Genomic DNA, 57,671 nt, shown 5'->3' with positions numbered 1-57,671 from the left:
GGTGTCGGCGTGGGCGAGGGAGTCCGTGAGGTCGCCGGGTGACGGGGCGTCGAAGGAAGGCAGGAGGACGAGGTCGGTGCCGAGGAGGGCGGTGAGGGTCTGCTCGGCCCACTGGCGGGCGGTGACCACGCCGGCGGCGCGGGCCTCGGACAGCAGGTCCGCCCGGCCGCGGCGGCGGTCGAGTTCGGGGGCGACGGTGGCGGCGAGGCTGCCCAGCAGGGCGGCGTGTTCGGTGAGCCGGTCGTCCGGGGTGCCGGGGCGCGGGCGCAGCGGGGGCGCCGCCGCGGGCACGCCGATCAGGCTGGCGGTGGTCAGGCCCCGGTGGTGGGCGGTGATCCGGGTGGCGGCCGGGGCGGAGGCCGGGGTGGCGAGGTCGGCGGCGGCCTGGTCGACCACGGCGCGGACCGCGAGGGCACGTGCGGTCAGGGCGGGGTCGGCCGGTTCGGCCTCGTCCGGCCCGGTGGGCGCGGCCTCCGGCAGTGCCAGGTCGGCGGGGCGCAACGGCCGTGCGGTGCGCAGGAGCTCGCGGGCGGCGCGGACGGCCTCCAGCAGCACGCCGAGTCCGTCCTCGTCGGCCACGACGGCGACCGGGCGGGCGGTGACCTGCTGGGCGACGAGCCGGGTGTCGGCGTGCTGCAACAGGTGGCGTTCCAGGTCGGAGCCGGGGAGCGCCTCCGGGGAGAGGCCGAGGGCGAGCAGGTCGAGCGGGGACAGCGGCAGTCCGGCGAGGGGGACGCCGCGGGTGTCGCCGTCGGCGAGGCGGACGGTGAGGGTGAGGCCGGCCGGGTGGGGCAGCAGGCCGGTCAGCCAGGCGTCGAGGGCGGGTTCGGCCACGGCGCGGCTCTGGGTGGCCGGGTCGGCGGCCCAGCCCCGCCCGGCGGGCGACGGGTCCTGGCCGCCGGGGTCGCCGTCACCGTCGTCGGGCAGCGGGCCGTCGTCACCGGGCGGCGGGCCGCCGGGGCCGTCGTCGGGCAGCGGGACCACGTCGCCGCCGGGCAGTTCCTCGTCGTCCTCCGGCGGCCGGGGGACGTAGATCGGCGGGGTCTCCCCCGCGCCCCCGCCGGGGTCCTTGGCCAGGGCGCGGAGCCCGCCGGTGGCCGGCGCGTCCGCCGGGCCGGGCAGCAGCACGAGCACCCGGTGGGTGACCGCGTCGCCGGCCCGGGGGGTGCGCAGCGACTCCAGTTCCGGCGGCGGCGCCTCGCCGTTGCCCATCGCGTCGACGGTGGCCCCGGCCCGCATCGGGTTGCCCTGGGCGGCCTGGTGGACGCCTTCGACGAGCAGGGTGTCGGCGACGGCGTCCACGGCGTCGTCCAGGTCGTCGAGCACCGTGGTGAGCGCGGCGATCTCGGCGGTGGAGCCGGCCGGGACGCCCACGGTGCGGACCAGGTCGAGGCGGCCGGCGGCGCGGCGGCGGTGCAGGCTCAGGCCGTCGGTGACGTCCTCGGCGACGACGCGTTCCTCGACGGTCCCGTCGTGGGCGACGTGGGTGGCGGTGGTCGGGGCCAGTTCGCGGAAGCGGTCGGTCCAGGAGGCGAGGGTGCCCAGCGGGTGGTCCTGGAGGGCGCGTTCGAAGCGGTAGCCGAGCAGGGATCCGAGCGGGCGGCCCTGGCGGACGCCGTCGAGCAGCCAGGCGGCGGTGCGGGCCCGGGTCGAGGTGAGGTCGACGGCGGTCGGCGTGTCGGGACGGTCCCCGTGGGCGCGCTGCGCGGCGCGCAGCAGGGCCGCGGTGGTGGCCTGGGCGAGCGAGGGCGCGTGGACGGGCCCGGCGGTGCCGTCGGCCGCGAAGAGGGTCCAGGGCCGGCTGTCGCCCGGGGCGGCGAGCGGGTCGGTCCGCTCGCCCTCCGGCCGCCGCTCGTGCGGGATCTGCGCGGGTGCGGCGGAGCGGGGCACCACGTCCAGCAGCCAGCCGTAGCCGCCGACGTGGCTGCCGGAGGAGGCGCGCCTGCGCAGGTGTTCCAGGCGGCGGGTGGCCAGCGAGGTGATCCAGGCGTCCAGCCGGTGGGAGGTGGCGTCCAGGGTCTGGGCGAGCAGCAGTTCCAGTTCGCCGGAGGGCAGGGCCGCGAGGGCGGCGGCGGACTCCAGGGCCTGGTACAGCGGGGCGAGTTCGGGCCGCTGCCGGGCGGCGGGGGTCCACAGGTAGGCGTCGGCGCTCTGGCCGGTGCCGGGGACGACCTGGCCGGCACGCTTCCAGACGGTGGTGGTCAGTGCCTGCGGGTCGGTGTCGACCACCTCGGGTTCGCGACGTCCGGCGGTGCCCGTGCCGAGGACGACGTCGACGGCGCGGGCGTACTCGGCGAGCAGCGAGTGCCGGACCAGGCGGTAGAGGAGCGGGGTGGCGGGGCCGGCGGCGGGGGTGGTGCCGAGGTCGTGCCACCAGCGGGCCCAGGGCAGGTTCTTCCGGTCCTGGACGGAGGGGACGCGGGCCCAGGCGGGCGCCGGGTTCACCGGGACGGAGAGGGCGGCGAGGTATTCGGCGGGGCTGCCGCCGGGGGTGCCGGGGGGCGCGTCGGTCCAGGGGTTGTCGAGCGGCCAGGAGTCCTTGGCGTGCAGGAGGCGTCCGGGGCCCAGTTCCCACGGGGGCATCCCGAGCCGGGTGGACAGCGAGGCGGTCTGCGCGGCCAGGTTGGTGCGCCACGCGTCGTTGAGGGCGAGCGGGCCGAACCGCCAGAGGGCGGTGACGTAGTCGGTCCCCAGGGCGCTGCGGGCGTGGAGGCGGCGGGCGGTGGGGGCCATGCCGAGGATCTCGGCCACGGTGTGCCGGCCGGCCGCGCCGCGGGTGATCCGGGGGACGGCCGCCGGGTCGGCGGCGGAGGGGGCCCAGACGCGGTCGCGCAGGGTGCGCAGGAAGGCGGGGACCGCGGCGGGCAGCGGCGGCGTGCCGAGGCTGTCGCCCTCCAGGTCGGTCCAGCGGTTCAGCGGCAGCACGGGCAGCAGGCCGTAGGGCTGCGAGCCGACGCGCAGCGCGGGCAGCGGGCCGCCGGGGCGCAGGAAGCGCCGGACGTGCTCGCGGGTGCCGCGGATCTGGGCGTCGGTGAGGTGGCCCTCACCGAACTGGGAGAGGTAGTAGCCCCAGGTCGCCTCCCACAGGGCGGTGGCCATGTGGCGGGCGGCGGCCTGGTCGCCGCGGCGGGCGTTCCGGGCGCGGGCCAGCGGGGCGGGCCGGCTCATGCCGTCGGGGCCCTTGACCCCGTCGAGGTCGGCGACGGGCTGCAGGCCGAGGGCCCTGCAGGCGGCTCCCGCGTTGCTCTCGGGGTCCGTCGGGGCCTGGTCGGCGATCCGGACGCGGTAGGCGTCGCGGTGGTCCTGGTCGTCGCGGCTGTACCGGGAGGACGCGGTGCTGGTGTTGTTGGAGGGCGCGCCGGGCGGCACGTAGCCCAGCCCCCGGGTGTGGTACTGGGCTTCGAGGAGGGCGGACAGTTCGGCGGTGGCGGCTTCGGGGCCGCCCTCGTGGACGCCGTAGGCGAGGACCTGCGCGTAGCCGGTGCCGCGGGGCAGGCGGACGGCCATGCCGACGGCTTCGGCGGCGGCGAAGTCGGCCAGCCAGCGGGTGGCGTCGTCGGTGGGCGGCGCGGCCGGGTCGAGGTCCTCCAGGTCGGCGGTGGGGGCGGGTCCGACGGGCAGGGGGCCGCCGGACGGGCCCGCGACCGGGCGGGTGACGCGGGTGACGGGCGGCGCGCCGGCCTCCTTGGGCCGTCCGACGACGTACCAGCGGGTGGGCAGCGCGCGGGCGACGGCGCGCCGGGTCCACGCGGCTTCACGGGGCGGGCCGGGGTCGGGGAACCGCGGGTCGGGCACGGGGTCCTCGCCGGAGGCCGGCGGGTCGCCGGGGCCGGGGCGCTCGAGCGGGTTGACGGGTTCCAGGACGCGGGCGATCCATCCGGCGCGTTCGGCGCCGAAGCGGTCGGCGAGTTCCGCCCAGGCGGCGTCCTCGGTGGGGACGTCGCCCCGGGCGTCCCAGACGGTCCGCCAGTAGCGGCGGCCGTAGAGGTCCTCGTCCTCGGTGAGCGGGGGTTCGTGGGTGTCGACGTGGATCTCGTCCGGGTAGACGCGGACGAGGAGTTCGGTGGCGGTGAAGCGGGTCTCCAGCCGGACCGGGAGCAGCACCACGGGCAGCGCGGTGGTCAGGGTCCAGGCCGGGGGCGGCGGTGTGGTCATCGGCGTCCGTCCAGGTGGCGTCGTGCGAGGTGGAGTGGGTGGGCACGCGTCCGCGGTGCGGGCGTGCGGTGCGCGCGGCGCGGGCGCGGCCGTCCGCCGGGGTCCCGGTGCCGCGCCCGTCGTTCCGCGGGCGCGGCACCGGTCCGGCGGGTGTGCCGGGTGCGGTCGTGGTGCCGGTGCGAGGTGGTGCCTCGACCGGCCTTGGTGCCTCGACCGGCCGAGACACCGCAGCCGGCCGAGGTGCCGGCCGCGGCGGGGTGGTCAGCGTGAGGGGTAGTCCGGCCGGGGCCGGTACGCCTCGTCGGGGATGGGCGGCAGGGAGAGCAGGTTGTCGGCGGTGTGCTCGTCGGGGACGGTGCGCAGGTGGCGTCCGCCGGAGCCGTCGGACGCCGCGATGAGGGCGACGCGGTGTCCGGGCTCGGTCTCGATGTAGAGGGACTGCCGGGCGTCGAGGGCGTCCAGCGCCTCGGCGGCGGACAGCCGCCACCAGCCGCCGTCGGGGTGCCGGCCGGCGATCTCCCGGACGAAGACCGCGTCGCTGCCGGGGATCCTCTTGCGCACGTGGGTGACGCGCAGGCCGGGCCCGTGGGCGGGCAGCAGGGCGGAGGCGTGGTGCGCCACCCGGACCGGCCGCTGGAGGGTGATCCGGGCCATGGCGGCGGCGTTGTGCCCCCAGGCCTGCGGGGGCGTGCTCTCGCCCGGACGCACCGGCCGCGGGGTGGCGTCGAGGGCGGTGGCGCTGAGGTGCCGCAGCGTCTCGAGCTGCTCCGGTGAGCCGGCGACGGAGGCCCAGCTGGCGTCCTGCCAGGCGGCGGGCGGCGCGCCCCAGGCCGCGTCCGCGGGCGGGACGTCCAGGCCGAACGCGGGTGCCCCGGGGTGTTCCTCGAAGACGAAGAACACCCCGTGGCCGTGGCCGTGCTCCCCCAGCGCCTCGGCGGCGGTGAACGGGAAGCCGAGGAAGAGGACGTCCTCACCGATCGTGCCCCAGAAGACGGGGTCGGTGCGGTGGCGGTCGAGGCGGCGCGGCCCGCCGGGGGTGAGGGGTGCGAGCGCCTGGCGGGCGTGCACGCCGAGGGACGGGAACCGGCGGACCAGTTCGCCGCGGATCAGCAGGACCACGGCGTCGTCTCCGCCGGGCGGGCGGCGCAGGGTCTCGCCGAGGCGGGCGAACCGCTCCCAGGACCGCATCGGGGGCACGTCGGGCGGCTCCTGCCCGGCCTCGTAGATGCCGCGGGCGTCCCAGAAGTGGCGGAAGGAGGTCGCGGACCGGTCGGTGGGGAACTCCCGCCAGAGCAGTTCCCTGCCGAGCTCGTGGTTGGCCCCGGCCAGGAAGGCCTCGATGAAGGGGCCGTTGGCGCGCAGCAGGGTGACGGTCTCGGGCGGGACGTTGCGCACCCCGGGCAGCAGGTGGTCGGCGCCGAGGTCGGTGAGGAGCTCGGCCATCGGCCGGCCGAACGAGGGCGGGGCGAGGAGGGGTCCGAGCGGGTCGGGCAGGCCGCCGCCGAGGAGGTCCGCGCCGTCGATGCGGGCGGTGACCCGTGTGGTGACGGCCTGTTCGGGGTCGGTGGCGGCGCGGACGGCGTCGGCGATGCCGCTGAGCGGCACGGCGGGTTCGTCGGCCTGGTCGGCGCGGGCCTGTGCGGCGAGCAGCGCGCGCTGGTGGGCCTTGGCGGCGGTGCGGAAGTTGGCGGTGATGGTGGTGCGCCGCTGGGCGGTGGAGTCGGGCAGGTCGACGAGGGCGAGGCCGGCGCCTTCGCCCAGCCAGCCGTACCAGCCGCCCGGGTGGGCGGGCATGGCGGCGGACCAGGTGCGGGGGCCGGAGGCTCCCTCGACGTCCCATCCGACGCGGTAGGTGGCGGAGTTGTCGGTCGGGCCGTCCGCGACGACGAGGACGGCGAGGTCGGGCTTCTCGCTGCCGGAGAAGTCGGCGACCGCGATCCCGGCTCCGGCGACGGCCGGCCAGCTGCCGGGTATCGCCCGGGTGTTGCTCCAGCCCCCGGTGACCTTGCCGCGGGCGTTGATCCGCCATCCCACCCGGTAGGAGCCGGTGACCTGCCCCCCGTTCTCCTCCATCAGCATGACGATCAGCTCGGGGCGCAGGTCCTGGTCGAGGTCGGCGACCGCGACGTCCACGGCGCGTACCCGCGGCGCGGTCTCGGACGGGCGGCCGGGCCAGGGGATCTCGACGGAGTCCTCCCAGCCGCCGCGCGCGAGGCCGGTGTCGGGGTCGATGTTCCAGCCGATCCGCAGGAAGAGGCGGCGGTTGCCGGTGAATCCGCCGAGGTAGACGACGATCAGTTCCTGGTTGCCGTCGCCGTCGAGGTCGGCGAGGGTGGCGCTGCCGCCGCCGACGTGCACGTACTCGGTGAGCGCGCCGCCCGAGCCGGTGGGGGTGGACATCGGGCTGGGCATGGCGACCGGCCCCACCCACCGTGCCGGGTCGCCGTTCGCGTCGAGGTCGCGGCCGATGGTGTAGCGGCCGAAGTTCCCGTCGGTGGTTCCGTTGACGGTCTCCTCGATCCAGAAGAGCACCACGTCGGGGCGTCCGGACCGGTCGAGGTCGGCGGTGGCGACGCCGAAGCCCTGGGTGACCTCGTGGGTCATCCGGCCGCCGAGCCCCGTCTTGAGGGCCCATCCGCCGCGGACGGTGCCGTCGAAGTCGGTGCTCCTGCCGAAGCGCAGGTAGGGCGTGTTCGCGCCGGCCGGGGCGTCGACGTGTGCGACCAGGAGGTTGGAGAAGAAGCCGAGCTGGGGCCGCCAGCGGATGTCCCGCGGCGGGGCGGCCTCCATGGCGCCCTTGCCGCCGAAGACGGGGGCGCCCAGGGGGCGCCAGGTGTTGTCGCCCGCGCGGTCGGCGTGCCACAGGATCCCGCCGGCGACGGCGTGGACGACGGAGCCTGTGACGGTGGCGACGAGTGCCTGGTCGGGGGCGCCCGGGACGCGGCCGCCGCCGACCGGGACGCCGTCGAAGGTGGTGGAGAGGGAGCAGGCGAGGATCCGCGCGTCGGTGGTGCAGAGCAGGACCCGGTCGTCGTGACCCCGGCCGAGGTTCCCGGCGATGCTCGGCGCGCCCTGGACGGGCTGCCAGAGGAGGAAGCTGAACAGGGGGAGCTTGGTGCTGATCTGGAGGACTCCGTCCACCCCCGTTCCCATGTTCCTGGTGGCGCTGGTCCCGTCGGGCACGCCCCGCCACACGTCGAAGGCGAGGTCCGGCATGCCGGTGACGGGGGTGTGGGTCCAGCCGGCGCCTTCGTCCGCCCACCGCGACAGCTTCCCGTCGTTGTCGAGCAGGTTGAGCGCCCAGGGGCCCACCACCCGGACGCCGCGGACGAGGCGGCCGCCGGGGTTGCGGCCCGGCTCCCAGCTCCAGTTGGCGCCCTTGCCCCTGAGCGCGTGCAGGACGCCGTTGGTGTCCGCGCAGTAGACCGTCTGGTTGAGGTACTGGTTGTTGCTGGGGCCGCTCGGCGGGTTGCGGCGGACGGCCGCCGCGAGCGCGCCGTCGCCGCCGTGGAGGGGGGCGACGCCGCCCTTGCCGTGGTCGAGCCACACCCAGCGGTCGCCGTCCCAGAAGAGCTGGCGCAGGGTGCCGTCGGCGCCCGTGACGAAGACGTGCAGGTCCTGGCAGGCGACCGGGGCGGACGAGGCGGTGGTGCCGGGCGGGGTGCCGTGGTCGACCCAGCCGGGCACGCCGCCCTGGGTGACCCGGGACATCAGCCGGCCGTCGGTGGTGACGACGAAGACCCGGTTGGTCAGGGCGGCCCCGACCCAGCGGATCACCGGGGTGACGGGGTCGACGCCCTCCCGGGGATGGGTCGGGTTCGTCTCCCACCACCGGGTGGTGAGCCGGTCCGCGGTGAGCCCGTCGAACTCCTCCTCGCCGGGCAGGTCCTCGATGCCGGAGAGCCCCGGCGGGGTGGCGAGCTCCGGCACCGCGCGCTCGGTGCGGCGGGCCAGCGCGGCGGCCAGGCCGGTGACGGCGGTGTCGGCCCCCGCGGGACGGGTCCCGGTGGGGGCGGCGCGGCGGGCGACCGGGCCGCCGGGGCGCAGCAGGCGGCGCAGGGCGGGGTCGAGGGCGGCGGCGGCTTCCGCGTTGCGGGCCAGTTCGCCGGCGGCGGTGCCGGACCCGAAGTGGACGGCGGCGCGGGCGGCGGCGGTCATCTGCAGGAGCCGCGCGTCGGCCGCGTCGTCGTCGGCCGGGGTGCCGAGGGGGGTGGTGCCGGGGAGTCTGCGGTGCAGCCGGTCGCTGACGGTGCGGGCCAGCTGGCCCTGCCGGAGGGTCTCGTTGGCGCGCCGCAGTTCGGCCGCCTGGTCCCAGGCGGCGGCGACCAGGTCCTCCTGGTGGCGGCGCACCACTTCGGCGCCGAGCGCGGCGGCGGCGCGGTGGCGGGGGTCGAGGTTGAGTTCCCGCAGCCAGGTGGGCCCCGCCTGCGGGGAGGGCAGGCCCTTGCGGCCGGCCTGGGCGGCGCCGTAGACGGGCGGGGTCAGCTCGGTGCCGTCGGGGCCGGTGTCGAGCACGCTGGTGTAGGCGGCGCGGAAGGCGGCGGCGGTGTCCTTGTCCCAGGGGCGGGCGTCGGTGCCCGCGCCGCGCAGGGCGCCCTCCAGGTCGACGGTGCGGCCGGGGTGGCCCTCGGTGAGTGCGGGCAGGCCGTGTCCGGCGGCGCCGACGTCCATCGGACGGGTGCCGACGTCGCCGGGCAGGGCGCGCGGGGTCAGGGCGCGGACCAGGGACTCGAAGTCCCCGTCCTGGCCGGTGCCGAAGGTCCAGTGGTGGTAGACGGGGAGGTCGATCTCGGCCGCCCCGCCGGGCGCCGGCCAGGCCGGGGTGAGCGGGCCGTCGGGGACGGGCAGTCCGAGGCCGGCCAGGCGTCCGGCCTCGAAGGCGGGGACCACGGCGGCCAGGTAGCGGGTGTGCGGGCGCAGCCGGCGCGGGCAAAGCAGCCGTGAGAGGGTGCGGTCCGGTTCCTCGGAGAGCAGCCGGTCGACCTCTTCCGAACCGTCGCCGTCCTCGGTGGTGACCTGGGCGTGTGCCCAGGCCCAGGACTGGGTGAGGTCGGGCAGTTCCGCGGGCGCGCAGCGCAGCACCGGCAGGGCGCCGGCGGCGGGCAGCAGGGTGGCCCGCCCGGCCTCCACGACGACCAGCACGAGCCAGGGCCGCAGCCGGTCGTGTGCGCCCGCTCCGGCCGGGGTGAACATCCACGGCAGGTCGGGGCGGTCGAACTCGACGGCGGGGAGCAGGTGCGGTTCGGCGTCGGAGGTGTCGGGGGCGGGGAAGGTGCGCAGGATCTGGGCGGTGTCGACGCCGGTGACGTCGCCGGGACCGAGCAGGCGCGCGGGGACGTCGACGGGGGCCCGGCCGGTGAGGCGGGGCCGCAGGACGACGTGGTTGCGGGCGTCCATGTCGCCGGTCCCGCGATCGGGTCCGCCACCGGCGGCGGCGAGTCCTTCACGGACCCAGGAGAGGAAGGTCAGGCCGCTCAACGGGTGCCTCCGGCGGTGTCCTCCGCGGTGCTGGCCGCGGTGTTCTCGGTGGTCTTGGTGGTCCCGGTGGTCCCGGTGGTCCCGGTGGTCCCGGTGGTCTTCTCGGCCGCCTGCCCGGCGGTGGCGCGGGCGCCGTTCCCGGCGGGTACCGCGACGCCGTGGGTGTCGGGAACCAGGCGCAGGCCGTGTCCGCCGGCCTGGCGCAGGGCGCGGCGCAGTTCGGCTGCCTCGGCCCAGGTGGCCGCGCGGACCGGTGCTGGGCCGGCCGCCGCGGTGGCGCGGGCGGTGCGGGCGGCGGCGTCGGTGACGGCGGTGACGGCGGTGACGGCGGTCTGCCCGGTGCCGTCCGCGCCGCGTACCGTCCATCCGGTGTCCCGGACGCCGAGGGTGCGGGGGCGGGCGGCGAACGCCTGCCGTCCGGTGCGGCAGGTGGCGGCGCGGGCGGCCGGGGAGGCGGCGGTGCGCAGGGCGGCGGTGGTCAGGGGTTCGACGCCACCGGTCCTGGCGAAGGCCGTCGCGGCGGAGGTGGCGGTGCGGTGCGGGCCGTCCACGACGACCTCCTCGTAGCCGAGTGCCGAGCCGTGCACGCCGTCGCGTTCCCGGCCGGTGGCGAGGGCTCCGTCGGCGGTGGCTCCGGCGACGAGCCGTTCGAAGGAGGGGGCGGCGAGCTTCTCCTCGTCGGTCAGGTCGAGGTACTGGGCGGGTGCGAACTGGTCGCGGGTAGGGGTGAGCCGGAGGACGACCGGGGCGGTGGTGGCGGCGGGGTCGGTGTCCTCGACGGTGAGTTCGGGGTGGAGGTCGAGGCGGCGGGGGTCCTTCACCGGCGCGCCGCCGAAGCGGTCCAGGGTCAGCCCGAGCGGGGCGACCCGCTGGGTGAACGACAGTCCGCCGAGCGGGTGGACGATCAACTGACCTTCGGCGTCGGGGAGTTGCCGGAGGGTGACGACGGTGCGGCCGGGTCCGGTGAGCTGGGCCGTCCAGTTGCGCGGGTCGGCCATCGCCTCCTCGACCCTGGCGGCCACGTCGACCGCGGCGGGGAGTTCGGCGGGGGTGGCCCGGGCGCCGAAGGTGCGGTCGAAGCTGATCTCGCCGCTGAAGAAGAGGATCTCGAAGCGGGCCTTGCCGCGCACGTGCCAGGGCGTCGGCCCGGAGAGCGCGACCTCCACCCCGACACCCATCAGGGTGCGGCTGCCCCGCTTGAGGGCGAGGCGTCCGCCGACGTCGACCTGGAAGCCGAACGGCTCGAACTGCACCAGGGCGTCGAAGGACAGCATTCCGTCGATGCTGAAGCCGAGCGCGGCCGCGTACAGCTCCAGACGGGCGCCGAACTGCACGGTGTTGGAGGTGAGCGCGAAGTACGCCTCCAGGCGGAGCCGGGGGTTGTCGCCGTTGAGCAGCGAGATCGCCAGGCGGCGCAGCTGCGGGAACCCGTCGGGGCGCTGGAAGCGCGGGTGGAACCCGCCGGCGGACAGCGCGAAGCTGCTCTCGCCCTTCCAGCGGGCGCGCATCGCCATGTCGCCGGTGAGCGCGAACGCGGCGATCCGCGAGTCGTACAGGGTGGCGTCGACGGACGCCTCGCCGCGCTCGAAGTCGATCACGCCGAGGACGTCCATGTTGACGACGACCACGGCCCGTTCCTCGGTGGGCAGCGCCATCCGCAGCCGGCCGAGCAGCACCAGCCGTACCGGTGTGGGCAGTTCGAGCAGCAGGCCGAGGTCGAGGGTGAGCAGGGTCGGCGTGCCCCAGCCGATCCGCGCCATCGGGCCGACGACGTGGCGGCCCGGGGTGGGCGGGAAGACCGTGCCGAGGGTGGCGGCGATCTCGGGGGCGCGGGCCAGCGGGTCGCGGGGGAACAGGACGGAGTCGAGGGCCTTGGTGCGGATGCCGGCGCGCAGGGCGTCCACGGAGACGGAGCGGTTGATGCCGATGAGGCCGCCGACGCCGTTGAGGGTGAAGCCGAACCCGAGCTGGAGCGGGGTGAATTCGGCGCTGACCAGGATGAGCAGGGAGAAGCCGTCGGCGCCGTCGGGCATGCGGGTGGTGAGCAGGCCGACGGCGGTCAGCGCGATGCTCTCCAGCTGGAGGGCGAGGACGCCGGCGTACTCCTCCTTGGCGTGGTCGAAGAAGAGGTAGCCGCCTCCGGTGACGGGGCCGGCCGCGACCTTGAGCGCGGCGCCCTTGGGCGGGGCGAACTCCGCGTCGAGGCCGACCGGGCCGAGGTTGCCGTCCTGGGTGGACAGGCCGGCCTCCAGACCGATCCGTTCCACGGTGGCGGTGACCGGGCCGAGGGTGAGCCGGGCGGTCGCGGCCACCCGGGCGGTGAGTTCCTTGCGCTGCGCGTCCGCGTGCAACTCCAGGTGCACGGAGACGAGTTCGACCGGTCCGAGGCGGGCGTTGACCGGGAGGACGGCGTCCAGGCCGCCCGAGCCGGTGAAGCTCAGGCCCCGGCGGCGGGACCAGCGCAGGCCGAGGGCGAACTCGGTGCGCAGCCCGTCGGCGGGCAGCACCGAGGCGAGGAATCCGTCGCCGTCGCCGCCGGACACGACCACGGCGGCCTTGTCGGCGACGACGCCGATCTCGACGTCGGACGGGTCGGGTTCTCCGGGAAGGCCCTGCTCGAGGACCGCGCGTATCCAGGCGCGGAAGGAGCCGATCTCCAGCCGGGTGCCGTTCGCGCTGCCGAGCAGCAGGGCGGGCGGCTCCTGGCCTCCGCCGGAGGGGTCGCCCTTGCGCAGTTCGAGACCGAGTTCTGCGCGTCCTCCGGTGGGCGTGCCGCCGGAGAAGGTGACGCCGTTGGGGCCGAGCGCGACGGCCGGGCCCGCCCCGGCCAGGTCGGCGCGCAGCACCCAGTCCCCGAACTGCCGCTGGAGGGCGGCGGATCCGCGGGGCACGAGGACGACGCCGAGGTCGCCGGACTCGGCGGAGGCGATACCGAGGGTGGCGCCCAGGGTGGCGGCCGTGGTGGACGGCGCGGCGGGCGGGTCGTCGGGGCCGCCGGGGTCGGGGCCGGCCGGCGGGTTCGGGGGAAGGAGCGGCAGCTGGAAGGTGAGCATCCGGCGGCCGAGCGCCACGGAGGCGGGCGTGAGGTCGGTGCCGCTGGTGTCGCCGAGGCCGGCCAGCGTGTCGTCGACGCCGAGTGCGTGCAGCAGGCCGGCCAGGCGGGGCAGCAGGAGCGTGGCGAAGGCGTCGGCGGCGTCCTCGTCGGCCAGTCCGTCGGGCAGGTAGTCGTCGCGGAGTGCGCCGGCCGGGTCGCGGACCAGCTCGATCAGCCGCTCGGGGCGCAGTCTCTCCCGGGTCACGGGGAACCGGACGGCGGCCCCGTCCGCGCCGGTCACCGGTTCCTCCGCCGGCCCGCCCGTGGCGGGGTCCTCCTCGACGAGCACGCCGAGCAGCAGGAGGGTGGAGCGCAGCACCGGGTGGTGCAGGCGCAGCCAGTCGGCGACCAGTTGGTGGACGACGTCCTCGGCGAAGCGGCCGGGGTCGAGGTCGGCGAGGGCGGGCGGGACGGTGCGCACCACCTGGACGGCCCGGCCGACCGTGCCGAGCAGGCTCTTCAGGCCGTCGAGGTCCTGCGGCGGGTGCTCGACGGCCTGCTGGAGGGCGCCCACCACGCCGGCGACGTCCTCCAGCCAGTCGGTGATCTGTTCCCCGGTCCCGTCCCCGGCGGCCTCGGGCCGCCAGCCGGTCGCGGCGAGGAAGCGGGCCAGCGCCATCGGGTTGGCGGCGGCGTCGGTGAGCGGCGCGATCAGCCGCAGCACCTCCTCCACCAGTGCCGCCTGGCCGTCGGCGGGCGCCACGGGCTGTCCGTGCGGGGCGGGAGGGTTCTCCTGCGGGGTGGTCATCGCGGCGTCCCTTCGTGTCCGGGGAGGCTCTCCGCGCCGGTGGGCGGCGCGTTGTCGGGGGCCGTGCCGGGGGCGTCCGGGGCGAGTGTCCCGGTGGCCGGGCCGACGGGCAGCGGCAGGACGAAGCGGCTGAGCGGAGCTGCGGTCTCCTGTCCGTCGAACCGCCACCACAGGTTCTGGATCACGGACTTGTCGTCGTCGGCGCCCCAGGTGAAGGTGACCTCGCCGATGTTGTTGTGTCCCACGATCGCCCGCCCGGTGCCCTTGACGAGGTAGTTGAAGTGGTTGCCGGAGGCGGCGGCGTAGTCGGCGACGGCCTGCCGCGGGTCGTCGGGCGGGAACTCCACGGGGATCGTCGCGTTCGGCCGCGGGGCGGCCGTCGGGTCGTGGTGCTCGAAGTACTCGAACAGGCACTCCCAGTGGGGTGCGGGCCCCAGCAGCCGCCGGCCGCGGGGCGGTCTGACGATGCCGGGGGACTCGGTGAGGATCGTGCGGACCGGGTCGGGACTACTGGGCGGCCCCTCGACGTCGACGGCGATCCGCTCCCCGTGCGGCACGTTCCATCCCAGGTGGGTGGCCCAGGGGGAGGTGAAGGCGTAGCCGAGGCCCTGCAGGAACTTGGTGCCGCCCGCCTCGTTCTTCAGGGAGCTGGCGGTCAGCTGGGCCAGGACGCCGCGCACCTTGCCCTCGGGCGCGTGGTAGGCGTGTGTGGCGCCGTACCTCATGCGCACGGCGAAGCCGTAGTGGACGTCGCCGCCGAGGGAGATCACCCGGCGGCGGCGGACCCCGTCGGGGCCGGGCTGGGCCTGGCCGAGCAGCCGGGCGAGGAACTTGTGGAAGGCCGCCTCGTCGTGGCTCCATGCCTCGACGTCCTTCCACAGGTAGCCCGTCGGAATGACCTTCTTGATCGCCGGCTGGGCGATCTCCTCCAGCAGCGGGTAGCCGAGCACCGGGCACGGCGACAGCACCACGGTGACCTTCTCCGTGCCCCGGTCGGGCGCGGACTCGAGCATCGCCGCGTAGGCCGGGTCGGACCAGATCAGCGCCGGGGAGTCCTTCGGGCCGCCCCGGAAGACGCGCTGGGTGCGGGTGTCCACGGCGACGAGCTGGTGGGCGGGCCAGTCGACGCTGTAGTGCCAGGGCAGGGAGCCGTCGGCGCGCATGATGCGGCCCGAGTGGGTGCCGCTGGGCACCCCGGTGCGGCGGGCGATCACCGCGGCGGGGCCGGCGGCGGTGTGGTCGGGCTGGGCCAGGGCCGTCAGCAGGTCCCGTCCGGCCTCGCCCTCGGGTCCGGGGCCGAAGGCCGCGGGGACGTTGCCCCAGTGCTGGAAGACCGCGTAGGCGGCGATCCCGTTGGCGAGGAACCGCCGGCCGTGGTCGGTGGAGCAGACGCCGTCGACCCAGGAGGAGGCGATGTACCAGTCGTCGGTGACCTCGTGGTCGTCGAACATCATGTAGCTCGCGGTGTTGGCGAGCGCCCGCCGCACCTTGGGCAGGGTGCGGCGGAAGTCCTTCAGGTGGCCGCACCGGCCGAGGAAGGCCCGGTAGGTGCCCAGGGCCTTGCGGCGGAAGGAGTGCACGAACCACAGCTTGTCGGCCTGGTCGGGGTGCGGGTGGTCGAGGACCATGTCCTCGTAGTCGTAGAACTCCGGGAACAGCAGGCGCAGGTCGAACCCGTCGGGCCACAGGGTGTCCGACCACACCATCAGGTACATGACGCAGAATTCGGCGAGGGTCAGCAGGTGCGACTGGCCCTCGTCGCTGGTGAGGTGGAAGTCCTCGACGGTGAGCTGCTGCCGCTTGCCGGGCTTCATCAGCAGCAGCCGGTGCTCGTGGGGCAGGGTGGGGAAGGTCTCGTCGCGGCCCAGCAGGGCGCGGCCGTACTGCGTGCACATGTGCAGCAGCACCTCGGCCACGTCGTCGGCGTAGATCTGGTCGCCGGTGAGGAACAGCTGCTGCGGCCGGTGCGCGGGTTTGCCGATGTCGGTCCTGAGGACCTGGTCGAGGACGGCGAGGGCGTCCAGCCCCTCGCCGTGCGGCTTGCGGCAGGAGGCGTGGAAGAAGCGCAGCTTCGACGGGTGGTCGGGCGGCGTGACGAAGCTCGGCAGGTCGGGCGCGCCGGTGCCGGTGTAGAGCAGGCGGCGGCGCGCCTCGGCACCCTGGGCGTGCACGACCCCGTCGTCGAACAGACCGGGCGCGCCGGCCGGGACCGGGGTGTCCGGGGCGGTGGTGTCCGCGGAGAACCGCGCGGTGTACCGGTGGACGGTGCCCGGTGCGAGTGCGCCGCCGGGCGCGGGCCGGGCGGTGACCGCCACGACGTGCAGGTGTTCGCCGATCCGCGCGGTGACGGCGGTGCCGCGGGCCGCGGGCTCCGGCGGCAGCGGGCCGCTGCCGCCGGAGTACGCCTCCAGGGTCACCTTGCGGGCGGCCTTGAGCGCGAAGAAGACGGTGACGCCCGTCTCGTCGACGCGTCGGACCATCGGCCCCGCGAGCACCAGCGGCAGCTTCTCGATGTTCAGCGGCGGCAGTGTGGGCACGCTGCCGCCGCTCACCCCCGTATCCCCCATGTTTCCTCCGCTTCAGGGCGCGGCGGAGACCCCGCGCCGGAGCACCGCCGGGTGGTCGGCCACGGCGGTTTTGCACACACATCGTGCGCTTTGCGCGCAGACATTACATGAACACGTTCTTCACGCAATCGTCACGGCAAAAACTGGATGTCACAATCCGGTTGGACGTTTCGCGTTACAAGTGCTTTGTCCTTACGCCCCGTTGCTCCCGACCCGGCCCAAGGACTCCTCGGCATGGGCGTCTTCACGTCCGGTTCACGGGGCCTTCACCGCGCCTGCCTCATGTGGAGCGCCTCGGCCCAGGGCTGATACACCGAGCTGATACACCGGGCGGATCCGCCGCGCGGGACGCCGCGGCCTCCGCCCCGAACATGGCGGTCATGTTTCAGGCCCGTTCTTCGCCTGGAGCGGCGCTCGGGCGTTTGATGGAATGCCCGCATCACCGCTCCGGTAGCGCCACACCACTGCGTCGCCGGCGGTCCCGTCGTGGCACCGGACCCACCTCGCGGATCCGGCATCGGGACACGGCGCCGCTTCCCCCGGGACGACCTGCCGCGACCGGCGGGCCGGCGTCGATCCGCCGGCCGACGCCGGCCCCCTCACCACAGCCACCGCCAGCCCCGCGCTGCCCACCGGATCGGATGCCCGCATGTCCGCGACCAGGACCCCACCCGCCCAGGACCACGCCGGAGGCGACGGCATCGCCCGACGGCGCTTCCTGTCGATCGGCGCGGCGCTGGCCGGCGCCGGTGGACTGCAACTGCCCGCCTCACCGGCCGCCGCGGAGGGGACCGCTGCCCGACGGCCGAACATCCTGTGGCTGGTCAGCGAGGACAACAACCCGTACATCGGCGCCTACGGCGACCCGGTGGCCCGGACCCCCACCCTCGACACGCTGGCCGCGGAGGGCGTGCGCTACGAGAACGCGTTCTCCGTCGCCCCGGTGTGCGCGCCCTCGCGGTTCGCCCTGATCAGCGGCGTCTACCCGCAGGAGTGCGGACCGGGCCAGCACCACCGGGCGCAGGGCGGGACACCGGACTGGCTCCGCGGCTTCACGTCCTACCTGCGTGAGGCCGGCTACTACTGCACCAACAACTCCAAGACCGACTACAACGGCCCGTTCGCCCCCAAGTCGATATGGGACGCCTCGAGCGGCACGGCGCACTGGCGCGACCGGCCCGCGGACGCGCCGTTCTTCGCGGTGTTCAACCACGACGCCACCCACGAGTCCAGCCTGTTCGGCGACTGGACGCCGGTGACCGATCCGGCGTCCGTGCGGCTTCCCGCCTACCACCCGGACACCCCCACCCTGCGCCGGGACGTGCTCGTTACTACGACCGGATGAGCACGATGGACGCGAAGATCGCCGCGCGCCTCGCCGAACTCGAGGCGGCGGGGCTCGCCGACGACACGATCGTCTTCTACTACTCCGACAACGGCGGCGTCCTGCCCCGGAGCAAGCGCTACTGCTACGACAGCGGACTGCACACGCCGCTGATCGTCCGGTTCGGCAGGAACTGGGCGCATCTCGCCCCGGAGGCACCTGGTGCGGTGGTGCGTCATCCGGTCAGCGCCATCGACCTGCCCCCTACCGTCCTGAGCCTGGCCGCGCTGCGGGCACCGGACCACATGCGCGGTGTCCCCCTCGTCGGGCGGCGCGGCCGTCCCCGTCAGTACGCCTTCTCCCTGCGCGGGCGGATGGACGAGACCTACGACATGCAGCGCTCCGTGCGCGACCGCCGCTACCGCTACGTGCGCAACTACCTGCCCCACCTGGTCTACGGTCAGCACGTCGAGTACGGCTGGCGCCAGGACGGCTACCGGGAATGGCAGGACCTGCACGTCAGGGGTGAACTCACCGTGACACAGGACCGGTTCTGGCGGCAGAAGCCCGCCGAGGAGCTGTACGACCTCGCCAAGGATCCCGACGAGGTGCACAACCTCATCGACGTGCCCGCTCTCCGCTCCGTCCGCGGCCGCCTGCGCCAGGCGCTGGACGCCCATCTGATCGAGACGAACGACAACGGCTTCATCCCCGAGGGTTCGCCGCTCGAGGGCTACGACGCCAGTCGCGCGCCGGGCGCCTACCCTCTGGCCGAGGTGCTGGACGTCGCCGGCACCGCCATCCGGCGGAAGCCGGGCAACCTCGGCCGTCTCGTCGCGGCGATGGGGCACCCGAACGAGGTCGTGCGCTACTGGGGCGCCCTGGGCGCGACGATGCTCGACGCGCACGCGGCCCCCGCGACGGACACCCTCGTCGCCCTCCTCGACAATGATCCGTCCGTCCACGTGCGCATCGCCGCCGCGGAGGCCCTCGCGAGGATCGGGCACGCCGGGAGCAGCGTGCCGTGGCTCGCCGACACGCTGACCGGGCACGCCCACCACCGGGTCCGCCTCCAGGCCGTCAGCGCCCTGCGCAACGTCGGCCCGGCCGCCCTGCCGGTCCTGCCCCTCGTGGAGCAGGCGGCGGCCGGGGACGGGGACGGCCAGGTCAGGGCGAAGGCCGCCCACACCGCCGCCGTCCTGCGCGGTGAGCAGCCCGACATCCGCTAGCCGGCGCGCGGCCGGCCGATCCCGCATGCGCGGACGGCGGGCCTCCGTCACGCCGGGTGACCGGCGTGACGGAGGCCCGGCGCGGGGCAGGGGGCCGGGGCCCGGCGGCCCTGCCCCGCGTCGGGCGTCGGGCTCAGGTGTGCATGTCCATCACGACGCGGCCGTCGATCCGGCCGGCCAGCATGTCGTCGAAGATGTCGTTGACGTCGGCGAGCGGCCGCACCGTGCAGGTCGGCTCGATCAGGCCGCGGGCAAAGAAGTCGAGCGCCTCCGCCATGTCGCGGCGGGTGCCGACGATGGAGCCGCGGACGGTCAGGCCGAAGAGGACCGTCGAGAAGATGTCCAGCGGGAACTGCTCCGGCGGCAGGCCCACCAGGGAGAGCGTGCCGCCGCGGCGCAGGGCGCCGACCGCCTGGGTGAAGGCCGCGCCGTTCACGGCGGTGACCAGGCCGCCGTGGACACCGCCGTCGGTGACGTCCTGGATGGTGGCGACGGGGTCCGGGTCGGTGAGAGCGTTGACGGCCAGTTCCGCGCCGTGCCGGCGGGCCAGCTCGCTCTTCTCGTCGGAGACGTCGACGGTGACCACCCGCATCCCCATCGCGCGGGCGTACTGGACGGCGATGTGCCCGAGGCCGCCGACGCCCGAGATGAGCACCCACTGCCCCGGCTTCACCTCGGACTCCTTGAGGCCCTTGTAGACGGTGACCCCCGCGCACAGGATCGGCGCGGCGGCGGCGAGGTCGACGCCGTCGGGGATGACCGGCGCGTAGGCCGCGTCGACCAGCATGTACTGGCCGAAAGACCCGTCGACCGAGTAGCCGCCGTTCTTCTGGTCGGGGCAGAGCGTCTCCCGGCCCGTCTCGCAGAACTCGCACTCCCCGCAGGCCGACCAGAACCAGGCGTTGCCGACGATGTCGCCGACCTTGATCCGGGTCACCTCGTCGCCGACCGCGACGACCTCGCCGACGCCCTCGTGGCCGGGGACGAAGGGCGGGGCCGGCCGGACCGGCCAGTCGCCGTGGGCGGCGTGCAGGTCGGTGTGGCACACGCCGGAGTACCGGACCTTGACCAGGGCCTGCCCGAGGCCGGGCGTCGGCAGGGCGACGTCCTCGACGACGAGCGGGGCGGCGAAGTCCTTGACGACCGCTGCCTTCATCACCTGCATGGCGCAACCTTCCCGTACCGTCCTGGTCCGCACTGTCCTGGTCCGTACTGTCCTGGTCCGTACTGTCCTGGTCCGTATTGCCCTTGGCCGTCCCGGTCCGTCCTGGTTCCCGGCCTGTGGTGACAGCAGTCTGCGGCGGCCCGGCCCACGGCGCGACCGGCGGGGGCGGACCGGCGGCGGACCGCGGGGCCGGTTCACCCGGCCGGCCGCCAGGTCGCCCGCCCGGGCAGACCGCCGCGGCCGGCCCGGGCGGGCGACGCCACGCGCTCTCGTGGCGATCGCGGTGCGGTCAATGCGTCAGGGCGTTCGCAGCGATGATCATCAGGCCGATCAACATGTCCATGGCCCCCGCCCGGCAGGCGGGCGGCCAGCGACGGCCGGCGATGCGGGCGGCCGAGGTGCCCACGGCGAACAGGGCCACGGTGTTGAACAGCAGCGCCACGTCCACCGCCGTGTCCTCGGCCCACCACTCGGCCAGCGCGGCCAGGAGCATCCCCACCGTGGGCAGGACGGCCGCGACCAGTGGCCACTCGGCCAGCACCGACCTCAGTCTGCTCGTACCGGCTCCCCCGCCGGCGGACGCACGCCGGGCGATGACGTGGGCGTACCCGTGGGCGGCGCACGACGCCAGCGCGGCGAGCAGCACCCAGAGCGCGTCCGACGCGGGATCGGCCGTCTCGCCCGTCGCGTCCAGCGCGGAGATCATGGCGCTGGCCAGCACCAGTCCGTAGGTGCCGCTGAACAGCCACCGCTCCGGCGGACGCCGCGGGCCTGCTTCTGGCGCGACGCCCTCGCGGCGGACGTCGTCGGCGCGGTCGGGCATCGCATCGCCTCGGTGTGGGACAGGGTCGGGCCCGCCCATGCTCGCCCATGGGGCATCAGGGAGGACGACGCAACGCGGACGGTCCGGGGCGTTCCGCCCCGGAAGGGGGATCGACGCCGTTCACGGGGGGAACGGGGGGCGCAGCGAGAGCGTGCCGTCGGGCCCGCCGCCGACGCGGGTGCCGAACTCCCGGCTGCGCGCGTCGAGGACGGAGCGCAGCCACCGGGTGTCCTCGGCCGAGGCGTGTTCCAGCCGCATCCTGCGCGCCTGCAGCGGCACCATCCGCGCGTGGACCAGGCGGCCGGTGTCCGCCTCCACCGAGACCAGGTACAGCACCCGCAGGTCGTCCCGGTAGCGCTCGTGGCCGCCGATCCCCTCGTAGTCGTCGACGAGGTCGCCGCAGCCGTACAGGACGAGCCTGCCCCGGTACACCTCCAGCGGGCGTGGATGGTGCGAGGAGTGCCCGTGGACGACGTCCACGCCGGCGTCGACGAGTGCGTGGGCGAAGCCGGCCTCCGAACGCGACACGTCGTAGCCCCAGTTGGGGCCCCAGTGGACCGAGGCGACCGTGATGTCGCCGGGGCGCCGGGCCTGCCGGAGACGGCCGGCGATCGCGGACGCGGCGCCCGCCGACAGCTCCGTGACGACCTCGACGCCGGCCCGCCGCCCGGTGGCGGCCCAGTGCCTCGGGATCCCGCTGGACGGCATCCCGAAGGAGAGGACCAGCACCCGCCCGCCGGCGCCGAGGGGCACGGTCGCGGGTTGTCCCGCCCGCACCGCGTCCCGGCCCGCCCCGGCCGTCCGCAACCCCGCGCCCGCCAGCGCGTCGAGCGTTTCGTGGAGGCCGCGCGGGCCGAAGTCGAGCACGTGGTTGTTCGCGAGGGCGCAGACGTCCGGCCGGGCAGCGGCCAGGCACGGCAGGTTGGCCGGGCTCATCCGGTAGTGGACGCCCTTGCCGGGCGCGAAGTCCCCGTCGCCGGTGACGGACGTCTCCAGATTGATCAGCCGCACGTCCGGCGCGGCGTCGTCCAGGACCGGCAGCGCCTCGCCCCACGGCCGACGGAAGCCCACCGGCCGGGGAATCGGCCCGTTCGCCGCCTCCGCCAGCTCGACGTAGGCGCGGGCGTCGCGGATGTACGCCTCCCGCAGCGCCGGGTCACCGGGGTGCGGGAGGATCTGGTCGACGCCCCGGCCGAGCATCACGTCCCCGCCGAGGAACAGGGTGACCACGCCCTCGTGCACCCTTCCACGCTAGAGCCGTCCCCGGGCGCCGCGCAAAGGCCCCGCGCAACGGGAGCGGCGTGCGGCAGCGGCCCGCCCGGGACCTCGCGGCTGCCGCGGCTGCCGCGCCGTTCCGGTCAGGGAGACAGGTCCAGGTCCGCGTACAGCAGGTCGTGGTCCGAATGGGGCGTCGGCCGCACCCGCTGGCCGAGCGCGGTGACGCCCCGCAGGAAGACGTAGTCGAACCTGCGCAGCCAGTCCGTCGTCGGCGGGCAGCCGGCGCCCGAGGACGGACGGCAGCGGGCGTCCGCGTCGGCGGCCACGGCCCACACGGGAGCCAGCTCGGGGGCGTCGGGAACGGCGTTGAGGTCACCGAGCACGACGGCGCGGTCGTGCCGGGCGATCTCGGTGGCGAGGACGTCGGCCTGGTGCGCGCGGACCGTCTCCTGGCGACGCTGGGCGAGGTGGGTGGTGAAGACCCGCACGGATCGGCCGCCCACCGTCGTGGTGACCGCCAGGTACCCGCGGTCCTCCGATCCGCCGTCGGGATACTCCGCGGACACACGGTCCGTCATCGGCGCCGCGGACAGGACGGCCTGCCCGAAGCCGCCGGGAGCCCACGGCGTCCCCCCGCAGCGCCCCCGGTGGTGGAGGACCGGCCCGTACGCGACGTGGTAGACGAGCCCGTAGTAGCGCCGCAGGTAGTCGCGGATCCTCTCGACGTCACGCACGCACGCCTCCTGCAGCCCGACGACCTGCGGGGCGTACGTGGCGATCTCCCTCGCCCGGTCGATGTCCCTCGCGCCGCAGGGGTTGCAGAGGTTCCACGTCATGACCCGGTTCGGCACGACGCCCCGGGCGGCGCCGGCGGGCAGGGACCGGACGAAGACGTCGCCTCCGGGCACGGCGGGGCCGACCAGCAGCACGCAGACCGCGGTCAGCACGCCCGCGAGCAGCCACCTGTGTCTTCCGGCCACGTCGGCCTCCTCCCTGTCGTCGCAGGAGGACGATGCCACACGCCCCGAGGACGATGTGCCGCCTCGTTCGCGCGGACGTGGGTCGGCCGGCGTCGTGACGGTTGGCCCGTCCGGCCGACCGGTGAGGTTCGGGGGCGCCGGCCGACGGTCAGCCGCCGTGGAGGCCCCACTCGTCGAGGCCACCGTAGACATGGGCCTCGAGGCATCCCGGGGCGTCCATGGCGACGGCCTCGCCGCGGTAGAGGGCGATGAGTGAGTGCCGGCCCCGCCACCAGGTGTCGGTCAGGCCCCGCACCTCGGGTACCGGCTCGTGCCCTTCGAGGTCCAGGGAGTCGACGGCCTCGCCGGTGACTCGCGTGACGGTTCCGGCCCAGCGTCTCGCGTGGTCGGCCAGCGCCAACGACTCCACCCAGCCTTCGGTACTGCCGTGCAGCGGTGCCCAGCGGTGGCCGTGGATCCCCGAACTCACCACCGGGGCCGATCATGAACCCGTAGGCCATGGACACCCGGCAGTCCCCGGCCGGGATCCACCAGCCGTCGGTGGCCGTGCCCTCGGGAACGTCCGCGCCCAGGACGCGCGGGCCGCTCTCGTAGAACGGCGCCGGCGGCAGCGCGAGACCGCCCCAACGGTCCTGGAAGGCCACCGCGCGATCGACCTGCGCGGCCGGGACACCGTGCCCGATCCAGGCATCGCGGTGACGCCCGAGGTCCTGCCGGGCGACACGGATGCCGTGCGACTCGACGAACACCTGGGCCCTGCGGGTCAAACCGGCGGGCCCGACCGGGACGTGCGACATGGGAGCGGCAGCCGTCATGGTGCCGGAGCCTACCGGCGAGGTCCGGGGCCGAGGGCGGCCACGATGCCTTCATGGATTCCGATGAACTCATCCGCGGGGATCTCGACCACGGAGACCGCACCGGCGTCTCCGGGGTGGCTGATCAGGTGGTCCTCACGCCAATTGTCGGTGGTGGGCCCCCGGAGCAGGGCACGAAACCGGCTGCGCAGCTGGTGGTCGGCCTCGGACTCGCCGTCCCCCGCGCGCCTTTCGAGGCGCCGGTGCGTGGCTGCGGCGGACAAGCCGGCGAACGGCAGCGGGGAACCTTCGCAGGTCAGCCGCCAGGAGCAACCGGATACCGCGCCGCGCCCCGGCCACCGAGGTGAGGGGATCGTCCCGCTTCGGCCCCGGGCACGTGAAGGTGTCCGGGGCCGGGGCCACGAGCGTGGCTTCACCGTTGCGGCATTCAGCGGCCGATGCCGTCCAGTTCGGTCAAGTCCTCATGGGTGAGGGAGAGTCCCGCGCCGGCGACGTTGTCGCGCAGGTGTGCCGTCGACGACGTGCCGGGGATGAGGAGGATGTTCGGTGAACGCTGCAGCAGCCAGGCCAGCGCGACGGACATCGGTGTCGTCTCCCTTCGGGCGGCGACCGCCGAGAGCGCCGAGGACTGGAGAGGGGTGAAGCCCCCGAGGGGGAAGAAGGGCACGTACGCGACGCCGTCGGTGGCGAGCCGGTCGATGAGCTTGTCGTCGTGCCGGTGGGCGAGGTTGTACATGTTCTGCACGCACACGATCGGCGCGATGCTCCGCGCCTCGGCGACCTGCTCCTCGGTGGCGTTGCTGACCCCGAGGTGGCGGATCAGGCCCTGCCGCTGGAGCTCGACGAGCGTCTCGAACGCCTCGGCCGGCGATCCGGGTCGGGGACCTTCGGCGTCGCCGAGCCGGAGGTTGACCAGGTCCAGTACGTCGAGCCCGAGGGACGTGAGGTTGTCGTGGACCTGGCGGCGCAGGTCTTCGGGTCGCCGGGCCGGAGGCCAGCCACCCTGTTCGTCGCGGGTCGCGCCCACCTTGGTCGCGATGTGCAGCGACTCGGGATAGGGGTGCAGTGCCTCGCGGATCAACTCGTTGGTGATCCGCGGCCCGTAGGCATCGCTGGTGTCGATGTGGGTGACACCAAGCCCGACCGCTTCACGCAGAACGGACAGGGCACCCTCGCGATCGGCCGGCGGCCCCATGACCCACGGGCCGGCCAGTTGCATCGCACCGTAGCCGAACCGGGTGACGGTCAGGTCGCCCAGAGTCCAGGTGCCGCCGGGAAGGGAGAGGGAGGGTGTGCTCATCTTGTTGCCTTTCGTCGTGCACTCGGGGGGTGGCGCCTGCTGCCTCCCTGCATCAGCATGGGAGAGGAACTTCCCAGGAGGAAGTAGGCACTTGGGAGTGCGTAACCCACCCATCGGTGAGAGGTGCGAGCAGTGACGACGAACGCGGCCCGGAAGAGGGCTCAGGCCAAGGTGGAGTACAACGCGTTCCTGGCGGCATGCCCCAGCCGGCAGCTGCTCGACCGCATCTCGGACAAGTGGGTCGTCCTGGTCCTGTGTGCGCTGGGCGGCGACAGCGGCGCCGACCGGCCCGGTGCGGCACAGCCGGACGCCCCGAAGGCGATGCGCTACTCGGAGATCTCGCGTCTTCTGGCCGGGGTCAGCCAGAAGATGCTGACCCAGACGCTCCGGTCGCTGGAGCGCGACGGCCTGCTCACCCGTACCGTGACACCAACCGTCCCGGTCACCGTCTCCTACGAGCTGACCAGCCTCGGCCTCTCGCTCCACCACATGACGCGCGGGCTCAGGAACTGGGCGCAGACGCACATGGAGGAAGTCCTCGCGAACCGCGAGAACCACGATGCCCGCCCCTCCTGACGCAGTGGGCGCGGAGCGTGAGTTCAGTCGAGGACCGCGGTGGCTTCGATCTCGACCAAGTGGTCGGGGATGTCGAGCGCCGCGACGCCGATGAGCGTGGCCGGCGGCACCGGGGTGACTCCCAGCTTCGCGGCCGCCCGGGAGATGCCCTCCAGGAGCGGGGACATCTTGTCGGGGGTCCAGTCGACGACGTGGAAGGTCAGTTTCGCGACGTCGTCGAAGGAGCCGCCGACCTCCGCCAGGGCGGTGCCGATGTTGAGGTAGCACCGCTCGGCCTGAGCGGCGAGGTCACCTTCGCCGATCGTGACCCCCTCGCTGTCCCAGGCGACCTGTCCGGCGATGAAGACCAGCTTCGATCCGGATGCGATCGACACCTGCCGGTAGACATCGATCTTGGGCAATCCACTGGGGTTCACCAGGGTGATGGCCATGCTGTCTGTCTCCTCGTCATGAGTGCCCGTAGGTTCGCGTCCAGGCGACCAGGGGCGCCGTCGCTCTCTTGTGGTTACTCGGAAACCGTAGGAGAGTGAGCGCTGACGTGGAAGAACGCACTTTTCAGTGACTGGGGAACCTGATGGTGACCAAGCAGTTCGGGGACTCACCCGAGGAAGCGGATCTCAGGCGCGCGGATTCCCTGGCGCGGGAGATCTTCTCCGACGTCGCCAACAAGTGGGCGTTCCTGATCATCGAGACGCTCGGTGAACGCACCCTGCGCTTCACCGAACTCCGGAACGGGATAGAGGGCATCAGCCACAAGATGCTCACCCAGAACCTGCGCATGCTGGAGCGCAACGGCCTGGTCGAGCGCACCGTGCACCCCACGGTGCCGCCCCGGGTCGAGTACACCCTCACCGCACCGGGCCAGGGCCTGCGCGCGACCGTCGACGGGATGTGCGACTGGACCCACACCTATCTCCGTCACATCGAGACCGCCCGCCGCCGCTTCGACGCCTGACGGTGGGCCGCCTTCACGGCGCGCCACCGCCTGACGCGCGTACCGTTCCAGCGAGGTCGCCACGGCGGAGTCCTAGACCGTGACGACGATCTTCTTCCCGGCGTGGAGGCCCTTCTCGAGGTGGTGGTGTGCCTCGACGACGTCGTCGAGGGTGAACGCCGTGTCGACGGCGGGCCGCAGCGCCCCGTCGCGGACACCGGCGTTCAGGAAGGCCGCCATGCGCGCCACGACGTCGGCGTCGAGGGTGTGCTCGAAGCTCCGGTAGCTGTGGATCGTGAGCGGCGAGCCGGTCGGGAAGGGTGTGGGGCGCGGGTCCAGGAAGCCGGCGGCGACCAGCGTGCCGCCCGGGCGGGCCGAGTTCAGGAGGTCCTGCTGGCCGGGGCCCATGACGAGGTCGAGGACGATGTCCGCGCCGGTCCCGCCGGTGTGGTGGCGGACGGCTTCGACGACGTCCGTGTGGTCGGTGGCGACGACCGCGGCGGCGCCGGCCGCGAGCAGCTCGTCCTCCTTCGCGGCGTGCCGGGTCACGGCGATGGGCACGGCGCCGATCCGGTCGGCAATCTGTATCGCCGCCCGGCCCACGCCGCCGGACGCGGCGGTGATCAGGACGTGGTCCCCGGGCCGCATCCGCGCCTTCTCGACGAGCGCGCCGTAGGCGGTGGAGTACGCGACCCAGACCGCCGCCGCCTCCCTGACGCCGAGCCCGGCCGGCCGGGCGACGACCCGGCTCGCGGGGACCGTGGTGTATTCGGCGTAGCTGCCCCTGACGCTCGCGTTCGGGACGGCCGTGAGGATGACCGGGTCGCCGATCTCCAGCCCGGTGGTGTCCGGGCCCAGCGCGTCGACAACGCCGGTTCCCTCGACTCCGAGGCGGGCGTGCGGCAGGGGGACGACCGCGGGCAGGGCGCCGGAGCGCATCATCAGGTCGAGCGGGTTGACGGCGAACGCCTCGATCCTGACCCGCACTTCACCGGCTGCGGGCTCGAGGACCGGCTCCTCGACGATCCGCAGGACATCCGGCCCGCCGAACTCGTCGAACACTACGACTCGGGGCATGGTGACTCCTCAACATCCGTCGCTGGTTGCGTTGTTCGCCAGCGACGCTACGCAGGCTCGGGTTACCTCTTGGTACCTTCGGTCCTCATGCAGAACGACGCCGCACCAGGCCTCCTCGCCGACTGCCCCACGCGCCTGGCGGTCGAGATCATCTCCGACAAGTGGACCGTGCTCGTGCTCTTCGGACTCAGTCACCGGCCCCGCAGGCACGGCGAGCTCGTCGACCTCATCGGCGGCGTCTCCCGCAAGGTCCTCACCCAGACACTGCGCCGGCTCCAGCGGTACGGTCTGGTCGAGCGCCATGCGCAAGCGCCACGGCGGGTCGAGTACAGCCTCACCGACCTCGGCCGGACCCTCGTCGAGCCCATCGAGGTCCTGACGAACTGGGCGAGGGACCACGGTGAGGCAGTCGTCGACTTCCAGGAGGCCGCGGAAGCCACGTCCGCCGTGCGGACCCGCACGGCGGGTTGACCTCGGCCACGCGGCGGCGGCCCCGGCGGCGGGCGGCAGACGCCAAGGGCCAGGCGGCAAGGGCCAGGCTCTGAGCGCCAGTTCCGGCGTACCGAACGATGGCGCCCGGCCCTTCCCCGGCCCGCTCCCACCCCGGTTGTTGCGGCGACATGACGGGCCCACGAAGGTGTCGGGGCGGCCCTTGACCGTCCTTGCCCGCGGGTGCGAGTCTCTCGCTCATGCCGTGGACCCCGCTGACCAGCCGCCGAGTGGTTGACTTCATGTTGATCGCCACCAGCGCGTGTCGCTTCCGCTGACGGTTCGTCCCCTCGGCCGTTCTCATCGGTCCGTCGCCGGCTCCCGCCGGACCGTCGTCGCGTTCGTCCAGCCGCTCCCCCGCCCCACTCCCGGCATCCCGGTGCGTGAGCAACGTCGCTCCGCCACCTCGGAGTTGCCCTGGCACGGGAGCTGTCACCGCTGTCTTGCCCGCTGCCGTCATGCGCCTCGACACACGCACCGGGCGGTCCTGAAGCACCGCCCTCTCCCCCTCCGACGCCGCCCGCATCACCGAGGCTGAGGCCGGGGTCACGGCGATCCGCGTTCTCGACGGCGCGGCGGTCGGTGCCGGACACGGGCTGCAACGTCGTGCCGGCGCTCGCCGCGCCCACCGGCGGGACCCCCGGCACCGGCGAGAGCCTGCGCGGCGCCTTCTCGCTGCCGAGCCGGGCCTGATCCACGAGGTCACCGCCGTGCCGTGAATCCGGACGCCACCAGCCCGACGCGCCGCAGCCCACATGCCCACACGACACGACCCCGGACGGACGAGGACGGCGCGCGGCTCGGCGCGATCGCCGACGGCGTCCCCGCCTCCCCTGAGGCGTCACCCGAGCCCCGCATCCGCACCCGAGCCCCACCCGCATCCGCATCCGGACGGAACAGGACACCGACATGAGCTACCTGTGGTACATACCGAACCAGATCGAGCCGGGCCACCGCGGCGACGACACCGGCAGGGACGAGGGCTGGGGCACACTCGACCACTCCACCGACCTGGCCCGCACCGCCGAGGAGCACGGCTGGGAGGGCGCGCTGCTGGGCACCGGCTGGGGCCGCCCCGACACCTTCACGCTGGGCTCCACGCTGGCAGCCAGGACCACGACGTTCAAGCCGCTGATCGCCGTGCGGCCCGGCTACTGGCAGCCCGCGCACTTCGCGAGCTCCGCCGCCACGCTCGACCACCTGAGCGGCGGCCGGGTGCTGGTCAACATCGTCAGCGGCCTCGACAACCTGGCGGCCTACGGCGACCACACCACCGACCCGGCCAACCGCTACGAGCGCACCCGCGAGTTCGTCCATCTGGTCCGGCGCCTGTGGACGGAGGAGAACGTCACCTACCGGGGCGAGCACTTCGCCGTGGAGAACTCCTCCGTGCTGCCGCACCCCGGCGGTTACCCCGACCGGCACCCGACCCTCTACTTCGGTGGCGCTTCCGCGGCCGCCGAGCGGGTGGCCGCCGCCGAGGCGGACGTGCAGCTGTTCTGGGGCGAGCCGCTGGGGGGCCTGGCCGAACGCATCGAGCGGCTGAGGAAGCTGGAGACCACGGTCGAACGCAGGCACAGGCCGCTGGAGTTCGGCCTGCGCATCACCACCCTCGTCCGTGACACCACCGAGGAGGCATGGCGCGACGCGGAGGCCAAGGTGGCCGGCATGGCTGAGAAGGCCGCGGCCGGCACCGGCCGGGCCGCCGTCGGCAACCGGCGGACCGCGGTGGGCCAGCGGCGCCTGCTCGAACTCGCCGAGCGCGGCGAGGTGCTCGACACCTGCCTCTACACCACGCCGGGCACGGTGGGCGGCGGCGGGGCCGGAACCACCTGGCTGGTGGGTTCGGCCGACGACGTCGCGCAGGCGCTCCAGCGCTACCGCGAGCTGGGCATCTCGCACTTCGTCCTGTCGGACACGCCCTACAAGCAGGAGATCGTCCGCGTCGGCGACGAGCTGCTGCCCAAGCTCCGCGCGCTGGAGAGCGCCCGCTGACCGTCCTCGCCACGACGCCGGCGGCCTCCCCGGCCGGCCGGGGCCCCGTCCCGCCCGGCGTGCGGCCGCCCGCCCGGCACCGCACCACCGCACCACCGGTCCACCCGCGGCTCCGCCGTGGCGACCGGCCCGTCGCCGATCCCGTTCCCTCCCGAAGAGAGGCCCTGCGCATGACCCTCATCGATTCCACGACAGTCAACCGGGCGGGCGCCCGCTACGGCGACCCGGACTTCGTCCTCGCGGCGACCTCGCCGGTCATCGAGCACCAGCTGCGCCACCGCTCGGTGCGCGCCTTCCTGCCGGACCCCGTCACCGAGGACGAACTGCGGGCCGTCGTGGCCGCGGCGTCGTCGGCGTCGACGTCCTCGAACCTGCAGGCCTGGAGCGTCGTCGCGGTGACCGACCCGGAGCGCAAGCGGCGGCTGTCGGACCTGGCGGCAGGACAGAGGTTCATCGACGAGGCGCCGTTGTTCCTGGTCTGGGTGGCCGACCTCGACCGCGGCCACCGCCTGGCGGAGCGCGACGACAAGCCGCTCGACGCCACGGCCTACCTGGAGTCCACGCTGCTCGGCGTCATCGACACCGCGCTGGCGGCCCAGAACGCGGTCGTGGCGCTGGAGTCGCTCGGCCTGGGCGCGGTCTTCGTGGGCGCGGTCCGCAACCACCCCGAGGAGGTCGCTGACGAACTGGGGCTGCCGCCGCACAGCGTGGCCGTCTTCGGGCTGGCGGTCGGGCGCCCCGACCCCGCGGAGGACGCCGACGTCAAGCCCCGCCTCCCCCAGACCGCCGTCCTGCACCGCGAGACCTACGACGCCGGCCGGGCCGACGCCGGCCTGCCGGCGTACGACGAGCGCCTGGCCGCCTACAACCACGCCCACGGACTGACCGGCGCGTGGACGGAGCGCGTCCTGGCCCGGCTCGCCGGCGCCGCCAGCCTGGCCGGCCGCGACCGTCTCCGCGACGTCCTCGAACGCCGCGAGCTGCCCTCCCGCTGACCACCGTCCCGGGCCGCCCCTGGACGCCGTCGACGAGATCGTCGCCCCCGGCACCCGATTCCTGGAGCGCGACACCGGCCGCGACATCCCTCGCTCCGGCCGGCCGCGCTGCGCCGCCGAGTTCCTTCCCCACCCCTCCCGCACGCCCCGACAGGAGAAGAGCACCCGATGAGCGAGCAGTACCCGCACTACGAGGACGTCTTCAAGGCGGCCGACGACCGCTACGCGTCCCTGCCCTACCGCCGCACCGGACGGTCCGGGCTCGGCCTTCCGGCCGTCTCCCTGGGCCTGTGGCAGAAGTTCGGCGCCGACTACGCCTACGACACCCAGCGCGACATCATCCTGCACGCCTTCGACCTGGGGATCTCCCACCTCGACAACGCCAACCGCTACGGCCCGCCGCACCGCGCCGCCGAGCGGACCCTCGGCCGTGTCCTGCGCCGGGAACTGGCGCCCTACCGCCACGAGCTGATCCTCTCCAGCAAGGCCGGCGGCATCTTCGGGCCCAACCCGAACCTCCGCGGCGGCGGCCGCAAGGCGCTGCTGTCCTCCCTGGAGCTGAGCCTGCGCGATCTGGGCACCGACTACGTCGACATCTTCTACCACCACACCCCGGACGAGACGACGCCGCTGGAGGAGACCGCCGGCGCGCTCGCCACAGCCGTCCGGTCGGGCAAGGCCCTGTACGTCGGCATCTCCAACTACAAGCCCGACCGCGCCGCGGCCATCGCCCGGCTGCTCAGGGCCGAGGGCGTGCCGCTGCTCATCCACCAGCCGCGTTACTCCCTCTACGACCGCAGCATCGACCAGAACGGCCTGGCCGACCTGGCCGTCGAGGAGGGCTTCGGTCTCATCGTCTACTCCCCGCTGGCCCAGGGCCTGCTCACCGACAAGTACCTGGAGACCATTCCGGAGGGTGCCCGCGCCGGCAACAGCGACTTCCTCACGCCCGACCAGATCGACGTGACCTACCGGCAGCGCACGGCACAACTGAACAAGATCGCCGAGAGCCGCGGCCAGTCGCTGGCCCAGCTCGCCCTGCAGTGGGTGCTGCGCAACCCCGCCGTGACCTCGGCGCTGATAGGCGCCAGCTCCAAGGAGCAGCTCGACCACAACCTGGGGGCCCTGAACGGTCCGGCGTTCACCGACGAGGAACTCGCCGCCATCGACGAGTACGGCGTGCACGGAACGGGCCAACGCCGCTGACACATCCGGGGAGTTGGCTCCCGTGCCCGCCGCCGTGGGGCGCGGGGGGCCGCCCGGCCGCGCTCGAGGCCGGTCCCGAGGGCTCACCGGCCCGGGTCCGGCGAGGCCCTGGGGAAGGAGCCCCCGCACCCGCCTCGGAACCGGTGCGGGACGGTAACCTCCCCCGGAGCAGACGGAACGTATCCATGGAACGGGGACGACAGTGGGCGCGCGACGTCCGGCCGCCGAGGCCGAGCGGACCATCCGGGGCACCCGGTGACGGCCGGGAACCGGTCGCGGAACACGGAGTCCCAGGGCCGGCCGGGCCCCCAGGGCACCTTCGACACGGCCGCGCGGCTGCGGGCGGTCACCGCGGAGCTGTCGGACCGTTTCTACGAGCGGGACGACGTGGTGCGCGCGCTGGTGGTGACGCTGCTCGCCGGGCAGCACTCCCTGCTGCTCGGCCCGCCCGGCACGGCCAAGTCCGAGATGGCCCGGGAGCTCACGGGCCGGATCGAGGGGGCCTCGTACTGGGAGATCCTGCTGTCGAAGTTCACCGCTCCGACGCGGATGTTCGGGCCCATCGACGTGGCCGCGCTGTCCCGGGGCGAGTACCGCCAGGTCTACGAGGGCCGCGCCACCACCGCGGACATCGCGTTCATCGACGAGATCTTCAAGTGCTCCACGGCCGCGCTGAACGAGACGCTGGGCTACCTCAACGAACGGATCTACCACCCCGAGAACGGCGGCGCGCCCATCCGCTGCCCCTTGATCGGCGCCATCACCGCCAGCAACGAACTCCCCGAGGGAGACGACTCCGCCGCGATCTACGACCGGCTGCTGGTGCGGATCGAGGTCGGGTACCTGACGGACCCCTCCCACTTCGCCGCGCTGGTCCGCTCCGCCGTCAGCCGCCCGGCCGCCCCGGTCCGGACCACCGTCGGACTGGACGCGCTGCGGCGGGCCGTGACCGAGACCGTTCCGGACGTCGCCGTCCCGGACACGATCGTGGACGCCGTGTGCACCCTGCGGGCCGCCCTGCGCCGCAAGGAACTCATCGCCTCCGACCGCCGCTGGCGGCAGGCGGTGCGGCTGCTCCAGGCGTCCGCGTACCTGGACGGCCGTCCGGCGGTCGCCGAGACCGACCTGTCGATCCTGACCCACGTGCTGTGGGACTCGCCCGCCCAGCGCCCGGCCGTCGAACGGGAGGTGCTGCACCTGGTCAACCCCGATGCCAAGGAGGCCCTCGACCTGGCCGACACCATCGACGAGCTGGAGACCCAGCTCGACGCCATGGCCGGGCAGTCCCGGGAGGCGCTGAGCGAGTGGGTCATCAAGAACGCCCACAACAAGCTCGCCATGGCGGGCAAGCGGCTGGAGCGACTGCGCACGGAGGCGGCGGACGCCGGGCGCTCCACCGCCGCCGTCGACCGCGTCACGGGTCGTCACCGCGCCGTCCGCGCACGCGTGCTCACCGAGGCCCTCGGCATGGACGCGAGCGCGGTGGAGGCGCAGCTCTGAGCGCCGGGGAGGCGGTGGACGGCGCCACGGACGGAACTGCCGACGGCACCACGGACGGAGCTGCCGACGGTGCCGCCGGGGGGACACCGGCCGGGCTGGACGAGCTGGTACGCCGCTCCGCGGCCTGGCTGAATTTGGGCGTCGGGCCATCCGGGCGCCACACGGCGACCGTGGTGGCCGACTTCTTCGACCGGATCGCGTGGCGCGACACGCTCGCGCAGTCGGCCGCGCTGCGCGAGCTGGCCGACGAACTCCGCTCCCAGCACGACCACGCCGACGACCTCCTCGCCGACGTGTTCCTGGCCGCGTACCGGGAGGCGGAACCCCGGCTGCGGGAGCCCTCCGAGATGGACCCCGCCCGGCTCGCCGACCACGGGATCGTCACCGCGCTGGTGCGGTCCGCGGACTTCGCCGAACTGCGCCGGGAGACCGCCGGCGACCCCTACGCCGCCGCCATGGCCGTCCTCGCCCAGGCGTCCGCCCTGCGCCGGATGCTGGTCCGGAACTGGGAGGCCCGGGAACGGGCCGCGCGGGCGGGCGGTGCCCTGCGGGACGCGCGGGACGCCGCCGACCGGGTGGGCGAGGGACTCCGGAGAGCCGCGGCCATGGCCGGCGCGGACGGCACCGTGCCGGGCCCGGTCGCCACCGCCGTGCGGCGGGCCGTGGGAGCCGCCGAGGCGGCCGAGGCCACCGCCCGGGAGGCCCGGCGGGCCGCCGCCCGGGCCGTCTCCGCGGCCGCCGCCGACATCACGGCCATGGCGCGCCATGCCACCGCGGGGGCCGCCACGGCGGTGCGGCACGAGGCGGCGCTGCAGCGGGCGTGGGGCATCGGCCGCGGTGAGCTGGAGCGGATGCCGTTCGAGGAACGCGACCGGCTCGCCGAGCGGTTGCGCGGCGGCCGCCTCGCGCGGTGGGCCGAACTGATCGGCCGCTTCCGGGAGATGGCCGGCGGCGAGCGGGCCCGCAGGGTGGAGAACACCACCGGCGAGCTGGTCGGCGTCACCGTCGGCGACGACCTCTCCCGCGTGCTGCCCTCCGAACTGGCCCACCTCGGCCTGCCCGGACTCCGCGCGGTCTTCGCCGCCCGGTACGCCGCCGGGGAACTGATGCTCCACGACAGCCAGGGCGAGCGGAGCACCGGCAAGGGCGCCGTCATCGCGTGCGTCGACACCTCGCACTCCATGTACGCCGAGGGACCCGGGGGCGTCACCCGGGAGGCATGGTCCAAGGCATGCGCCCTGGCGCTGCTGGACCAGGCCCGTGCGGCGGGGCGGGACTTCGTCGGCATCCTGTTCTCCACCGCCGACCAGCTCCGCGTGTTCCGCTTCCCGGCCGGCCGCCCGGCCGCGACCGCCGAGGTCGTCGGCTTCGCCGAGACCTTCCTCGGCGGCGGCACCGACTTCCAGCGGCCGCTGTCAGCGGCGGCGGACCTGCTGGCGGAGGAGTTCGACGCCGCCGGGCGGCAACGCGGGGACATCGTCCTCATCACCGACGACGCCTGCGAGGTCACGGAGGAGTGGACGCGCGCGTGGCGGGCCGCCAAACGCCGGCTGGGCTTCAGGCTCTTCGGCGTGGCCGTCGGCGGCCCGGCGGACACCGGGCACGGCTCGGTCCTGGAAGCCCTGTGCGACAACCTCCGCACCGTCGAGGACCTCGCCGACGTGCACGCCGCCGCCGACCTCTTCCGGCTCGTCTGAGCCGCGTGGGGCGGTGGACTCCCTCGAACGCGGGGGACGCCGGGAGCCCGGTGTCCACGGAGCGGCCGGTTGTTGACCGGCTCGCGCGGCCCCGATTATGTTGCCGCCCATGTGCCGATCCGCGCTTCTGACGACTCGAGGTCACCTCGACCTGAAGCGTGTGTGCTCCGCCGCGTGTCGTCGGACCTGAAGAGCGGCGCGGCCTCGGTTCCCTGATCTCCCGGCTCCCGGTCCTCCCGGTCCTCCCGGTCCTCCCGGTCCTCCCGGTCTTCCCGGTCTTCCCGGTCTTCCCGGGACGTTCCACCGCGTCCGGACGCGGGCTCCCGGGTGTGTCCGGGCCTGGCCAGGGCCGGCCGGGGGGCATCCCGCACCGAGCGCGCCGCGCTGCCTCGTACCCCACCGTCCCCGCACTCGTACAGGATCGGGAAGGCATCTCGTGGAGATTTCGTCGGCGACCACCCCACGGCACGGCGCGCACCTGCGGCGCTCGGACATCCCGGCCGCCCTTCCGGCGGCGCGCCGCGCCTCCGGAGCGGGCGCGGTGCTGGGCGCCGTCCTCGACCACGGCCCGGTGGCGCGCAGCACCGTCGCCCGGCTGACCGGTCTGTCACCGGCGGCGGTGAGCGGGCACTGCGGGGTCCTGATGGGCCGGGGCCTGCTCCGTGAGAGCCGGGAGACGACCGGCCGCCGCGGCCTGGGCCGGCCCCATGTGCCGGTGGAGGTCGACGCGGACCGCTACCTCGTGGCCGGCGCCCACATCGCCGTCACGCACACCACGCTGTCGCTGGTGGACCTGCGCGGCCGGATCGTCGCGGAGGAGCGGCGCCCCCATGAGGACATCGCTCCGGGCCCGGTCCTCGACGGGCTGGCTGCCCGGCTGCCGCGTCTCGTGACGGCACACGCGCAGGGCCGGACCGTACTCGCCCTGGGCGCCGCCACCGGGCACTGGGTGGACCCGGCGGCCGGTGTCGTCGTACGGCACCCCCAGCTCGGCTGGCGCGACGTGGCGGTACGCAGCGTGCTCGCCGACGCGACCGGTCTGCCGGTCCATGTCGACAGCCACGCACGGGCGTTGGCCCGCGCGGAGCAGTTGCTGGGGCAGCGCGCCACCCGGTCGAGCGCGGTGCTGCTCTTCGTGGGCAACGTCGTGGACGCGGCGTTCGTGACCGCGGGTGCCGTGCACCAGGGCCCGCGGTCCGCCGCCGGGAGGGTCGCCCATCTGCCGGTGGGCGCCGCCGACGGCGGGTCCGCGTCCTGCACCTGCAGGGTGCGCGGGTGCCTCGCGTCGGAGGTGTCGGAGGCGGCGCTGGTACGGCAGGCCGCCGCGGCGGGGCTGCCGGTGCCGTCCTTCCCGGCCCTCCTGGAACGGGCGCTGGCCGGCGAGCCGGTGGCGCGGGAGCTGTTCCTGCGCCGGGCCCGACTCGTGGGCCGGGCCGCCGCCGTGCTCCTCGACATGATCGATCCCGCCACGCTGGTCGTGGTCGAGCCGGGGGCGGGCCGGCTGCCCGAGTGCCTCGCGGCGCTGCGGTCGGAGGTGGCCGAGCGCTCGTGGGTGTGCGACGACCCCGAACGCCGTGTCGTGCCCAGCTCGTTCACCGGCTCCGTCCTCGCGACGGCCGGTCCCGCGGTGGCGCTGGGAGCGCTGTACGACGATCCGCTCGGGCCCTGGCCGGCTCTCCCGGCCGTGTCCTGACCCGCCGGTCCCCGGCGGCACCCGGCGACCGGCGAAGACCCGACTTAATTCAATCAGTTGCATTGTTGACCGCACCTGAGCGCACGCCGGAAGATGGATTCATGAGCAGCGAGCGACCTATTTCCGGGGTATTCCCCGCGACGGGATGTTGTTGTTGATCCTGTCCCGGGCCTCTGCCTGACGGCGACCCGAACCGGCATTCCGCACAGCGGTTCCACGCGGCGGAATCCGGACCTTCTCCCGCTCGGTCCACGGCTTTCCCAGGCCCTGCCGTGCCGCCATTTCCTCCGCCGCTTTCCCCGGCGTCCGGTATTCGGCATGCGGTCTCCGGAGCCGTTCTCCTGAAGCGTCATCCCCGTCCTCACGCCCTGCCGCTCCACGCCTTCTTCCGCACGCCGTACTTCCGCAGGCCGTCTTCCGCACGCCGTACTTCCGCACGCCCTCGCGCCTTCGTACGTTCGCGCCTTCGTGGCTTCCCTCCCTGGAGGAGACATGACGTTGTCCGCGCCCTCGCAGCCCCTGACGGGTGTCACCCCCGACCGTTTCAAGCAGGCCTTCCGCGCCTATCCGGCAGGTGTCGTGGTCGTCACCGCCGACGCCGGCCACGGGCCCGTCGGATTCACGGCGACGTCGTTGTCGTCGCTGTCCCTCACCCCTCCGCTCGTCTCGTTCTCCGTTGCCACGCGGTCGTCCTCCTGGCCCCACCTCGAGCAGGCCCGGACCGCCGTGGTCCACTTCCTCGGCTCCGACCAGGAGGACCTGGCCGCGCGTTTCGCCACCAGCGGCATCGACCGCTTCGCCGCGCCCACCACCTGGCGGCGGCTGCCCGAGGGCGAGCCGGTGCTCGAGGACGTGGCGGGGTGGCTGCGGCTGCACATCGAGTCCCTCGTGCCGGCCGGCGACCACCGCATCGTCGTCGCCCGCGTCGTCGACTCCTGGCAGGAGCCCGGGCGGCGCCCGCTGCTCTTCCACGACGGCGCCTACCTCCCCGTCTGACCCCTCGCCCTCCGCCCCTCGTCACCCGGCATGTCCGCCCGGCTTCCCACAGCCCGCTCCGGAACAGGACCGTCCATGGCTTCCGCCTCCGTCCCGTCACACCTGACCCGAAGAAGTTTTATCGCCCTCGCGGGAGGTGGCGCGCTCTGCCTCGCCGGCTGCGCCCCGCCGCCCTCACCCGCCGCGCATTCCGCTCCCGCGAAGAAACTCTCCACCGCTCCCCCGCCACCGGGCACCTCGCTTTCGGTGGCCGTCCGCACCGCGCGTATCCAGCTCGCGGAATCGGGCCTCGCGAAGGAACTCCCGTTCACGGTTTCCGAATGGCCGAACCTTTCCGCAGGGCCGGACATCATCCAGGGCTTCCGGGCCCAATCCATCGATCTGGCCTCCAATGCGGGAATTCCGCCGATCCAGGCGCACGCCATCGGGGTGAAGGCCCGGATCGTGGCCGTGCAGCTGCGCCGTAAGCCCACGTACGTGTTCGCCACGGCCCCGGGCTCGTCCGTCGCCCGGGCAAAGGACTTCCGCGGCAGGAAGATCGCGTTCTCCCAGGGGCAGGCCCAGGGCGTCGTGGTGCTCCGCGCGCTGCAGAAGGCGGGGATCGCCTACGACGACGTGGAGTTGGTGGAGCTGCCCAGCACCCAGTTCCTGACCGCCCTCCAGTCCCGGCAGGTGGATGTCGCCCCGCTCGGCGAGCCCACGCTGACCAAGTACCTCGACCAGTACCGCAAGGACGGCGCACGGGACGTCCGGACCGACGTCGTCGACCTGCTGACCGTCCTGTGGGCGCCGGCCGAGGTGCTGGACGATCCCGCGAAGGCCGCCGCGGTCCGCAGTTTCATCCCGCTGTGGGCGCGCGGCTCGGTGTGGGCGTGGGAGCACTCCGAGCGCTGGATCGACGCCTACTACGTCAAGGACCAAGGAGTCGGCCGCGAGGACGGCAAGCGCATCGTCGCCTCTCTCAACAAGCCGCATTTCCCGGCCCGTTGGGACGACGCGATCGCCTGGGAGCAGGAGACCGCCGATCTCCTCGCCGAGGGCGGCTTCGTGCCCCGCTTCGACGTCTCGCCGCTCTTCGACCGGCGGTTCGAGGGCCTGGCGGCCCAGGCCGTCACCGCACCGTACCGTACCGGGAGGGATCATGACCGCCGTCGTCAAGGAACGCACCCCTCGACCGCAGCACGAGGGGCACCTGGGCAAGGACTCCGGGGAGCCACCGGTCACCGGTGACGCCGCCGCCGGGGCGGGCGGCCGCGCCCGGGCCCGGCGGCGACGGCTGGGACCGGCCCGCCCGGTGCCGTTCGGCCGGCTGCTCGGACCGGCGCTGATCCTCGCCGCCTGGTGGGGTGCCTCCGCCGCGGGCCTGCTCGATCCGCGCATCCTCTCCGGACCCGGAACCGTGCTGTCCACCGCCGTCGACCTGGTCGAGGACGGGCGGCTCCAGGGCAATGTGCTCGTCTCGCTGCAGCGGGCGGGCCTCGGGCTGCTCCTCGGCGTCGTGACGGGTGTCTCGCTCGCCGTCGTGGCCGGCCTGAGCCGCCTGGGCGAATACCTGGTCGACGGGCCGCTGCAGATCAAGCGGGCGATCCCGTCCCTGGCGATGCTGCCGCTGCTGATCCTGTGGCTCGGCATCGGTGAGGACATGAAGGTCACGGTGATCGCGCTCGGCGTGGCCGTGAACATGTACATCAACACCTACGCCTCGCTCACCGGCATCGACAGCCGCCATGTGGAGCTGGCCGAGGTGCTGCGGCTCAGCCGGCTCCGGTTCGTGCGCAGGGTGGTGATCCCGGGCTCGCTGCCGGGGTTCTTCGTGGGGCTGCGGCTGGGCGTGACCTCGTCCTGGCTCGGTCTGATCGTCGTGGAGCAGATCAACGCGACCAGCGGCATCGGCTACATGATGTTCCAGGCCCAGCAGTACGCCCAGTCCGACGTGATCATCGTGGGCCTGGTGGCGTACGGAGCCTTCGGCTTCGCCTCCGACGCCCTCGTCCGCGCCGTCGAGAGGAGGGCCCTGTCGTGGCGACGTACCCTGGCGGGCTGACAGCGACCGTTCCGGCCGTCCGGACGCGTGCCCTGGTGCGCCGGTTCGGCGACCGGACCGTGCTGAAGGACATCGATCTCGACCTGGCCCCGGGCGAGTTCACCGCCCTGCTCGGGCGCAGCGGGTCCGGCAAGTCGACGCTGCTGCGTGCCGTCGCGGGCCTCGACCACGGCGTCGAGGGCACGGGCGAACTGCGGGTGCCCGACCGGGTGTCGCTGTCCTTCCAGGACTCCCGCCTGCTGCCGTGGCTGCGTGTGCTGGACAACGTCGTCCTGGGCCTGCACGGTCCCGGTGCGCGCAGGCGAGGGCTGACCGCCCTCGAGGAGGTGGGCCTCGCGGGTCGCGAACGGTCCTGGCCCCACGAGCTGTCGGGCGGCGAGCAGCAGCGCGCGGCCCTCGCCCGCGCCCTGGTCCACGATCCCGAACTGCTGCTGGCGGACGAGCCGTTCGGCGCGCTGGACGCGCTGACCCGGATCAGGATGCACGATCTGCTGCGCGAACTGTACGAACGGCACCGCCCGGCGGTGCTCCTGGTCACCCACGACGTCGACGAGGCCGTCGAGCTGGCGGACCGGGTCCTGGTCCTCGAGGACGGGCGGATCTCGCTGGACCTCGCGGTCGGACTGCCCACGCCCCGCAGCCGTCGCGACCCCCGGTTCCAGGAGCACCGCGACACCCTGCTCGCCGCGCTCGGCGTGATCCAGCCGGACTCCCCCGGGACCGGCGCCGCCTCTCCGGATCACGGTCGCCGCGACACCGGCGCTCACCCCACCGGCCGCCCGGTCGGCCGCACCCCCGCCGACGACGACCCCCGTCACGGCCTCCACGAGGAGAAGTCCCATGCCCCGCACGCCTGACCGTCCCGCCCGCAAGCCCCTGCACCTCAACGCCTTCCTGATGTCGGCGGGTCACCACGAGGCGGCGTGGCGGCTCCCCGAGAGCCCGGCACGGGGCGGTACGGACATCGCGCACTACCAGAACCTGGCGCGGATCGCCGAACGCGGCAAGCTCGACTCGGTGTTCCTGGCCGACAGTCCGGTCCTCCACGGCGATCCCGGCCGCCGGCCGTCGAGCAAGCTGGAGCCGACCGTCCTGCTGACCGCGCTCGCCGCGGTCACCAGCCACGTCGGGCTGATCGCCACCGCGTCGACGAGCTACAACGAACCCTTCAACCTCGCCCGCCGGTTCGCCTCGCTGGACCACGTGTCCGGCGGGCGCGCCGGCTGGAACATCGTGACCACGGCCGGCGCCGAGGCGGCCCGCAACTTCGGCCTGGACGACACCCCGCTGCACCACGCGCGCTACGAGCGGGCCGCCGAGTTCGTCGAGGTGGCCGCCAAGCTCTGGGACAGCTGGGCGGACGACGCCGTCGTGGCCGACAAGGAGCGCGGCGTGCACGCGCTGTCGGAGCGGGTGCGGCGGATCGAGCACCGGGGCGCGCACTTCCGGGTCGACGGCCCGCTCAACGTGGAGCGTTCGCCGCAGGGACACCCCCTCCTCGTCCAGGCCGGTTCGAGCGAGGACGGCAAGGACTTCGCCGCCCGCTACGCGGAGGCCGTGTTCACCGCCCAGCAGACGCTGGAGGACGGCATCGCCTTCTACCAGGACGTGAAGCGGCGTGCCGTCGCCTTCGGCCGGGACCCCGAAGGGATCAAGATCCTCCCCGGCATCGTGCCGGTCATCGGGGACACCGAGGCCGAGGCGCGGGAGCTGGACGCGGAGCTGGACCGGCTGATCTCGCCGGAGTACGCCAGGCGTCAGCTCGCCACGACGCTGCGGATCGCGCCGGAGGACCTCGACCTCGACCGGGAACTGCCCGAGGACATCCCCACGGAGGACGAGATCGAGGGGGCCAAGAGCCGTTTCACTCTCATCGTCGACCTCGCCCGGCGCGAGCACCTGACGGTGCGACAGCTGATCGGGCGGCTCGGCGGCGGACGCGGGCACCGGACCTTCGCCGGGACCGCCGTGCAGGTCGCCGACACCATCGAGCACTGGTACGACAGCGGCGCGGCGGACGGCTTCAACATCATGCCCGCGGTGCTCCCCTCCGGCCTGGAACGGTTCGTCGACCAGGTGGTGCCGATCCTCCAGGAGCGCGGCCTCTTCCGGACCGAGTACACCGGGACGACCCTGCGCGAGCACTACGGCCTCCCCCGCCCGGCCAGCCAGTTCTTCGACCTGTCCGGCCAGGACACGGCCGCCGAGCGGTCCGCCGCCCTGGTGGACGCCCGGTGACCGGTTGTCCCCCCTCGAACGCGCCGGGTCCGGCCGCCGCTGCGGCGGCCGGACCCGGCGGGCCTCGCCCCGACGGCTGGGCGCGCCGACTGCTCGGCTACTGCCTGCGCCACCGCCGTGACCTCGCCCTCGCCTACGGGGCGGCGGTCGTCGCCGCCCTGGCCACCGCGACACTGCCGCTGGTCCTGCGCCATGTCGTCGACACCGTGGACGCCGGGACCACGGGCTCGCTGACGCCGTGGGTCGTCCTCCTGGCCGGGCTGGGCGCGGTGCGCTTCGGCGCGAGCTTCACCCGGCGCTACCGGTCGGGGCGGGTGTCGCTCGGCGTCCAGTACGACCTGCGCAACGACGCCTTCGCCTCGCTCGTCCGGCTCGGCGGCGTCAAGCAGGGCGAGCTGCGCACGGGACAGGCCGTGAGCCGCTCCATCTCCGACATCACGCTCATCCAGACGCTGCTGCAGTTCCTGCCGAACCTCACCGGCAACGTGCTGATGTTCCTGACGTCCCTGGTGCTGATGGCACTGCTGTCCCCGCCGCTGACGGCCGTGGCGCTGGTCGTCGGGCCGCTGCTGTGGTTCATCGCCCTCCGCAGCCGCCGCGACCTGTTCCCCGCGAACTGGCACGCCCAGCAGGAGGCCGCCGAGGTCGCCTCCGCCGTGGAGGCGACGGTCACCGGGGTGCGGGTGGTGAAGGGGTTCGGGCAGGAGCGGCGCGAGCGGGCGAACCTGGACCGGCGGGCGCGCCGACTCTTCGCCTCCCGGATCCGGGTCGTGCGGTACATGAGCCGGTACAACCCGGCGCTGCAGGCGGTGCCCGCCCTCGGCCAGGTCGCGGTCCTCGCCCTCGGCGGCTGGATGGCGCTCGAGGGTCACATCTCGCTGGGCACGTTCCTGGCGTTCACCACCTACCTCGGCTCGTTCGTCACACCGGTGCGGCAGCTGGCCACCCTGCTCACGGTGTGGCAGCCCGCGCGGGCGGGCGCGGTCCGTGTCCTGGAGGTGATCGACGAGACGCCGGGCCTGACCGAGGCTCCCGACGCGACCGAGCTGCCGCCCGGCCCGCCCTCCGTCGTCTGGGAGGACGTCACCTTCGGATACGGACCGGACGGCCGGTCCGGGACGTCGTCCGGGTCGGCGTCCGGGAAGCCGCTGCTGCGCGGCTTCTCACTGGAGATCCGGCCGGGCGAGACCGTGGCGGTCATCGGGCTCGCCGGCTCGGGCAAGTCGACGGCGGCCGCGCTGCTGCCCCGCTTCTACGACGTGGCCGGCGGCCGGGTCCTGGTCGGCGGCCACGACGTGCGCGACCTGTCCCTGGACTCGCTGCGCTCGCGGATCGGCTTCGTGTTCGAGGAGTCGCTGCTGCTCTCGGACACCGTGCGGGCCAACATCGCGTACGGCTGCCCGGACGCCGACGACGAGCGGATCCGCGCGGCGGCCCGCCTCGCCCGCGCCGACGAGTTCGTCGAGCGGCTCTCCCATGGCTACGACACGGTCGTCGGCGAACAAGGGCTCACGCTCTCCGGCGGGCAGCGGCAGCGGATCGCCCTGGCCCGTGCCCTGCTGGCCGAGCCGTCCCTGCTGGTCCTGGACGACGCCACGTCGGCGATCGACACCCGGGTGGAGGCGGAGATCCACGACGCGCTGCGCAAGGAGATCCGCCGCCCCACGACGCTCGTCGTGGCGCACCGGCGCTCCACCCTGGAGCTCGCCGACCGGATCGCCGTCCTGGACGGGGGCCGGATCGTCGACACCGGCACCCTGGACGAACTCCGCTCCCGTTCCCCGCTGTTGCGGACGCTGCTGTCGGCGGCGGACGAACCCGCGCGGGCCGCGTCCACACCCGCCCCTCCGCCCGCGCCCGCCGACGCGGTCACCGCCGCCCTGTGGCGCCGCGACGAGGACGGCGCCTTCGACGCCCGCGCGGACGACGAGGGCGGCGACGCCACCGTCCGTGCCGCGCAGGCGTTCGCGGAGGCGGCTGCCACCTCCGGTCCCGGGCACGGCGGTCCGACCGGCGGCGGACTGCTCGGTTCCGCGCCGCCGAACCCGGAGATCGTGGCCGGGCTCGCCCGGATGCCGCTGCCGCGGGCCGACCCGGGGCTGCCCGCCGAGGCCGCCGAGGCGGCCGAGCCGGAGCTGACGCTGGGGCGCCTGCTGCGGCCCCTGCGGGTGCCTCTGGTGCTCGGGGTCCTGCTCGTCTCGCTCGACGCCCTGGCGCAGATCGCCGTGCCGGTCCTGGTGCGGCACGGCGTCGACGACGGCGTGGCCCGGGGCGTCCACGGCGCGCTGCTCACGGCCACGGTCGCCGCCGCGCTGGTGGTGGCGGCCAACTGGGCCGTCGGCGTCGCGCAGGTGAGGACGACGGGCCGCACCGGCGAGCGCCTGCTGTACGTGCTGCGGGTGAAGACGTTCGCCCAGTTGCAGCGGCTCGGCCTGGACTACTACGAGCGTGAGCTCGGCGGCCGGATCATGACCCGGATGACCACGGACGTGGACGCCCTGTCGACGTTCGTGCAGACGGGCCTCATCACGGCGGTGGTGAGCGCGCTGACGATCACGGGCGTGCTCGTCGCGCTGCTCGTGATCGACGCGGCGCTGGCCCTGGTCCTGGTCGCGGTGGTGCCGGTGCTCGCCGCCGCGACGGCCCTCTTCCGCCGGTACTCGGTGCCCGCCTACCGGGAGGCGCGCGAGCGCGTGAGCGTCGTGAACGCGGCCCTTCAGGAGAACGTCGCCATGATCCGGGTCACCCAGGCGTTCCGCCGCGAGGAGCACAACGCCCGTGGCTTCGCCGTGCTGGCCGGCGAGTTCCGGGACGCGCGGTTGCGCGCGCAGCGGTGCATGAGCGTGTTCTTCCCGTTCGTGGAGTTCCTGGGCACGCTCGCGGCGGCGGCCGTGCTGGCAGTCGGGGCGGGGCAGGTGACCCAGGGGCGGCTGACCGCGGGCACGCTCATCGCGTTCCTGCTGTACGTGGAGCTGTTCTTCGCGCCGATCCAGCAGCTGTCGCAGGTGTTCGACGGCTACCAGCAGGCGGTCATCGGCCTGTCACGGCTGCGGGCCCTCATGCGGACGTCGACGGGCACGCCCGCCGCACTGCGCCCGCGCGAGGTCCGGGGGCTGCGCGGCGAGGTCGAGTTCGACGCGGTGTCCTTCGCCTACCCCGGCGGCCGGCGGGTCCTCGACGGTCTGCGGCTGCGGATCGCTCCGGGCGAGACCGTCGCGCCCGTCGGCACGACGGGCGCCGGGAAGTCCACGGTCGTCAAGCTGCTCGCCCGCTTCTACGACCCGACGGACGGCACCGTCCGCGTCGACGGCGTCGACCTGCGGGCGTACGACCTGACGGGCTACCGGCGCCGGCTCGGTGTCGTTCCGCAGGAGCCGCACCTGTTCAGCGGGACCGTCCGCGACGCCATCGCCTACGGGCGCCCCGACGCCTCGGACGCCGAGGTGGAGGCCGCCGCGCGTGCCGTCGGCGCGCACGAGATGGTCGCCGCGCTGCCCCGCGGCTACCTCCAGCAGGTCGGCGAACGCGGACGGAACCTGTCCGCCGGGCAGCGCCAGCTGCTCGCGCTGGCCCGTGCCGAGCTCGTCGACCCGGACGTGCTGCTGCTCGACGAGGCCACGGCCTCTCTCGACCTGGCCACCGAACGGCGGGTGACCGCCGCCACGGAGGCCCTGACCCGGCGCCGCACCACCGTCGTGGTCGCCCACCGGCTCACCACCGCCGCCCGTGCCGACCGGGTCGTCGTCCTCGACGGCGGCCGGATCGCCGAGTCGGGCACACACGAGGAGCTGCTCGCGGCGGACGGCCCCTACCGCCGTCTGTGGGACGCCTTCCGCGACGGCGTCACCGCGGACGCCGCCGCCGCCCCCACCGCGTCCGCCACCCCCACCGATCCCCGTACCCCCGATCCCCTCATGCAGGAGAGTGCACGATGACGCAGTACCGCAATCTGGGCCGCACGGGCGTGAAGGTCAGCCCGCTGTGCCTGGGGACGATGATGTTCGGCGCCCGGGGCAACCCCGACCACGAGGACTCCGTACGGATCATCCACCGGGCGCTGGACGCGGGGATCAACTTCGTGGACACGGCCGACGTCTACTCGGCGGGCGAGTCCGAGACCATCGTCGGCAAGGCCCTCGCGGGCGGCCGGCGGGACGGCGTGGTGCTCGCCACCAAGTTCCACGGTGCTCTGGGCGACGGGCCCAACGAGCGAGGGAACTCGCGCCGTTGGATCGTCCGCGAGGTCGAGAACAGCCTGCGGCGCCTGGGCACCGACTGGATCGACCTGTACCAGGTGCACCGGCCGGAGCCCGACACCGACTTCGACGAGACGCTCGGCGCGCTCACCGACCTGGTGCGCCAGGGCAAGATCCGGTACATCGGGACGTCCACGTTCGAAGCGTCCGCGATCGTGGAGGGCCAGTGGACCGCCGAGCGACGGGGACGGGAGCGCGTCGTCGCCGAGCAGCCGCCGTACTCGCTGCTGGCCCGCGGCGTCGAGCGCGAGGTGCTGCCGGTGGCCGGGCGCTACGGCCTCGGCGTGCTCGTCTGGAGCCCGCTGGCCGGGGGCTGGCTGTCCGGCCGCTACCGCAAGGGCGCGGAGCAGCCCGTCTCCAGCCGCTCCGCGCGTCAGACCGAGCGCTTCGACATCGCCTCCCCCGAGAACGCGGCCAAGCTCGACGCGGCGGAGGCGCTCGCCCAGCTCGCCGAGGAGGCGGGGCTGACGCTGGTGCAGCTCGCCCTCGCGTTCGTCCTCGAACACCCGGCGGTCACATCCGCGATCATCGGCCCGCGCACCTTCGAGCAGCTGGAGAGCCAGCTGGGCGCGGACGCGATCCGCCTCGACCAGGACGTCCTGGACCGCATCGACAAGATCGTCCCGCCGGGCACCAACCTCTCCGCGCGCGACGGGGGTTACACCCCACCCTCCCTCACCGACCCGGCACTGCGCCGTCGCGTGCGGGCGTGACGTCGCGACGGCGCGCGGGAGGGTCGAGGACCGGCGCGCCGTCAGCAGCACCGTGGTCGTGGTCGCGGACCCGGCGGGCGGAGGACGCTCCGAAGCGGGGGCGCCCCTCCGCCGCCGGGTTCCGACGGCACCGCCGGAGGTCCGCAGGCCCGGGCGCCCGGCACGAAACCGGGGGTCACGAGACGTGCCCCTCACGACGCTCGCGCGTCGCACCCTTCCGACTTCTCGACCTCCGCCGTGAAGGACACGATCAGACGCTTCACCGCCTCGGCGTCCCTGTGATCGGAACCGTAGGCCTGGATCCCGGTGTACAGCTCCTGCTCGTACTTGGCGTCGACGCAGTCTTCCGTCCTGCCGAACCCCTGCCAGCCGGAATACACGAACCGCCCCTCCTCCGCAGTTTCCTCCACCCTGTCGAGGGTCTGGCTGCGAAGGTAATACGCCGTGTCCCGGCCACCCTGCCACCACTTCTGCACCGTTCTGACGGCGAGCTTCCCGTCCACGGACACATCGCACCAGGTCGACGAGGGAGAGACGTCCGGCTTGACGGAAAGCTTCTTCCCCGGCGGGAGGAACGGAGTGAGTTCCTTGATGTCGACGCGTATGCCGCAGAGGGTGCCCGGAACCGAGTAGTCCCTGGTCTCTTCCTTCGCGCCACATCCCGCCCCCGTGAGGGGCCAGGACGGCAATAACGACGGCGGCGAGCGCAGGACCGGAGCGGGAGCGGGGTCCGAGGACCGGTCGACGGCAAGTCATGATGGCACCTCAGAAGGGCTGTTCGCTGGGCGGGGGTTGGCAACTGCGCCAGAAGGTCGTCCGGACATCTAGGGCATCTGTCCGCCGAAGTCCGGCGAGGCAACCGCACCGTAGCCGCAAGCTCGACACCGCCGCGGGAGCCTCGAAAACTCCGCAGAACTCGCTCCCTCTCCCTCAGATCGCACCACGGTCACCAGATGACCCACGGCCACCGACACCACCCCCCGTCCGACACCTGCCGCCCAATCACCACACCTGCGGTACCACAGGCGGGGTACTTTGAGCAGGTGAAACGGGAGCGTCGGGTTCGCCCGGGCGATGCGGCCATCGACGTGCCGGCGGACTCCGGCAGCAGGGGACCGACGCACCGGGCTGCGGACGCCGCGGCGGGGGTGCCCCTGGGGTATGGACCGGAGCGTCAAGAACTGCCCATTGCCGCCACGCCCGTTCTGGACGCGGACGGCGCCTTCGCGCGGGGGTGGCTGCTCGGCAAGACGCTCGCCCCGGTTCCCGTGGGAGAGGAGCTCGGCGCGGCGCTGGCCCGCCGGATCACGGCCGGTTGCCGTGCCATGGGGGCGGCGCACATCCTGCATGTCGACCTGACCGGCCGGGGCGGCACCTCCACCGGTTCGGTCTCCCTGGCGGTCGGCGAGGAATGGACGGGAATCCGTCCGCCGAGTCTGCTCGTCACGCCCGACCTGCGGGGCGCTGTCCTGTTCCCGGAGGCGGGCCACGCCCTCGTCGCAGGCCCCGTCTCCTTCATGACGGCGGCCGTCGGTGAGGGCGTCGACGCGGCGCGAGCCCTCTTCGGCCGCTACGCGGAAACCGTCTCAGTAAGCCGCCCGGGCCTGTCCGCAGTCGCTGCCGCCCATCCCCCGCGGAACCGGGCCTGGTCCCGGCCGGAGGAAGTCGCCCCGGACAGCGCGGCAGCGCGTTTGCTGGCGCTCCTCGCCGCGTTCACACAAGGCCCCTGCACTGCCCCGGAGTTCGCACGCGGCTGGTGGGAGAACCATCGGATCTCCCAGGCGAACGGCGAAAGGATCCGTGAGCCGCTTGCCGATCTTTTCGATCAGGTGTTCCTGACGCTCGAGGACTACGCCGTCGAGCCGGACCTCGCCGAGCCGGGGGATCTCGACGATGCGGGTCTCCGCGAGGCCGTGACCCGGGCCTGGAACTCCAGGAGAGGATGAACCTCGACGCCCTCCCCGGTTCGGGGATCGCACCGTCGCCGGTCCGCTCGAGGTCCACGGCGGCGACCAGCTCGGCGGGGCGGGCACCCAGCCCCACGGTCTCCATCCCGGGCACGACCCGGTCCCGGACACGGACGTCGCCCATCTCGCCCTGCCGACGCGCACCGCCCTCTCCACGGGCACGGCCGATCCGGAAGGCGCCAGGAGCGGCCACCGGTGAGGGTGGTACCGCCGTAGCGAAAGGCCCAGGCGGCGGGCCGTCCCGGCTCATTGTCGGCTCCTGAACGATGTCAGGGCCCATGAGTTCGTGCTCCGCTCGCAGCCGACCTGTGCAGAACCAACGGCCGCGAACCCCGCTTCACGGCTCTTCGGCAGACGACGGACCGCCCGCGTGAGAGGATCGCGTTTGGCGGGCCACCCTCGCCTGGACCCAGAACTCCCGCCAGCGGCACGTGACATGACGTCCGATCAGCAACGGTGAGGTGAGGTACGGCATGACAGCCACGGCTCGGCTGCATCGCAGCCCGGAACTGCCCGCGCTGCTGGATCGGATCGACGCGCTGGGCAGGTCGCTCGACGCGGACGCGGATGCCGCGGAGGACCTCGGCAGACTTCCCGAGCACACCGCGCGGGCCCTGCTGGACGCGGGGACCGTCAGGGCGGAGTTGCCGAAGAGCCTCGGCGGATTCGAATTCACCCCCCTGCAGCTGATCGAGACGGTCGAGCGGCTCAGCTACCACGACGCGGCGGCCGGCTGGACGATGTTCGCCCTGCAACTGGTGACCGGCTCCACTGCGGCCTTCATCGGGGAGGCCGCGGCGGCCGACCTGTTCCCCGACGTCGCCGGCGGGGAGTACGCGCTGGTCGCCGGGCACGGCACCCGGCCCGGCCGGGCCGTTCCGGTGAAGGACGGCTACCTGGTCAGTGGCAACTGGCAGTTCGCCTCCGGAATGGCGCACGCCACGCACGTGCACAGCCTGATCCAGGTCGAGGACACCGGGGAGATGCGGGTCCTCGCCATGCCGAAGTCGCAGGTGACGCTCGACGGCAACTGGGACGTGCTCGGGCTGCGCGCGACGCACAGCATCGACTACCACTGCCACGACGTGTACGTCCCGCACGAGTACACCTACCTCGCCACCACGACCACCCCCGTCAACGGTGGCGCCGTCTACCGCCTCGGTCTGGTCAACATGGCCGCGATCGGGCACACCGGCTGGGCACTGGGCGTCGGACGGCGTCTGCTCGACGAGCTGAAGGAGGTCGCCCAGGCCCGCACCGGAACGCGTGGTGCCGCTGTCGACACCTCCCAGTTCCACGCGGAGTACGCGACCGCGGAAGCCCGGCTCCGGGCCGCACGGGCGTGGGCGGCAGAGGCATGGCGCGACTTCGAAGCCACCCTCGACTCGGGCGACCCGCTCACCACGGAGCAGGAGACCCTGCTGCGCCTCGTCCTCAACCACGCGACGTCGACCGCGCGGGAGGTGGGCAGCACCGTCCACCGCTGGGCGGGCTCGGCGGCGATCCGACGCGGCCCGATCGACCGCTTCCTGCGCGATCTTCACACGGGGACCCAGCACATCACCTCGAGCCCGGTGGTGCTCCAGAACTGTGGGAAGTGGCTCAGCGGCGCCCTGCCCGAGGCACGATGGAGCTTCCTCGATCTGACCCAGTGACGCTCGTCGCCCATTCGGTCGCAGTACGCCCACGCCCGACGTGGAGGCGTGGTGACGTGGTGACGCTGTCCGAGCCCCGTCCGGCGGCCTCTTGGGAGCCGGGCTTCGCCCCGGCCCCTGATGCGCGGGACGTGAACCGCGTGGACGATCATCGTGCGATGGATACAGACATGTGGCCGGTACTCCCGGACGCGGAGCGGGATGACTGGAACTACCTCCCCGGGCGCACCCTGGGTCCTCTGCGCATGGACATGCACCGGGGGGAGGTCATCGCGGCCCTGGCCGCGCACGGCTTCGTCACTCGGCTCGACGGGTACGGCCCGGGGTGGGACCCCGTGAGTTTCTCCAAGCAGGACACGCCCATGAGCCAGGGGGCGGTGGAGTGCTACTTCTCCACGAACGGAGAACTGGCCTACGTCCGCGTCGACGGGCGACTCGGTCCGCAGGTGAGCTGCGAGGGCATTCGGCTCGTCGGCCGTGTACCGTCGCAGCTCGCGCAGGACATGGAAGCCCACGCGGTCAAGCACGACACCGGTCTACGGTTCAGTCCCAGCGGCGACATCTCCTGCGACGGCTTCCAGCTTGAGATCGGCGCCCAGCGCGCCGGCGACCGCATCGTCACCTCGGCCCTGTTCTTCGTCGCAGGCGACGACCCGTCCGTTGCGCGGGACGGCGCACCTGCCGCGGTCTGGCACCGTTGGTAGACAGCGCCTCACCCACCTCACCCGTCGAACACCCCCACAGGGGATGGACTCTTCGACGACATCGTGGTCGACGAGGTGGATCCGCCCGACTCCGGTTGCGGTCGGCCCCGACGGGGCGACGAGCGCGCTCACGCACGCGTTCCTGCGGCCACCGCCTCCGCACGGCTGTGGAGGGCCGATCGACACCGCCCCGGGGGTTCGCCGGCCCTGGATGGATCGTTCCGGGCAGGGAATGGACACGGCACAGGTCGGGCGGACTGCCCTCGCACGCAGGGCCGCGGCCCGGCTCGCCTTGTCCAGCGCTTCCACGTACCGGCGCTCGGCGCGATCCGGTCAGTTGATGTCGACTGCCCGCTGCACGGTGACGGTGCGGGAGTTGCGGGCGGTGGCGAAGGTGTAGAGGCCAGGGACGAGCGTCCAGGCGCCGGCGCTCCAGATGGAGAGGTCGTCGGCGGGGACGGCGAAGGTGATGCGCCGGCTCGCTCCGGGGGCGAGGGTGAGCTTGCGGAAGGCGACGAGGCGGCGCGGTTCGGCTGACGCCGCGGCCGGGAGGGTGGCGTAGACCTGGACGACGTCGGTGCCCTCACGCTTGCCGCTGTTGGTGACGGTGACGGAGAGGGTGGCCGTCCTGGCGACCGCGTCGTACGCGGCTTCGAGGGAGCCGTGGGCGAAGGTGGTGTAGGACAGGCCGTGCCCGAAGGGGAACAGGGGCTGCTGTCCCTTGGCGTCGTAGTAGCGGTACCCGATGGCGGTGCCCTCGTCGTAGGAGACGGTGGCGTTCTTGCCGGGGTAGGTCGCGGTCATGGTGCCGGGACCCTGGGTGGTGCCGGCCGGGAAGGTGACGGGGAGCCGGCCGGAGGGGTCGCTGTCGCCGAAGAGGACGGCGGCGAGCGCGGTGCCCATGCCTCGGCCGCCGTACCAGGCCTGGACGACGGCCTCGACGTCGCCGAGCCAGGGCATCGCGACGGGCCCGTCGGTGTTCAGGACGACGACGGTGCGGGGGTTGGCGGCGGCGACGGCGGTGATGAGTTGGTTCTGGTCCGCGGGGAGGGTGAACTGCTCGTGGTCCATGGCTTCGCCGGCCATACGGTTGACGAAGACGATGGCGGCGTCGGCGGTGCGGGCGGCTTGGACGGCGGCCGGGATGAGGGAGGCGGGCTGCCAGCCGAGTGTGAGTCCGCAGGTGCTCCGGCCCATGCTGTCCGGGTCGGCGACGGCGTTGTCGTAGGTGAGTTCGACGGTGACGGTCCGGCCCGCGGTGAGCTCGACGGTGCCCTGGAGGGGGTAGTCGTGGGTGCCGAGGAAGAAGCGGCGGGTGCCTCGGGAGCCGGAGACGACGGCGACGCCGTTGATCTTGAGGACGGCGGTGCCCGCGGGCAGGAGGGAGAAGCGGTGCAGGCCCGTGTGGGTCGGGGTCAGGGTGCCGGACCATGTCGCGGACCAGACCGTGGGGAGGTTGTCGACCGGGGCACCGGTGAAGTCGATGGTGCTGTCGGTGCGGGTGGCCACCGGGGTGCCGGTGGGCTGGGCCGAGGCGTAGTAGCGGCCGGTGAGGCCGGCGGCCCCGCCGGGGGTGCGCAGGACGGTGGAGGGGACGGTGGTCAGGGGGATGTCGCCGACGGTGCCCTGGGCGTGGGCGACCTTGACGGCGCTGCCCGCGCGGGCCTTGATGGCCTGGAGTGGGGTGGTCCAGGTGCCGGGGTCGACGAAGGTGGATCCGGCGACGCCGGTGAGGGCGTCGGTTCCGGCCGGCCCGATGACGGCGAGGGTCTTGAGGGTGGCGGGCAGCGGCAGGGCTGCGGAGCGGTTGGCGAGCAGGACGGTGGAGGCGAGGGCCGCCTCGTGGGCGAGGCTCTTGTGCTCGGGGGTGCTGACGTCCGGGGCCGGCGTGGTGGGAACGGGGTTGTCGACGAGGCCGTTGGCGAACATGGTGACGAGGACGCGGCGGGCGGCGTCGTCGAGGCGCGCGGCCGGGACGGAGCCGTCGGTGAGTGCGCCGGGTGCCAGCTTCACGCCGCCGGGGCCGAGTCCGGCGAGATCCATGCCGGCCCTGGCGGCGGCGACCTGGTCGTTCCCGGCCCAGAAGTCGGGGACGGTGTAGCCCTGCAGGCCGAGGCGGTTCTTGACGTCGTCGAAGAGGGCGGGGTTCTCGGTGGCGAAGGTGCCGTTGATCTTGGGGTAGGCCATCATCACCGAGGTGGTGGGGGCTGCGGCGATCACGTGGCGGAAGGGCACCTGGTAGGTCTCGTGCAGGGCCCGGTCGGACACCGCGGTGTCGGTGAAGAAGCGGTTCGCCTCCTGGGTGTAGGCGGCGAAGTGCTTGACGGTGGAGGTGACCTGGCGGCTCTGCATACCGGTGGTGAGGGCTGCTCCGAGCCGTCCGGCGAGCAGCGGGTCCTCGCCGAGGCTTTCGGCCTGGCGGCCGAAGTGCCAGGTGCGGGTGAGGTCGACGGTGGGGCCGAGGAGCGTGTTGTAGCCCTTGGCGCGTCCTTCGGTGCCGATGGCGACGCCGATGCGGCGGGCAAGGTCCTCGTCGAAGGCCGCGGCCTGGGCGAGTGGGACGGGGAAGGCGGTGACGTTCCGCTCGCCGCGCAGTCCGGCGGAGGCGTCGACCATGGTCAGCGCGGGAATGCCGAGGTGGGCGAGGGCGGCGAAGTCACAGCGGACGAGCGCCTCCTTCTCGGCGGCCGTCATCCGTGCGAGAACGGCGTCGACGCGGTCGAGGACGCGGGGGTCGGTGGCGGCGATTGCCTGAATGGTGGCTCCAGGGCTCATGGTGGCGACCGCGGCCGTGGCGATGGCGGCGGACAGGAAGGCGCGTCGATTCACGGCGACTCTCCGGAGAGTGAGGACAGCGGGCGGGGCCCGCGGAATCGGATGCTGTGTTATCCGGCTGCAGGGGAATTGGCCGGAGCGCTCAATTTCTCCCTCGAGGTCTGCCCGCGTCCCGCGAGGACCTCAAGGAGTTTCAGGTGCTTCGATCTCAGCACCTCACGCAATTCGAAAAGCTATGGCCGCGAACTCATCGGGTCAACCCGTCGAGCTCCATGAATTCAGCTCATGCGTTCTGACCTGTGACGACGCGTCATCCACAACGGTCGGTGCAGAATTTCGCCGGTAATCCGCCGAGCACTCGACGGCTCGCCATACGAAATTGCGATGACTCCCATCTGCGGCATGAATGAGGCCGGTCCGACGACACGGAGATACACGCCTGCCCGGCATGGATGGAAATCCATGCCGGGTCCGCGCGGGGTTGTCGGATGTCGCCGGTCATTGTGAGATGACGTCGGTGGACTGAAGGGTGTGTCTGCCCGAGGTGAGTCTGCCGGGTGCGCGCCCGGGCAGTTCGACGACGGCCGTGCAGTTCGGGGGCACGGTGATCTCTGCCCTCATGCCGTCCGAGGTGGTCTCCCAGAACAAGGAGGCGGTGCCGTGCGGCGTCTCGTAGCGGGTGCGCGCCCAGGTGATGCCGCCCCCTGGGCGAGGCCGGAAGGCGAGGGCCCGGGCGCCTGGCTCGGTGACCTCGATGCCGCCGACGACCCGGTGGAGCCAGTCGGCGACGGCGCCGAGGGCGTAGTGGTTGAAGGAGGTCATGCCGCCGGGGTTGAGGGTGCCGTCGGGTCGCAGACTGTCCCAGCGCTCCCAGATCGTGGTGGCGCCCATGGAGACGGTGTACAGCCAGGAGGGGCAGTCGGTCTGCAGCAACAGCCGGTAGGCGGTGTCGAGGTGCCCGGTGTCGGTCAGCGCGTCGCAGATGAGGGGGGTGCCGACGAAGCCCGTGGCGATACGGGCTTCGTCCTGCTCGACGAGTGCGGCCAGTCGGTCACCGGCGGCCTGGCGCGAGCCCGCGTCCAGGAGGTCGAAGACGATCGCGAGGGCGTACGCGGTCGGGCTGTCGCTGGTCAGGCGGCCGTCGGGGCGGAGGTACCGGCGGCGGAAGGCCGTGGTGATCTCCTCGGCCAGGGTGCCGTAGTGGGTGGCGTCACCGGGGTTGCCCAGTTCGCGGGCGGCGCGGGCGAGATGGCGTGTGGAGTGAGCGAAGTAGGCGGTGGCGACGAGGTACCGGTCGGTGCGGCCGGCGGCGGGGTCGTCGGGCGGGGCGGCGGGGTCGAGCCAGTCGCCGAGCTGGAAGCCGGTGTCCCAGAGCCGGTCCTGGCCGGCGAGCTTCTCGACGAGGTCCACCCACGCCTTGCCCATGGCGTAGTGGCGGCGCAGGAGTTCGAGGTCCCCGAAGCGCCGGTGGAGGGCCCAGGGGGTGAGGGTGGCGACGTCGCCCCAGGCGGCTCCGGGCCGGATGGGCGTCCACATCGGTTCGCCGGGGATGACGGGAACGTACCAAGGGATGGTGCCGTCCGGGAGCTGTTCGAGGCCGACGTCGGTGAGCCAGGAGTCGAGCATGCCGGCACAGTCGTAGAGGAAGCCGGCGGTGGGGGCGAAGACCTGGATGTCGCCGGTCCAGCCGAGGCGTTCGTCGCGCTGCGGGCAGTCCGTGGGGATGTCGACGAAGTTGCCGCGCATGCTCCACAGGACGTTGTCGTGGAGCCGGTTGACCCTCGGGTCGCTGCATGTGAACCAGCCGGTGCGGCGCATGTCCGTGTGGTGGACGCGTGCGGCGACGGCGTGCGGGGCGAGCTCGCCGGGCCAGCCGGTGATCTCCGCGTACCGGAAGCCGTGGAGGGTGAAGCGGGGCTCCCAGGTGTACGGCCCGGTGCCGGGCAGGATCAGCGTGTCCGTGGAGTGCGCTTCCCGCAGGGGACGGGTGGCGAGTTCGCCGTCCTGCAGGACCTCGGCGTGGCGGAGAATGAGGGTGGTGCCGGCGGGGCCGTCGGCGGTGACGCGTAGGCGGCCGACGAGGTTCTGGCCGAAGTCGAGCAGGTGACGGCCGTCGGGGGTGCGGGTGACGGAGACCGGACGGATCTCCTCGGTGCAGCGGACCGGGGGCCCGTCGGGCGCGACGAGCGTCCGAGGGTCCCTGGTGCCGGTGCGTACGGCGGTCCAGCCGTCCGGCGATGCCGAAGGCGTGGACCAGTGGGGGTCGTCGAGACGGGCGTCGAACGTCTCCCCCTCGTACAGGCCGCTGGTGAGGATGGGACCGGGTGCCGCCTGCCAGGTGCGGTCGGTGGCGACGACGGTGGTCGTGCCGTCGGCGTAGGTGATCTCCAGCTGTGCGACGAGGGACTGGTCGGTGCCGTAGATGTTGCGGGTGCCGCCGTCGAAGCCGTACTTCCCGCGGTACCAGCCGTCGCCCAGCCAGGCGCCGATGGTGTTGGCGCCGTGCGTGAGGAAGGCGGTGACGTCATGCGTGCGGTAGCGCAGCCGGTGGGGGTAGACGGTCCAGCCCGGGGCGAGGGCCTCGTCACCGACGCGGATGCCGTTGATCTCGGCCTCGTACAGGCCATGGGCGGTGATGTAGAGCCGGGCGCTGCGGACCGGCTTGTCGTCGGCACGGAAGTGCTTGCGCACCCGGGCCGGGCGGCGTTCTGCCGCCGGGTCCTCGTCCCAGGCCGCGCCGACGGGTACCGCGGACCAGTCCGTGGGCGCGAGCAGGCCGGCCTCGACGGTGCTGGGCTCGCTCCACCCCGACGGCTCGTCGTCGCCTGCCGACCAGGTGCGGACGCGGACGACGGCGCGTTCGCGGGAGGTGAGCGGTTCGGCGGGCCAGGCGACGAGGACGTGGTCGGCTCCGGTGACGCGGCCGGTGCGGTGGGTGCGGCCGTGGCGTTCGACCTCGACTTCATAGGCGTGCTGGTCGCCGGCTTCGGCGGCGGGGGTCCAGGACAGCCGGGGGGTGCCGGTTCCGATGCCGAGACCGTCCGTCAGGTGCTCGAAGCGCGGCGGGGAGGGCTGGAAGGGCTGCAAGGAAGGGGCCTTTCGTGTGCTCGGGAGGTGGGGCGGCAGGCCGCGGTCAGCCTTTGACCGCTCCCGAGGTGAGGCCCTTCATGACCTTCTGGTTGAGGAAGAGGTAGATCACGAGGGTGCCGAAGACGTTGATGCAGATGGCCGCGAAGAGCGGGCCGTACTGGGTGGCGCCGAAGTC

At 73.8% G+C, this 57,671-nt stretch carries 36 protein-coding genes and 2 pseudogenes (2 of these 38 cut by a window edge); 21 read left to right on the top strand and 17 right to left on the bottom strand.

Features of this window, described 5'->3' with window-relative positions:
• From GBN72_RS35890 to GBN72_RS16025, 4 genes are all read right to left on the bottom strand, one after another.
• On the bottom strand, window positions 1-4,155 hold the 5' portion of the coding sequence (locus GBN72_RS35890) for a hypothetical protein (protein WP_151772462.1). The gene continues 660 nt to the left of window position 1, outside the view; 4,155 of the gene's 4,815 nt are visible here — the first part of the coding sequence; its start codon is at window positions 4,153-4,155; its stop codon lies beyond the left edge, outside the window.
• A 261-nt stretch (window positions 4,156-4,416) separates the two neighbouring features.
• Window positions 4,417-9,633 carry a DUF3892 domain-containing protein gene (locus GBN72_RS34130; RefSeq protein ID WP_164540663.1) on the bottom strand — a complete coding sequence of 1,739 codons (5,217 nt, stop codon included), beginning with the start codon at window positions 9,631-9,633 and terminating at the stop codon, window positions 4,417-4,419.
• Window positions 9,630-13,475 (bottom strand): DUF6603 domain-containing protein, encoded by a 3,846-nt coding sequence (locus GBN72_RS34125; protein WP_164540660.1) that lies wholly within the window; start codon window positions 13,473-13,475, stop codon window positions 9,630-9,632. Before GBN72_RS34125 ends, GBN72_RS34130 begins: the two co-directional genes overlap by 4 nt.
• The gene (locus GBN72_RS16025) at window positions 13,472-16,042 is read right to left on the bottom strand and encodes a metallophosphoesterase family protein (RefSeq protein WP_151772461.1); all 2,571 of its coding nucleotides are present in this window, start codon (window positions 16,040-16,042) and stop codon (window positions 13,472-13,474) included. The genes GBN72_RS34125 and GBN72_RS16025 overlap by 4 nt, the downstream gene beginning before the upstream one ends.
• A 649-nt stretch (window positions 16,043-16,691) precedes the next feature.
• On the opposite strand from GBN72_RS16025, the gene GBN72_RS16020 reads away from it, so the two are divergent.
• Window positions 16,692-17,387 (top strand): sulfatase-like hydrolase/transferase, encoded by a 696-nt coding sequence (locus tag GBN72_RS16020; RefSeq protein ID WP_151772460.1) that lies wholly within the window; start codon window positions 16,692-16,694, stop codon window positions 17,385-17,387.
• The gene (locus tag GBN72_RS16015; RefSeq protein ID WP_164540658.1) at window positions 17,384-18,595 is read left to right on the top strand and encodes a sulfatase-like hydrolase/transferase; all 1,212 of its coding nucleotides are present in this window, start codon (window positions 17,384-17,386) and stop codon (window positions 18,593-18,595) included. The genes GBN72_RS16020 and GBN72_RS16015 overlap by 4 nt, the downstream gene beginning before the upstream one ends.
• Before the next feature lie 133 nt (window positions 18,596-18,728).
• Here GBN72_RS16015 and adhP read toward each other — a convergent pair whose 3' ends face one another.
• The 7 genes and pseudogenes from adhP to GBN72_RS15980 form a co-directional block, all read right to left on the bottom strand.
• Window positions 18,729-19,760, bottom strand: a complete 1,032-nt coding sequence (adhP, locus tag GBN72_RS16010) for an alcohol dehydrogenase AdhP (protein WP_369695887.1) — start codon at window positions 19,758-19,760, stop codon at window positions 18,729-18,731.
• A 289-nt stretch (window positions 19,761-20,049) separates the two neighbouring features.
• Window positions 20,050-20,583, bottom strand: coding sequence for a hypothetical protein (locus GBN72_RS16005; RefSeq protein ID WP_151772458.1), 534 nt, complete (start codon window positions 20,581-20,583; stop codon window positions 20,050-20,052).
• Between the two features lie 120 nt (window positions 20,584-20,703).
• Window positions 20,704-21,825, bottom strand: a complete 1,122-nt coding sequence (locus GBN72_RS16000) for a CapA family protein (RefSeq protein ID WP_151772457.1) — start codon at window positions 21,823-21,825, stop codon at window positions 20,704-20,706.
• Between the two features lie 116 nt (window positions 21,826-21,941).
• Window positions 21,942-22,781, bottom strand: coding sequence for an endonuclease/exonuclease/phosphatase family protein (locus tag GBN72_RS15995; RefSeq protein WP_246212531.1), 840 nt, complete (start codon window positions 22,779-22,781; stop codon window positions 21,942-21,944).
• Between the two features lie 148 nt (window positions 22,782-22,929).
• Window positions 22,930-23,596, bottom strand: a pseudogene (locus GBN72_RS15990) (hypothetical protein).
• Between the two features lie 11 nt (window positions 23,597-23,607).
• Entirely contained in the window at window positions 23,608-23,859 is a 252-nt protein-coding gene (locus tag GBN72_RS15985; protein WP_246212530.1) for a hypothetical protein, read from the bottom strand.
• A 164-nt stretch (window positions 23,860-24,023) separates the two neighbouring features.
• The gene (locus tag GBN72_RS15980) at window positions 24,024-24,896 is read right to left on the bottom strand and encodes an aldo/keto reductase family oxidoreductase (protein WP_151772455.1); all 873 of its coding nucleotides are present in this window, start codon (window positions 24,894-24,896) and stop codon (window positions 24,024-24,026) included.
• Window positions 24,897-25,028: 132 nt separating this feature from the next.
• Here GBN72_RS15980 and GBN72_RS15975 point away from each other — a divergent pair, with 132 nt between their 5' ends.
• Complete coding sequence (locus GBN72_RS15975; protein ID WP_439959771.1) at window positions 25,029-25,472, top strand: winged helix-turn-helix transcriptional regulator; 444 nt, start codon at window positions 25,029-25,031, stop codon at window positions 25,470-25,472.
• 23 nt (window positions 25,473-25,495) lie between these two features.
• Here the strand turns inward: GBN72_RS15975 and GBN72_RS15970 are convergent, their stop codons facing one another.
• On the bottom strand, window positions 25,496-25,903 hold the full coding sequence (locus GBN72_RS15970) for a RidA family protein (RefSeq protein WP_151772453.1): 408 nt from the start codon (window positions 25,901-25,903) through the stop codon (window positions 25,496-25,498).
• 143 nt (window positions 25,904-26,046) lie between these two features.
• Between GBN72_RS15970 and GBN72_RS15965 the strand changes: the two genes are divergently transcribed.
• The gene (locus GBN72_RS15965; RefSeq protein WP_151772452.1) at window positions 26,047-26,427 is read left to right on the top strand and encodes a winged helix-turn-helix transcriptional regulator; all 381 of its coding nucleotides are present in this window, start codon (window positions 26,047-26,049) and stop codon (window positions 26,425-26,427) included.
• 72 nt (window positions 26,428-26,499) lie between these two features.
• Here GBN72_RS15965 and GBN72_RS15960 read toward each other — a convergent pair whose 3' ends face one another.
• Window positions 26,500-27,483, bottom strand: coding sequence for a zinc-dependent alcohol dehydrogenase family protein (locus GBN72_RS15960; RefSeq protein ID WP_151772451.1), 984 nt, complete (start codon window positions 27,481-27,483; stop codon window positions 26,500-26,502).
• 87 nt (window positions 27,484-27,570) lie between these two features.
• On the opposite strand from GBN72_RS15960, the gene GBN72_RS15955 reads away from it, so the two are divergent.
• The 14 genes and pseudogenes from GBN72_RS15955 (at window position 27,571) to GBN72_RS15885 (ending at window position 47,305) form a co-directional block, all read left to right on the top strand.
• A complete protein-coding gene (locus GBN72_RS15955; RefSeq protein ID WP_151772450.1) occupies window positions 27,571-27,954 on the top strand; it encodes a winged helix-turn-helix transcriptional regulator in 384 nt (127 codons plus the stop codon).
• Between the two features lie 927 nt (window positions 27,955-28,881).
• The gene (locus GBN72_RS15950; protein ID WP_151772449.1) at window positions 28,882-29,967 is read left to right on the top strand and encodes an LLM class flavin-dependent oxidoreductase; all 1,086 of its coding nucleotides are present in this window, start codon (window positions 28,882-28,884) and stop codon (window positions 29,965-29,967) included.
• Between the two features lie 170 nt (window positions 29,968-30,137).
• Window positions 30,138-30,962: an NADPH-dependent oxidoreductase gene (locus tag GBN72_RS15945; protein ID WP_151772448.1), complete on the top strand. Its 825-nt coding sequence runs from the start codon at window positions 30,138-30,140 to the stop codon at window positions 30,960-30,962.
• A 168-nt stretch (window positions 30,963-31,130) separates the two neighbouring features.
• The gene (locus GBN72_RS15940; RefSeq protein WP_151772447.1) at window positions 31,131-32,168 is read left to right on the top strand and encodes an aldo/keto reductase; all 1,038 of its coding nucleotides are present in this window, start codon (window positions 31,131-31,133) and stop codon (window positions 32,166-32,168) included.
• Window positions 32,169-32,504: 336 nt separating this feature from the next.
• Window positions 32,505-33,668, top strand: a complete 1,164-nt coding sequence (locus GBN72_RS15935; RefSeq protein WP_246212579.1) for an AAA family ATPase — start codon at window positions 32,505-32,507, stop codon at window positions 33,666-33,668.
• 14 nt (window positions 33,669-33,682) lie between these two features.
• Complete coding sequence (locus tag GBN72_RS15930) at window positions 33,683-35,365, top strand: VWA domain-containing protein (protein ID WP_439959770.1); 1,683 nt, start codon at window positions 33,683-33,685, stop codon at window positions 35,363-35,365.
• Window positions 35,366-35,801: 436 nt separating this feature from the next.
• Window positions 35,802-37,058, top strand: a complete 1,257-nt coding sequence (locus GBN72_RS15920) for an ROK family transcriptional regulator (RefSeq protein ID WP_246212528.1) — start codon at window positions 35,802-35,804, stop codon at window positions 37,056-37,058.
• A 492-nt stretch (window positions 37,059-37,550) separates the two neighbouring features.
• The gene (locus tag GBN72_RS15915; protein ID WP_151772444.1) at window positions 37,551-38,054 is read left to right on the top strand and encodes a flavin reductase family protein; all 504 of its coding nucleotides are present in this window, start codon (window positions 37,551-37,553) and stop codon (window positions 38,052-38,054) included.
• Window positions 38,055-38,129: 75 nt separating this feature from the next.
• A pseudogene (locus tag GBN72_RS15910) lies at window positions 38,130-39,182 on the top strand (ABC transporter substrate-binding protein); the annotation flags it as partial.
• Window positions 39,183-39,195: 13 nt separating this feature from the next.
• Window positions 39,196-40,098 (top strand): ABC transporter permease, encoded by a 903-nt coding sequence (locus GBN72_RS15905; RefSeq protein ID WP_151772442.1) that lies wholly within the window; start codon window positions 39,196-39,198, stop codon window positions 40,096-40,098.
• Window positions 40,074-40,955, top strand: a complete 882-nt coding sequence (locus GBN72_RS15900) for an ABC transporter ATP-binding protein (protein ID WP_151772441.1) — start codon at window positions 40,074-40,076, stop codon at window positions 40,953-40,955. The genes GBN72_RS15905 and GBN72_RS15900 overlap by 25 nt, the downstream gene beginning before the upstream one ends.
• Window positions 40,939-42,336, top strand: a complete 1,398-nt coding sequence (locus tag GBN72_RS15895; protein ID WP_151772440.1) for an LLM class flavin-dependent oxidoreductase — start codon at window positions 40,939-40,941, stop codon at window positions 42,334-42,336. The genes GBN72_RS15900 and GBN72_RS15895 overlap by 17 nt, the downstream gene beginning before the upstream one ends.
• Window positions 42,333-46,271, top strand: coding sequence for an ABC transporter ATP-binding protein (locus tag GBN72_RS15890; RefSeq protein WP_151772439.1), 3,939 nt, complete (start codon window positions 42,333-42,335; stop codon window positions 46,269-46,271). The genes GBN72_RS15895 and GBN72_RS15890 overlap by 4 nt, the downstream gene beginning before the upstream one ends.
• Window positions 46,268-47,305 carry an aldo/keto reductase gene (locus tag GBN72_RS15885; protein ID WP_151772438.1) on the top strand — a complete coding sequence of 346 codons (1,038 nt, stop codon included), beginning with the start codon at window positions 46,268-46,270 and terminating at the stop codon, window positions 47,303-47,305. Before GBN72_RS15890 ends, GBN72_RS15885 begins: the two co-directional genes overlap by 4 nt.
• Before the next feature lie 191 nt (window positions 47,306-47,496).
• On the opposite strand, the gene GBN72_RS15880 is transcribed toward GBN72_RS15885, so the two are convergent.
• Complete coding sequence (locus GBN72_RS15880) at window positions 47,497-47,808, bottom strand: hypothetical protein (protein ID WP_151772437.1); 312 nt, start codon at window positions 47,806-47,808, stop codon at window positions 47,497-47,499.
• A gap of 540 nt (window positions 47,809-48,348) precedes the next feature.
• On the opposite strand from GBN72_RS15880, the gene GBN72_RS34630 reads away from it, so the two are divergent.
• From GBN72_RS34630 to GBN72_RS15865, 3 genes are all read left to right on the top strand, one after another.
• On the top strand, window positions 48,349-49,251 hold the full coding sequence (locus GBN72_RS34630) for a hypothetical protein (protein WP_151772436.1): 903 nt from the start codon (window positions 48,349-48,351) through the stop codon (window positions 49,249-49,251).
• 494 nt (window positions 49,252-49,745) lie between these two features.
• Window positions 49,746-50,927, top strand: a complete 1,182-nt coding sequence (locus GBN72_RS15870; RefSeq protein WP_151772435.1) for an acyl-CoA dehydrogenase family protein — start codon at window positions 49,746-49,748, stop codon at window positions 50,925-50,927.
• Between the two features lie 158 nt (window positions 50,928-51,085).
• Window positions 51,086-51,631, top strand: a complete 546-nt coding sequence (locus tag GBN72_RS15865; protein ID WP_151772434.1) for a hypothetical protein — start codon at window positions 51,086-51,088, stop codon at window positions 51,629-51,631.
• Window positions 51,632-51,964: 333 nt separating this feature from the next.
• Here the strand turns inward: GBN72_RS15865 and GBN72_RS15860 are convergent, their stop codons facing one another.
• The 3 genes from GBN72_RS15860 to GBN72_RS15850 form a co-directional block, all read right to left on the bottom strand.
• Window positions 51,965-54,460 (bottom strand): beta-glucosidase, encoded by a 2,496-nt coding sequence (locus GBN72_RS15860; RefSeq protein WP_246212526.1) that lies wholly within the window; start codon window positions 54,458-54,460, stop codon window positions 51,965-51,967.
• Window positions 54,461-54,904: 444 nt separating this feature from the next.
• On the bottom strand, window positions 54,905-57,493 hold the full coding sequence (locus GBN72_RS15855) for an alpha-L-rhamnosidase (RefSeq protein WP_151772433.1): 2,589 nt from the start codon (window positions 57,491-57,493) through the stop codon (window positions 54,905-54,907).
• Between the two features lie 46 nt (window positions 57,494-57,539).
• Window positions 57,540-57,671 carry the final stretch of a carbohydrate ABC transporter permease gene (locus GBN72_RS15850; protein WP_246212524.1) on the bottom strand. It continues 771 nt past the right edge of the window, so the window shows 132 of its 903 coding nt (coding positions 772-903); the start codon falls outside the window, past its right edge; its stop codon occupies window positions 57,540-57,542.

The organism is Streptomyces abyssomicinicus (assembly GCF_008974245.1).
GTDB lineage: Bacteria > Actinomycetota > Actinomycetes > Streptomycetales > Streptomycetaceae > Streptomyces > Streptomyces abyssomicinicus.
The sequence above is the reverse complement of the archived record's forward strand: the minus strand, read 5'-3'. Positions and strand labels throughout refer to the sequence as shown.

What these genes read in the sequence shown, in the direction of transcription:
- GBN72_RS34125 (WP_164540660.1), bottom strand. Translation starts at nt 13,475, where the DNA reads ATGACCACCCCGCAGGAGAACCCTCCCGCCCCGCACGGACAGCCCGTG.
- GBN72_RS16025 (WP_151772461.1), bottom strand. Translation starts at nt 16,042, where the DNA reads ATGGGGGATACGGGGGTGAGCGGCGGCAGCGTGCCCACACTGCCGCCG.
- GBN72_RS16020 (WP_151772460.1), top strand. Translation starts at nt 16,692, where the DNA reads ATGTCCGCGACCAGGACCCCACCCGCCCAGGACCACGCCGGAGGCGAC.
- GBN72_RS16015 (WP_164540658.1), top strand. Translation starts at nt 17,384, where the DNA reads ATGAGCACGATGGACGCGAAGATCGCCGCGCGCCTCGCCGAACTCGAG.
- adhP (WP_369695887.1), bottom strand. Translation starts at nt 19,760, where the DNA reads ATGCAGGTGATGAAGGCAGCGGTCGTCAAGGACTTCGCCGCCCCGCTC.
- GBN72_RS16005 (WP_151772458.1), bottom strand. Translation starts at nt 20,583, where the DNA reads ATGCCCGACCGCGCCGACGACGTCCGCCGCGAGGGCGTCGCGCCAGAA.
- GBN72_RS15980 (WP_151772455.1), bottom strand. Translation starts at nt 24,896, where the DNA reads ATGAGCACACCCTCCCTCTCCCTTCCCGGCGGCACCTGGACTCTGGGC.
- GBN72_RS15970 (WP_151772453.1), bottom strand. Translation starts at nt 25,903, where the DNA reads ATGGCCATCACCCTGGTGAACCCCAGTGGATTGCCCAAGATCGATGTC.
- GBN72_RS15965 (WP_151772452.1), top strand. Translation starts at nt 26,047, where the DNA reads ATGGTGACCAAGCAGTTCGGGGACTCACCCGAGGAAGCGGATCTCAGG.
- GBN72_RS15960 (WP_151772451.1), bottom strand. Translation starts at nt 27,483, where the DNA reads ATGCCCCGAGTCGTAGTGTTCGACGAGTTCGGCGGGCCGGATGTCCTG.
- GBN72_RS15955 (WP_151772450.1), top strand. Translation starts at nt 27,571, where the DNA reads ATGCAGAACGACGCCGCACCAGGCCTCCTCGCCGACTGCCCCACGCGC.
- GBN72_RS15950 (WP_151772449.1), top strand. Translation starts at nt 28,882, where the DNA reads ATGAGCTACCTGTGGTACATACCGAACCAGATCGAGCCGGGCCACCGC.
- GBN72_RS15945 (WP_151772448.1), top strand. Translation starts at nt 30,138, where the DNA reads ATGACCCTCATCGATTCCACGACAGTCAACCGGGCGGGCGCCCGCTAC.
- GBN72_RS15940 (WP_151772447.1), top strand. Translation starts at nt 31,131, where the DNA reads ATGAGCGAGCAGTACCCGCACTACGAGGACGTCTTCAAGGCGGCCGAC.
- GBN72_RS15915 (WP_151772444.1), top strand. Translation starts at nt 37,551, where the DNA reads ATGACGTTGTCCGCGCCCTCGCAGCCCCTGACGGGTGTCACCCCCGAC.
- GBN72_RS15905 (WP_151772442.1), top strand. Translation starts at nt 39,196, where the DNA reads ATGACCGCCGTCGTCAAGGAACGCACCCCTCGACCGCAGCACGAGGGG.
- GBN72_RS15895 (WP_151772440.1), top strand. Translation starts at nt 40,939, where the DNA reads ATGCCCCGCACGCCTGACCGTCCCGCCCGCAAGCCCCTGCACCTCAAC.
- GBN72_RS15885 (WP_151772438.1), top strand. Translation starts at nt 46,268, where the DNA reads ATGACGCAGTACCGCAATCTGGGCCGCACGGGCGTGAAGGTCAGCCCG.
- GBN72_RS15870 (WP_151772435.1), top strand. Translation starts at nt 49,746, where the DNA reads ATGACAGCCACGGCTCGGCTGCATCGCAGCCCGGAACTGCCCGCGCTG.
- GBN72_RS15865 (WP_151772434.1), top strand. Translation starts at nt 51,086, where the DNA reads ATGGATACAGACATGTGGCCGGTACTCCCGGACGCGGAGCGGGATGAC.